52 protein-coding genes and 2 tRNA genes (1 of these 54 cut by a window edge) are annotated in these 53,481 nt (G+C 67.6%); 40 read left to right on the top strand and 14 right to left on the bottom strand.

Annotated elements, in window-relative coordinates:
- The 3 genes in view from FHP25_RS04095 to FHP25_RS04105 are tightly spaced (at most 50 nt apart) and all read left to right on the top strand, a layout consistent with a single transcriptional unit that may run on beyond the window.
- On the top strand, positions 1–377 hold the 3' portion of the coding sequence (locus tag FHP25_RS04095) for an NAD(P)-binding domain-containing protein (RefSeq protein WP_147845623.1). 400 nt of this gene lie to the left of the window's left edge; only the last 377 of its 777 coding nucleotides appear in the window; the start codon falls outside the window, past its left edge; the stop codon is at positions 375–377.
- Positions 378–427: 50 nt separating this feature from the next.
- Positions 428–1,369, top strand: coding sequence for a dihydrodipicolinate synthase family protein (locus tag FHP25_RS04100; RefSeq protein ID WP_147845624.1), 942 nt, complete (start codon positions 428–430; stop codon positions 1,367–1,369).
- Between the two features lie 2 nt (positions 1,370–1,371).
- The gene (locus FHP25_RS04105) at positions 1,372–2,307 is read left to right on the top strand and encodes a 4-hydroxyproline epimerase (RefSeq protein ID WP_147845625.1); all 936 of its coding nucleotides are present in this window, start codon (positions 1,372–1,374) and stop codon (positions 2,305–2,307) included.
- Between the two features lie 210 nt (positions 2,308–2,517).
- Here the strand turns inward: FHP25_RS04105 and FHP25_RS04110 are convergent, their stop codons facing one another.
- The gene (locus FHP25_RS04110) at positions 2,518–3,327 is read right to left on the bottom strand and encodes an IclR family transcriptional regulator (RefSeq protein WP_147845626.1); all 810 of its coding nucleotides are present in this window, start codon (positions 3,325–3,327) and stop codon (positions 2,518–2,520) included.
- A 138-nt stretch (positions 3,328–3,465) separates the two neighbouring features.
- On the opposite strand from FHP25_RS04110, the gene FHP25_RS04115 reads away from it, so the two are divergent.
- From FHP25_RS04115 to FHP25_RS04125, 3 genes are all read left to right on the top strand, one after another.
- Positions 3,466–4,719, top strand: a complete 1,254-nt coding sequence (locus tag FHP25_RS04115; protein ID WP_147845627.1) for an NAD(P)/FAD-dependent oxidoreductase — start codon at positions 3,466–3,468, stop codon at positions 4,717–4,719.
- A 349-nt stretch (positions 4,720–5,068) separates the two neighbouring features.
- On the top strand, positions 5,069–5,395 hold the full coding sequence (locus FHP25_RS04120; protein WP_147845628.1) for a CU044_2847 family protein: 327 nt from the start codon (positions 5,069–5,071) through the stop codon (positions 5,393–5,395).
- A 139-nt stretch (positions 5,396–5,534) separates the two neighbouring features.
- Positions 5,535–8,267 carry a S1 family peptidase gene (locus FHP25_RS04125; RefSeq protein ID WP_147845629.1) on the top strand — a complete coding sequence of 911 codons (2,733 nt, stop codon included), beginning with the start codon at positions 5,535–5,537 and terminating at the stop codon, positions 8,265–8,267.
- A 2-nt stretch (positions 8,268–8,269) separates the two neighbouring features.
- Here FHP25_RS04125 and plsY read toward each other — a convergent pair whose 3' ends face one another.
- Positions 8,270–8,938, bottom strand: coding sequence for a glycerol-3-phosphate 1-O-acyltransferase PlsY (gene plsY, locus FHP25_RS04130; RefSeq protein ID WP_147845630.1), 669 nt, complete (start codon positions 8,936–8,938; stop codon positions 8,270–8,272).
- Positions 8,939–9,133: 195 nt separating this feature from the next.
- Positions 9,134–10,933 (bottom strand): flavin-containing monooxygenase, encoded by a 1,800-nt coding sequence (locus FHP25_RS04135; RefSeq protein ID WP_147845631.1) that lies wholly within the window; start codon positions 10,931–10,933, stop codon positions 9,134–9,136.
- Between the two features lie 377 nt (positions 10,934–11,310).
- Between FHP25_RS04135 and FHP25_RS04140 the strand changes: the two genes are divergently transcribed.
- Positions 11,311–12,834, top strand: coding sequence for a winged helix-turn-helix domain-containing tetratricopeptide repeat protein (locus tag FHP25_RS04140; RefSeq protein WP_147845632.1), 1,524 nt, complete (start codon positions 11,311–11,313; stop codon positions 12,832–12,834).
- Between the two features lie 47 nt (positions 12,835–12,881).
- Here FHP25_RS04140 and FHP25_RS04145 read toward each other — a convergent pair whose 3' ends face one another.
- Both FHP25_RS04145 and FHP25_RS40645 read right to left on the bottom strand, forming a co-directional pair.
- A complete protein-coding gene (locus FHP25_RS04145; RefSeq protein WP_147845633.1) occupies positions 12,882–13,247 on the bottom strand; it encodes a group I truncated hemoglobin in 366 nt (121 codons plus the stop codon).
- Between the two features lie 131 nt (positions 13,248–13,378).
- Entirely contained in the window at positions 13,379–13,546 is a 168-nt protein-coding gene (locus FHP25_RS40645; RefSeq protein ID WP_178133279.1) for a hypothetical protein, read from the bottom strand.
- A 433-nt stretch (positions 13,547–13,979) separates the two neighbouring features.
- Here FHP25_RS40645 and FHP25_RS04150 point away from each other — a divergent pair, with 433 nt between their 5' ends.
- The 4 genes from FHP25_RS04150 to FHP25_RS04165 all read left to right on the top strand — a co-directional run bounded on the left by FHP25_RS04150 (position 13,980) and on the right by FHP25_RS04165 (position 17,247).
- Positions 13,980–14,669 carry a glutathione S-transferase family protein gene (locus FHP25_RS04150; RefSeq protein WP_178133280.1) on the top strand — a complete coding sequence of 230 codons (690 nt, stop codon included), beginning with the start codon at positions 13,980–13,982 and terminating at the stop codon, positions 14,667–14,669.
- Between the two features lie 314 nt (positions 14,670–14,983).
- Positions 14,984–15,808 (top strand): CmcJ/NvfI family oxidoreductase, encoded by an 825-nt coding sequence (locus FHP25_RS04155; RefSeq protein WP_147845635.1) that lies wholly within the window; start codon positions 14,984–14,986, stop codon positions 15,806–15,808.
- A gap of 10 nt (positions 15,809–15,818) precedes the next feature.
- Entirely contained in the window at positions 15,819–16,595 is a 777-nt protein-coding gene (locus FHP25_RS04160; RefSeq protein WP_147845636.1) for an SDR family NAD(P)-dependent oxidoreductase, read from the top strand.
- Between the two features lie 223 nt (positions 16,596–16,818).
- A complete protein-coding gene (locus FHP25_RS04165) occupies positions 16,819–17,247 on the top strand; it encodes a GFA family protein (RefSeq protein WP_218578161.1) in 429 nt (142 codons plus the stop codon).
- Positions 17,248–17,343: 96 nt separating this feature from the next.
- Here FHP25_RS04165 and FHP25_RS04170 read toward each other — a convergent pair whose 3' ends face one another.
- Positions 17,344–17,658, bottom strand: a complete 315-nt coding sequence (locus FHP25_RS04170; RefSeq protein WP_147845638.1) for an EthD family reductase — start codon at positions 17,656–17,658, stop codon at positions 17,344–17,346.
- A 201-nt stretch (positions 17,659–17,859) separates the two neighbouring features.
- On the opposite strand from FHP25_RS04170, the gene FHP25_RS04175 reads away from it, so the two are divergent.
- The 3 genes from FHP25_RS04175 to FHP25_RS04185 all read left to right on the top strand — a co-directional run bounded on the left by FHP25_RS04175 (position 17,860) and on the right by FHP25_RS04185 (position 21,276).
- On the top strand, positions 17,860–19,047 hold the full coding sequence (locus tag FHP25_RS04175; protein WP_147845639.1) for an ABC transporter substrate-binding protein: 1,188 nt from the start codon (positions 17,860–17,862) through the stop codon (positions 19,045–19,047).
- Positions 19,048–19,252: 205 nt separating this feature from the next.
- Complete coding sequence (locus FHP25_RS04180; RefSeq protein WP_147845640.1) at positions 19,253–20,443, top strand: ABC transporter substrate-binding protein; 1,191 nt, start codon at positions 19,253–19,255, stop codon at positions 20,441–20,443.
- A gap of 35 nt (positions 20,444–20,478) precedes the next feature.
- The gene (locus FHP25_RS04185) at positions 20,479–21,276 is read left to right on the top strand and encodes an IclR family transcriptional regulator (RefSeq protein ID WP_147845641.1); all 798 of its coding nucleotides are present in this window, start codon (positions 20,479–20,481) and stop codon (positions 21,274–21,276) included.
- Positions 21,277–21,554: 278 nt separating this feature from the next.
- On the opposite strand, the gene FHP25_RS04190 is transcribed toward FHP25_RS04185, so the two are convergent.
- Together FHP25_RS04190 and FHP25_RS04195 are read right to left on the bottom strand one after the other, a co-directional pair.
- Positions 21,555–23,123: a long-chain-fatty-acid--CoA ligase gene (locus FHP25_RS04190; protein ID WP_147845642.1), complete on the bottom strand. Its 1,569-nt coding sequence runs from the start codon at positions 23,121–23,123 to the stop codon at positions 21,555–21,557.
- A gap of 298 nt (positions 23,124–23,421) precedes the next feature.
- Positions 23,422–24,021 (bottom strand): TetR/AcrR family transcriptional regulator, encoded by a 600-nt coding sequence (locus FHP25_RS04195; protein WP_178133281.1) that lies wholly within the window; start codon positions 24,019–24,021, stop codon positions 23,422–23,424.
- A 256-nt stretch (positions 24,022–24,277) separates the two neighbouring features.
- Here FHP25_RS04195 and FHP25_RS04200 point away from each other — a divergent pair, with 256 nt between their 5' ends.
- From FHP25_RS04200 to FHP25_RS04235, 8 genes are all read left to right on the top strand, one after another.
- Positions 24,278–24,931: a TetR/AcrR family transcriptional regulator gene (locus FHP25_RS04200; protein WP_178133282.1), complete on the top strand. Its 654-nt coding sequence runs from the start codon at positions 24,278–24,280 to the stop codon at positions 24,929–24,931.
- Positions 24,932–25,147: 216 nt separating this feature from the next.
- On the top strand, positions 25,148–26,674 hold the full coding sequence (locus FHP25_RS04205) for an AMP-binding protein (RefSeq protein ID WP_218578162.1): 1,527 nt from the start codon (positions 25,148–25,150) through the stop codon (positions 26,672–26,674).
- 187 nt (positions 26,675–26,861) lie between these two features.
- On the top strand, positions 26,862–27,902 hold the full coding sequence (dctP, locus tag FHP25_RS04210) for a TRAP transporter substrate-binding protein DctP (RefSeq protein WP_147845645.1): 1,041 nt from the start codon (positions 26,862–26,864) through the stop codon (positions 27,900–27,902).
- Positions 27,903–28,021: 119 nt separating this feature from the next.
- Positions 28,022–28,564, top strand: coding sequence for a TRAP transporter small permease subunit (locus tag FHP25_RS04215; protein ID WP_147845686.1), 543 nt, complete (start codon positions 28,022–28,024; stop codon positions 28,562–28,564).
- A 15-nt stretch (positions 28,565–28,579) separates the two neighbouring features.
- Positions 28,580–29,902: a TRAP transporter large permease gene (locus FHP25_RS04220; protein WP_147845646.1), complete on the top strand. Its 1,323-nt coding sequence runs from the start codon at positions 28,580–28,582 to the stop codon at positions 29,900–29,902.
- 99 nt (positions 29,903–30,001) lie between these two features.
- Positions 30,002–30,781, top strand: coding sequence for an SDR family NAD(P)-dependent oxidoreductase (locus tag FHP25_RS04225; protein ID WP_147845647.1), 780 nt, complete (start codon positions 30,002–30,004; stop codon positions 30,779–30,781).
- Positions 30,782–30,897: 116 nt separating this feature from the next.
- Positions 30,898–31,224 carry a YdhR family protein gene (locus tag FHP25_RS04230; RefSeq protein ID WP_147845648.1) on the top strand — a complete coding sequence of 109 codons (327 nt, stop codon included), beginning with the start codon at positions 30,898–30,900 and terminating at the stop codon, positions 31,222–31,224.
- Positions 31,221–31,700, top strand: coding sequence for an SRPBCC domain-containing protein (locus tag FHP25_RS04235; protein ID WP_147845649.1), 480 nt, complete (start codon positions 31,221–31,223; stop codon positions 31,698–31,700). Before FHP25_RS04230 ends, FHP25_RS04235 begins: the two co-directional genes overlap by 4 nt.
- Positions 31,701–31,813: 113 nt before the next feature.
- Here the strand turns inward: FHP25_RS04235 and FHP25_RS04240 are convergent, their stop codons facing one another.
- The gene (locus FHP25_RS04240; RefSeq protein WP_147845650.1) at positions 31,814–32,707 is read right to left on the bottom strand and encodes a fructose bisphosphate aldolase; all 894 of its coding nucleotides are present in this window, start codon (positions 32,705–32,707) and stop codon (positions 31,814–31,816) included.
- Between the two features lie 190 nt (positions 32,708–32,897).
- On the opposite strand from FHP25_RS04240, the gene FHP25_RS04245 reads away from it, so the two are divergent.
- The 3 genes from FHP25_RS04245 to FHP25_RS42555 all read left to right on the top strand — a co-directional run bounded on the left by FHP25_RS04245 (position 32,898) and on the right by FHP25_RS42555 (position 35,040).
- Entirely contained in the window at positions 32,898–33,680 is a 783-nt protein-coding gene (locus tag FHP25_RS04245) for a type 1 glutamine amidotransferase (RefSeq protein ID WP_178133283.1), read from the top strand.
- Positions 33,677–34,378 (top strand): ribonuclease activity regulator RraA, encoded by a 702-nt coding sequence (locus tag FHP25_RS04250; protein WP_147845652.1) that lies wholly within the window; start codon positions 33,677–33,679, stop codon positions 34,376–34,378. Before FHP25_RS04245 ends, FHP25_RS04250 begins: the two co-directional genes overlap by 4 nt.
- 272 nt (positions 34,379–34,650) lie before the next feature.
- Complete coding sequence (locus tag FHP25_RS42555; protein ID WP_408068516.1) at positions 34,651–35,040, top strand: AbiU2 domain-containing protein; 390 nt, start codon at positions 34,651–34,653, stop codon at positions 35,038–35,040.
- Positions 35,041–35,132: 92 nt separating this feature from the next.
- Here the strand turns inward: FHP25_RS42555 and FHP25_RS04255 are convergent.
- Positions 35,133–35,207: transfer RNA gene (locus tag FHP25_RS04255), tRNA-Asn, on the bottom strand.
- Between the two features lie 108 nt (positions 35,208–35,315).
- Positions 35,316–35,389, bottom strand: a tRNA-Cys gene (locus tag FHP25_RS04260).
- 114 nt (positions 35,390–35,503) lie between these two features.
- Between FHP25_RS04260 and FHP25_RS04265 the strand changes: the two genes are divergently transcribed.
- From FHP25_RS04265 to FHP25_RS04275, 3 genes are all read left to right on the top strand, one after another.
- Positions 35,504–36,169, top strand: a complete 666-nt coding sequence (locus FHP25_RS04265) for a protein-L-isoaspartate O-methyltransferase family protein (protein WP_147845653.1) — start codon at positions 35,504–35,506, stop codon at positions 36,167–36,169.
- 183 nt (positions 36,170–36,352) lie between these two features.
- Complete coding sequence (locus tag FHP25_RS04270) at positions 36,353–37,732, top strand: TolC family outer membrane protein (RefSeq protein WP_147845654.1); 1,380 nt, start codon at positions 36,353–36,355, stop codon at positions 37,730–37,732.
- Positions 37,733–37,761: 29 nt separating this feature from the next.
- Entirely contained in the window at positions 37,762–38,274 is a 513-nt protein-coding gene (locus FHP25_RS04275) for a DUF2497 domain-containing protein (protein WP_147845655.1), read from the top strand.
- 125 nt (positions 38,275–38,399) lie between these two features.
- Here the strand turns inward: FHP25_RS04275 and FHP25_RS04280 are convergent, their stop codons facing one another.
- Together FHP25_RS04280 and FHP25_RS04285 are read right to left on the bottom strand one after the other, a co-directional pair.
- Positions 38,400–38,879, bottom strand: coding sequence for a CoA-binding protein (locus FHP25_RS04280; RefSeq protein ID WP_231712199.1), 480 nt, complete (start codon positions 38,877–38,879; stop codon positions 38,400–38,402).
- A gap of 68 nt (positions 38,880–38,947) precedes the next feature.
- Positions 38,948–39,775, bottom strand: coding sequence for an enoyl-CoA hydratase (locus tag FHP25_RS04285; RefSeq protein ID WP_147845657.1), 828 nt, complete (start codon positions 39,773–39,775; stop codon positions 38,948–38,950).
- A 507-nt stretch (positions 39,776–40,282) separates the two neighbouring features.
- Here FHP25_RS04285 and FHP25_RS04290 point away from each other — a divergent pair.
- The 3 genes from FHP25_RS04290 to rpsI all read left to right on the top strand — a co-directional run bounded on the left by FHP25_RS04290 (position 40,283) and on the right by rpsI (position 41,813).
- Positions 40,283–40,702 (top strand): PaaI family thioesterase, encoded by a 420-nt coding sequence (locus FHP25_RS04290; RefSeq protein WP_218578163.1) that lies wholly within the window; start codon positions 40,283–40,285, stop codon positions 40,700–40,702.
- Between the two features lie 149 nt (positions 40,703–40,851).
- Positions 40,852–41,316, top strand: a complete 465-nt coding sequence (gene rplM / locus FHP25_RS04295) for a 50S ribosomal protein L13 (protein WP_147845659.1) — start codon at positions 40,852–40,854, stop codon at positions 41,314–41,316.
- A 2-nt stretch (positions 41,317–41,318) separates the two neighbouring features.
- Positions 41,319–41,813: a 30S ribosomal protein S9 gene (rpsI, locus tag FHP25_RS04300; RefSeq protein WP_147845660.1), complete on the top strand. Its 495-nt coding sequence runs from the start codon at positions 41,319–41,321 to the stop codon at positions 41,811–41,813.
- An 84-nt stretch (positions 41,814–41,897) separates the two neighbouring features.
- Here rpsI and argC read toward each other — a convergent pair whose 3' ends face one another.
- Entirely contained in the window at positions 41,898–42,845 is a 948-nt protein-coding gene (argC, locus tag FHP25_RS04305) for an N-acetyl-gamma-glutamyl-phosphate reductase (RefSeq protein ID WP_147845661.1), read from the bottom strand.
- Between the two features lie 152 nt (positions 42,846–42,997).
- On the opposite strand from argC, the gene FHP25_RS04310 reads away from it, so the two are divergent.
- From FHP25_RS04310 to FHP25_RS04350, 9 genes are all read left to right on the top strand, one after another.
- Positions 42,998–43,588, top strand: a complete 591-nt coding sequence (locus tag FHP25_RS04310; protein WP_147845662.1) for an NAD(P)H-dependent oxidoreductase — start codon at positions 42,998–43,000, stop codon at positions 43,586–43,588.
- Between the two features lie 68 nt (positions 43,589–43,656).
- Positions 43,657–44,871: an acyl-CoA dehydrogenase family protein gene (locus FHP25_RS04315; RefSeq protein ID WP_147845663.1), complete on the top strand. Its 1,215-nt coding sequence runs from the start codon at positions 43,657–43,659 to the stop codon at positions 44,869–44,871.
- A 255-nt stretch (positions 44,872–45,126) separates the two neighbouring features.
- Entirely contained in the window at positions 45,127–46,119 is a 993-nt protein-coding gene (locus FHP25_RS04320; RefSeq protein WP_147845664.1) for an ABC transporter substrate-binding protein, read from the top strand.
- Between the two features lie 21 nt (positions 46,120–46,140).
- Positions 46,141–46,887, top strand: coding sequence for an ABC transporter permease (locus tag FHP25_RS04325; RefSeq protein WP_147845665.1), 747 nt, complete (start codon positions 46,141–46,143; stop codon positions 46,885–46,887).
- Complete coding sequence (locus FHP25_RS04330) at positions 46,884–47,630, top strand: ABC transporter ATP-binding protein (RefSeq protein ID WP_147845666.1); 747 nt, start codon at positions 46,884–46,886, stop codon at positions 47,628–47,630. The genes FHP25_RS04325 and FHP25_RS04330 overlap by 4 nt, the downstream gene beginning before the upstream one ends.
- Positions 47,631–48,040: 410 nt before the next feature.
- Complete coding sequence (locus tag FHP25_RS04335) at positions 48,041–48,508, top strand: Rieske (2Fe-2S) protein (RefSeq protein ID WP_218578164.1); 468 nt, start codon at positions 48,041–48,043, stop codon at positions 48,506–48,508.
- A 52-nt stretch (positions 48,509–48,560) separates the two neighbouring features.
- A complete protein-coding gene (locus FHP25_RS04340) occupies positions 48,561–50,291 on the top strand; it encodes a methanol/ethanol family PQQ-dependent dehydrogenase (RefSeq protein WP_147845668.1) in 1,731 nt (576 codons plus the stop codon).
- 130 nt (positions 50,292–50,421) lie between these two features.
- Positions 50,422–50,874, top strand: a complete 453-nt coding sequence (locus tag FHP25_RS04345; protein ID WP_147845669.1) for a (2Fe-2S)-binding protein — start codon at positions 50,422–50,424, stop codon at positions 50,872–50,874.
- A 1-nt stretch (position 50,875) separates the two neighbouring features.
- Positions 50,876–53,149, top strand: a complete 2,274-nt coding sequence (locus tag FHP25_RS04350; RefSeq protein WP_147845670.1) for a xanthine dehydrogenase family protein molybdopterin-binding subunit — start codon at positions 50,876–50,878, stop codon at positions 53,147–53,149.
- The last annotated feature ends 332 nt before the right edge of the window (positions 53,150–53,481 follow it).

Genomic DNA, 53,481 nt, shown 5'->3' on the forward strand with positions numbered 1-53,481 from the left:
CGGCGTTGACCGGGCTGCTGTCGGGCATGGGGGACATCCTCGTGCCGGAGGACGAGACGCAGCTGCGGGCGATGGGCGGCGTCAGCGGGTTCATGTCGAGCTTCTTCGAGCTGCAGCAATCCCTGGCAGACTGGCTGGTGGCACAGGGGCTGAGCGGGCGCAACGCGAACCTGTACGTTCGCTCGATGATGGCCGGGCTGGCCGAGACCGGACGCGGCACGGCCTTCGAGGACCTCGCGGGCCTGCCGGCCGAGCACGAGACGAAGGGCGGACTCAACGAGCGGGTCCGGCATCATCTCAGGGAACAGGGCTGGTTCGGGCAGCCCGGTCTTGCCTTCGCCGGCGTGCAGGGCCTCGACCGCAGGAAACTGAAGTAAGGTTCGGTCCGGCGATCGCCGCGGCCGCTTGCAACACCAGGGACTTCCAGATGACCTCCAACATCTTCACCGGCACGATTCCCGCTCTCATGACTCCCTGCAGGGCGGATCGTTCACCGGATTTCAAGGCCCTCGTCGCCAAGGGCCGTGAGCTGATCCAGGCAGGCATGTCGGCGGTCGTCTACTGCGGGTCGATGGGCGATTGGCCGCTGCTGACCGACGAGCAGCGGATGGAAGGCGTCGAGCGGCTGGTCGAGGCGGGCATCCCCGTCATCGCCGGAACCGGCGCGCAGAATTCGCAGCGTGCCGCGGCGCTGGCCGGCCATGCCAAGAGGGTCGGCGCCAAGGGCCTCATGATCATTCCGCGCGTGCTGTCGCGCGGCTCGTCCATCGCCGCCCAGCAGGCGCATTTCTCGGCCATCCTCGACGCCGCGGTCGATCTGCCGTCCGTGATCTACAACAGCCCGCACTATGGCTTCGAGACCCGGGCGGACCTCTTCTTCCAGCTGCGCGCCCGGTACCGCCACCTGATCGGGTTCAAGGAATTCGGCGGCGCGAAATCGCTCAGCTATGCCGCCGAGCACATCACCGGCCAATCGCCCGACATCACGCTCATGGTCGGCGTCGACACGCAGGTCTTCCACGGCTTCGTCAACTGCGGGGCCCGCGGTGCGATCACCGGCATCGGCAACGTGCTGCCGAAAGAAGTCCTGCACCTTGTCGCCCTTTGTGAAAGCGCTGCGAAGGGCGACGCCGAGGCGCGGCGGCGGGCGCTCGCGCTCGATGGCGCGCTCGCGATCCTGTCGGGCTTCGATGAAGGCGTCGATCTCGTACTCTACTACAAGCACCTCATGACGCTCGAGGGCAACCCCGAATACGCCCTGCATTTCAATGCGTCCGATGCCCTGAGCGCCAGCCAGAAGCACTATGCCGAGACCCAGCTGAGCATCTTCAAGGCATGGTACGCCGGGTGGCGCCAGGCGGAGCAGTGAGCATGCGCGTCATCGATTCCCATACCGAAGGCGAGCCGACACGGATCATCGTCGATGGTGGCCCGGACCTGGGCTCGGGACCGCTGGACCAGCGGCGACAGCGCTTTGCCGAGGCATTCGACCATATCCGCTCCTTCACCGTCAACGAGCCACGCGGCTATGACGCGCTGGTCGGCGCGCTGCTGTGCGAGCCATGCGATCCGAGCTGCGCCGCGGGCCTGATCTTCTTCAACAACGTCGGCTTTCTCGGCATGTGCGGCCATGCCACGATCGGCGCTGCCGTGACGCTGGCGCATCTCGGCCGCATCGCGCCCGGCACGCATCGGTTCGAGACGCCGGTCGGAGCCGTGTCGGTCGACCTCATCGACAAGAACTACGTGTCGATCGAGAACGTCAGAAGCTATCGGCACCTGAAGGATGTCCCGGTCGACGTCGAGGGCCTCGGCGTCGTCACCGGCGACGTCGGTTGGGGCGGGAACTGGTTCTTCCTGACCGATGCCGCGCCATGTCCGCTTGTCAGCGGCAACATTCCTGAGCTGACCCGGGCGGCCCAATCCATCCAAACAGCATTGCGGACATCCGGCGTCACGGGCGCCGGCGGCGCCGACATCGACCATATCGAGATATTCGGGCCGCCCCAGGGGCCTGAAGCGAACAGCCGCAGTTTCGTGCTCTGTCCCGGCGGCGCCTACGACCGATCGCCGTGCGGGACCGGCACCAGCGCGAAGCTCGCCTGCATGGCGGCCGACGGCACGCTGCGTGCGGGCGACCGCTGGGTGCAGGAGAGCATCATCGGCAGCCGCTTCGACGCCAGCTACCGGCTGGATCGCGAAGGACACATCATTCCCCGCATCGGCGGACGGGCGTTCATATGCGGCGAGGCCACGCTGCACGAGGACCCAGCCGATCCGTTCCGGCACGGGATTGCCACGGCATAGGCGCACCGGCGGGGCATTCGCGTATGGCTTCCTGTCATCCTGAGCGCAGCGAAGGATCTATTGAGCCGCCGACACGCACGGACCAAGGAAATGGCGCAGGTGCGCCACCGGATGGTCCGTGCCAGACGACGGTTCAATAGATCCTTCGCTGCGCTCAGGACGACAGGGAGCGTGCCATGATGTCTTTTGCTATCGGCTTGACAGCGGGCGTTACAGCCGCTGCGACAGCGACGAGGCTGCCGCCATCACAAGGGGGGCATATGCGTTCTCGGCTGCCTGGAGCGACATCGTGAGCGTCGAGGTCGAGATGCCGAGCCCGGCCACCGGGGCGCCGTCCGCACCCAGGATCGCCGATGCGACCGAGATGTCGCCGACCGACGTTTCCTGGTACGCCACGGCATATCCCTTCTTGCGGATGTCGGCGAGGCGCTTGCGGATAACCTCGAGGCGGGTCTCCGTGAAATTGGTCAGCCTGGTGAAATTGGAGCTCGCCAGGATCTGCTCGGCATCCTCCGGCGGCATCCTGGCGAGGATGGCCATGCCGGAGGCCGTCGCGAACATCGGCAGGCGCGCGCCGATCATGATCTCGGCGTTGACCAGGTTGCGGCTATGAAATCGGCTGATATAGACGATGTCCACGCCATCCGGGACCATCAGGTTGATGGTCGCCTCGGTGGTCTTGCTGAGATGCAGCATCGTCGGCGTGGCGCGCTCGATGAGCTCGTTGCCGACCAGGTAGCGGTGCCCGAGGTTGAGCAGCTGCGGCGCGACTTCGTAGAGGCGGGTTCCAGCCGCTTTTCTCAGCAGGCCGAGCTTCTCGAGCGTATAGACGAAGCGCTGGGCCGTGCTCATGTCCGTCCCGACTCTTTCCGCCAGCTGCGAGAGCGACAGGTGGCGGTGGCCGGCGTCGAATGCCGCGATGAATGTCATCGCCTTCTCCACGGACCGTACGAAAAGCGGCGAGTCTCGCCCTTCGTCCCGAGATCCGCGCTTGGGCCGCCGGGCCGTGGGCTTCGTCATCTATTCCGTCCTCGTCCTGTGCACGCCACGCGGGGCGTCCGCTGACGGCGCACAATAACTAATATGATATAGAAATAGTAGAGCCGCAGGCATGTCGCTCGCGCGCCAGCAGCATGCCCGGCTTCCGAGGTCAGCAGCATGCGAACAGTGATCATAGGGGCCGGCATCGTCGGCGTCAGCACGGCCCATGCCCTCCTCGACGAGGGCCATGACGTGAGCCTCGTCGATAGCGCGCGGCGCGCGGGACGGGCGAGCCTGGCCAACGCAGGCTGGATTGCCGATGCCGACATCATGCCGCTGGCCTCGCCGAAGGTCTGGCGCCATGTGCCGCGCTGGCTGCTCGATCCGCTTGGCCCTCTTGCCGTTCGTCCGGGCTACCTGCCCAGGATCGCCCCATGGCTGGTGCGGTTCATCCTCGCGTCCTTTCCTTCCCGGATCGAGGCGAGCATCGAGGGGATCCGCGCGCTCAACGCGCGGGCGCTGCCCGCCTGGCGGCGGCGTCTGGGCAAGCTCGATCTGCACAGCCAGCTGGTCGAGAAGGGCGCCCTTTCCGTGTGGCGCCGGCGCGGCGCGTTCGAGCAGGCCAGGCGGATCATCGCGCGCCAGCAGGGCTACGGCATCGCGGCGCAGGAGATTGCGGCTGGCGACCTTGCCGGCCTCGAGCCGGCGCTGCGCAATGTCCAGGCGGCCGTGGTCTATCCTGACCTGTGCCATGTCAGCGACCCGGCCGGCCTGTGCGAGGCGCTGCTGCATCGTGCGTTGGCGCGCGGCGCGCGGCATGTCCAACATGATGCGACCGCAATAGAGCGCGAGGCGAACCGGCTGCGGCTGCGCCTGGGCGATGGCGCTGACGCCATCGACGCCGACCGCATCGTCGTCGCTGCCGGCGCCTGGTCAGGCGCGCTCACGTCGCAGATGGGCGATCGCATACCGCTCGACACCGAGCGCGGCTACAATGCCACGTTCGCGCCGGGGACCCTCGGGCTGGCGCGGCCCGTCATGTTCGAGGGCGAGGGCTTCGTCACCACGCCGCTCGGCATCGGCGATCGGGTCGGCGGCATGGTGGAGTTCGCGGGCCTTCGCCAGGCGCCAGATCATCGGCGCACCGATGCCATCGTGCAGCGGCTCAGGGAATTCCTGCCGCATCTCGACCCCCGGACGCCGGGGCGGCGCTGGATGGGATTCCGGCCATCCATGCCCGATTCGCTGCCGGTGATCGGGCGGGCGGCACGGGACGGGCGCGTGCTCTACAATTTCGGCCATGGGCATCATGGCCTGACCCAGGCTGCCGCCAGCGCGGAGATCGTCGCGGACTTGATCGCTGGCCGCGCGCCGTCCATCGAGGTACGCCCGTTTGCGCCTGGACGGTTCCGCGCCGGCTTCTCGCGATGAGGGTGGGGGCGGCCGGGCGTTGCCGTGGTCGGCTCACGGCAAATTGTGCCGCCATCACCCGATCGGGTGACGCCCGGATCCGTCCCGTGTGAGACCATGTTGCCGGGTCAAAGGCAGGGCATTCGCATATGGGTTTTTGACTACCTTCCCCCGCTTGCGGGGGAAGGTGCCCGAAAGGCGGATGGGGGGTGGTGCAACAGCGCGGATGCTCGATGGGATGCGCCATTTTCGTTGAAGCGCCCCCCATCCGGCGCTTCGCGCCACCTTCCCCCGCAAGCGGGGGAAGGTAGTCGAAACCGACACCTCAGCTCATATGCGAATGCCCTGGGGTCAAAGGGGAGGTCCGGTCATGAGCGAGGACAATGTTCGCATCGTGCCTGTGCAAGTGGGCGGCGCGACACTGAGGGTGGAAGCACGCGATCTCGGCGGGCCGGAGAAGGTCGGCATCCTGGATTCCCTGGCGTTCACCGAGGTGACGGCGGCGCTCGAAGCGGTCGGGGCGGCGCTGGCACGCAGCATCGCGACGATCCGGCCGCAGCGCGCGACCGTGGAGCTGGGCGTGGAGGTCGGCCTCGAGGCCGGCCAACTGGTCGCGCTGCTGACCAAGGCCTCGGGCAAGGGCAACCTCAAGGTCACCCTGGAATGGAAAGCCGACACACCCGCGCGTCCGGCGTGAGGGCAGGGCGGTCGCGCATGGACGCACCAGGGCAGTCTCCTCTCTCCGCGAGCGGCAGCGCGATCGCATATGACAGAACGGGCCATATGCGATCGCACTGTCGCAAGCGGGGCAAGGGGGGTGAACGGCAGGATATGTGATGGACAATCCGCTGATCGACCTGCTGCGGCGCTGCACCGTGCAGCTTCCCGGGCGTGGCACCGGCTTCTTCGTGGCGCCCCATCTGATCCTGACATGCGCGCATGTCCTGAAAGGGCTCAAGGTCAAGGAGACGATCAAGGTCAACCGCAAGTCGACGTCCATATCAGCGACCATCGAGGCGTTGACCTCGGACGATTGGCCGGACCTCGGCCTCCTGCGCGTCGACGGCGCTCCGGGCGAGGCCTGGGTCCTGCTTGACGCGGACCTGGCGCAGCACGATCCCGTCCATGCCTTCGGCTTCCCCAAGCATGGCGGCCGGGAGCAGCGGACCGACGGCATCGCCGGGCGGTTCGAGGATTTCACATGGCAGCGTCTGGCGGCCGAGGCGCCCGCCGAGCGATGGCCGGACCGGCCGCTGATCAAGTTCAAGGACGCGCTGGTCGTCGGCGGCTACAGCGGCTCGGCGCTGCTGAACCTGCGATCGGGCCGCGCGGTCGGCGTGGTCAGCGAGACCATCAACGGCGCGGCCGCCGTCGGGGGCTGGGCCGTGCCCGCGGCGATCGTGCTGGAATGCCTCGAGGATGTCGCGGACGCCCAGCGCGGCCATCGTGATGCTGCGCTCGCGCAGTGGGACAAGGCGCTGCAGGACGCCGACGCCGGGACCGCGCAGCAGTCGGCGCGGCTCAGAGGCCTGGCGCTGCAGCCGCCGCTCGATTCGCCGCGCCGCAGGAGCCAAGCCCAGGAGCCGCTTCCGGCCGCGCTGCGGTTCCTGTACGAGTCGCAGCTCAGCTCCTTCCATGGCCGCACGGCCGAAATCGCGGCCCTGCGCAACGTGCTGACCGCGCCGGCACGTTTTGCGTGGCAGTCCATCGCAGGACCGAACGGATCGGGCAAGAGCCGGCTGGTCCAGGAGGTGCTGCTGCAAGCTGCGCCGGCATGGACCGGCGGCTTCCTGCCATTGGCGGCCAAGCCATGGGAGCACTGGGAGGCGTGGCAGCCCCTTCGACCGACGGTGATCGTCATCGATGACGCGGCGGCAAGGGCCGTGGAGGCCCGCGACATCGTCGAGACGCTGGCACGCCGTGCCAGGAGCAATGGCCTGGGCTGGCCGGTAAGGCTGGTCCTGGTCGATCGCCAGACGGATTTCATGGAGGCCGGGGTCGGCGACCTTCAGAAATCTCGGCTCGCGGAGTCGCGCCATGGCGAGAAGCTGGATCTTCGGCCGCTGGACGATCAGGCCCTGGCCGAGACGATGCGCGACCTCGGCCCCGTCGACGACGAGCGGATGGCAGGGCTTCTGAAGGCGTTGAAGCGCGTCGATGATCAGCGCCGCCCGCTGTTTGCTCTTCTGCTGGCGGATGCGGCGGCCAGTGGGCTTGATCCGTCGGGCACGAGCCGGATCGACCTGCTGCGCGAGCACGTCCTGCAGCGCGAGTGGACGACGCGTTGGGATCCGATCGGCGTCGACGATGACGACACGGCTGTCCTTGCATTTGCGACCGTCTGTCCGCCGCTATACCTGAAGGACGTGGCCAAGGCGGCCGAGGCGGGCGCGCCGCTTCCCCGCAAGCTCGATGCACCGCGCCGGGCGCGTGTTGCCGCGATGCTGGGAAGCGGGGCACTGTCGCAATGGGTGCCGTCGCTGCGGCCCGATCTTCTGGGCACGCTGTTCGTGCTCGATACGCAGCAACGCATGGCTAATGTGAGCGAGGCAGACGCAAGCGGGTTCGTGTCGGCGGCCTGGAAGACGAAGCCGTTCGCCACGCGACAGCTGGTGCTGCGTGCGCTTGAGGAGATGCCGTCGCATCCGGCCATCGAGCGGTTCCTGCTTCCGCCTCCCGACAACACCGAAGCGGTCAACGACTGGGCGGATGCCGCATCGACCGCGTGCACAGTCCTGCAGACATTGTTTGTCGAGCTGATGGGCGCGATGTCCGATGTCTATTGCCGCACGCAGCGAGGGCGGGTCCTATGCGCGATCCTGGATGTTGTCGGTTTCAACACCCACGGCCTCCTGGCGGAGGACGACAGGCCACTGGCGGACAGCTTGTTCCACAGCGTGCTCGCACTGCCGCTTCCCCATGAAATCGTCCGCGACGTTTCCGACTTCAAGAGCGCTGACTTCTCTGCTTGGGACGTTCGCCTCTCGGAGATCGCGGACGGCCTCTACGCGGCACATATGCGAGCCGAGGATGAAGCGGCGGCTGAGCGCCTGGTCGAGGCTCTGACAGAGAAGGCGGCTCTGCTGCCCGACGACGCGATGAGCAAGCGCGTGCTGATGGCCGTACCCGACACGCATAGCCGCGAGAAGATCGCGCGGGCGTCGATGAAGGCGATACAGGACGCGGCGCGGTCGGCGGCAAAACTGGCTGTGGCGTTGCTTGCGGTGTCATTGACACGAGCCGCCAAGTCGCTCCTGGATGACACCGAGACCCTTTCGCAAGAGGAAAGGCAGGCAGGCCTGACGCTCGGCAGCCAGGTGCTGCAGTGCATCCAGAAAATAGACCCAGGCGGCGATACCGAGGCCACCACGCTCTTCGCCAACGCCTGTGTCTGGGTCGCCATCGCGCTCACCCAAATCGGGGAGAGCACCAAGGCACGGGAGATCGCAGCGGCGCTGCTCGGCACCGGTGGAGACGGCGCCTCGCAGGCGGACCGGCGCAGCTTCAAGGATCTGCTTTCGCCGGAAGACTGCGAGGGGCTTGCTGTGCTTGCCGAAATCGAACCCTGAATTTACGAGCTTGCTTTCGGCTCCGGGCTGCCTTGCCCCAGACGCGGCTCTGTCCCAGTCAGCAGCCGGTGAATGTTGGCGCGATGGCGCACGATCACGTAGAGGCCGCCGGCAATCACCAGCAGCCGATACGGCAACGGTTGCTGCAGGCCGAAGACGAGGGCGATCGCGGTCAGCGCCGCCAGCATCGAGCCAAGGGAAACAATCCGGAAGACAGCCAGCACGACGCCAAAGACCGCCGCCGCCCCCAAGCCGACCGGCCAGGACATCGCCAGCAGCACGCCGAGCCCCGTCGCGGCGGATTTGCCGCCCGTGAAATTCAGCCAGACCGAGCAGCTATGCCCCAGCAATGCGGCCAGTCCTGCCAGGCAAGCAGCCCAGTCCACCCAGGCTTGCAGGTCAATCGCTGCCGGCGGCGTGACGGACGGCAATGCATAGAGCCAGCGGGCAAGGACGATGGCCGCCACGCCTTTCAGCACGTCCACCAGAAGCACCATCAGCGCCGGCCATTTGCCCAGGGTTCGCAGCACGTTCGTTGCCCCGGTGGATCTGGAGCCATGCTCCCGGATATCGATGCCCCTGAACAGGCTGCCCGCCAGATAGCCCGTGGGCGTGGCGCCCAGGAGATAGGCGATCGCCAATCCAGCCGCGCTCACGATCCAGAAGACCATGGGGTTCACCTTGGCGCCCTAATACCGGCTATCGGTAGAAGGTGGGTCGTGATTGTCATCCCGAGCGCAGCGAGGGATCTCCCGCGAATGGCGCTCTGTGCGCCTTGCCGCAGGAGATCCCTCGCTGCGCTCGGGATGACAGGAGGGCCATATACGATCGCCCTGCAGCAAATTGGCCAAAGCCCGGCGCGTCGTTCAGGGAGACAGCGCCGGCGCCATCTCGCGCGCCGTGCCGTGGGCTTGCGGCAGCAGGCCGAGCTCGCAGGCCTTGATCTGCAGCGCCAGGTATTTCGAGTAGATCCGGCATTGCGCCAGGCTGCCGGCGATGAACCACAGGCCCGGCTGCGGCGTGCGGGCGAACATGTTGCGCAGCTCCTGTCCGGCGCCGAAGCCCCAGATGGGGCCGACGCGCGCCGCGACGTCGGCGCCGAACAGCTGGCGCACGAGGTGTTCCTGACTCTTGTAGCCGGTGGCCAGCACGATCAGGTCGGCGGGCAGCGTCTCGCCCGAGCGCAGCACGGCGCCCGACGCGGCGAAGCGGTCGATATCGGCGTATTGCACCAGCCGGATCCGGCCCTCGACCAGCAGATCGGAGCAGCCGACGTTGAAATAGTAGCCGCCGCCGCGCGTCAGATACTTGAACTGCCAGCCGGTGCCGTCCTCGCCGAAATCGAGGCGAAAGCCGATGCGCTCCAGGCCGTCGAGCAGCGCCTTGTCCATCTGCCGGGCGCGCTCGGTGAAGGCGACATGGCTCTTGCGGCTCAGCGCCAGCGGCGTAGCGACCGTGATCAGGTCGCAGTCCTCCAGGGAGGGGCCCTCGTCATAGAGGGCGTAGGGAAGCTGCGCGCTGGGCTCGACGTTGACGATCATGGTCGGGCTGCGCTGCACCAGCGTCACCGCCGCGCCGCTGGCGTGAAGGTCCTGCGCGATGTCATGGCCGCTGTTGCCCGTGCCGATGACGATGGCGCGCCTGCCTTTCCAGGCCTCGCCGTCGTCGTAGCGGCTGGAATGCAGGACCGTGCCGGCGAAGTCGGGCAGGGTGGGCAGGTCGGGGATGTTGGGAATGCCGCTCACGCCCGTGGCCATCACGACATGGCGCGGATGCATCTGCCGGCGCGTGCCGTCGGCACACCGCAGCGACACGGTCCAGCGCTGCCGGCTGTCGTCGTACCGGCCGCCCTCGAACGTGGTTGCCGTCCAGTAGTTCAGCTCCAGGCTCTCGACATAGGCCTCGAACCAGCCAGCAAGCTTGTCCTTGGGAATGTAGGTGGGCCAGCTGGGCGGGAACGGCATGTAGGGCAGGTGGTTGACCTGCACCTGGTTGTGCAGCGTCAGCGCGTGATAGCGCTGGCGCCAGTTGTCGCCGACACGCGGCAGGCGGTCGACGATCAGCGTGTCGATCCCGAGCGGCGCGAGGCGGGCGGCGATCGACAGGCCGGCCTGCCCGCCGCCGACAACGAGCACGTCAGGATCGCGATCGGCATACGTGGCCGCAGCAAGGCGCTGATCCAGCCAGTTGGGGCCGCGGAAGTCGCGGGCCTGGGCGGCGCCGCGCGGCCGTGCCTTGCCCAGGCGCGGCTCGTGCCCCTTGAGCGCCTCCAGCGCGGTGAGCAGCGTCCAGGCCTTCAGGCGGCCACCATCGGCCGCATCGGGCGTGAGCCGCACGATGCCTTCGGCGTGGCCCGTGGCCGTCTCGAACGTGAAGATCGCCTCGATCGCCTCGGTGCCGGCGCGCATGGCAAGGCGCGGCGGGGTGCGCCCCGGCGCGATCCCGAAGCCGCACGGCCGTGCCCGCCGGGACCACGCCGCCAGTCCTGCCAGGACGGCGTCGCGGCCGCTTGCCGTGTCGATCGTCCAGCTCAGGGCCAGCACGTCGCGCCAATGGCTGTCGGCGTGGAACAGGGGCTGCAGCGCCCTGCTGCCGTCCGCCGCCAGCGCGGCCTCGAACGCCGCCAGCCAGCGCGCCACGGCCATCGCAAGGTCTTCGGTTGCCATCGTCTCCTCTCGCGTTGCGGTTCCCTTCTCCCCGCGCAGGCGGGGAGAAGGTGCCCGATAACGACATTTCGACGCGAAGCGTCGAAATGTCAGAGGCGGATGAGGGGCTTCGCAACCTTCGTGAAGCATTCGGCTTCACCAGTAAGACCGCGCCTCTCCCATACACCGCGAAGCCCCTCATCCGGCGCTTCGCGCCACCTTCTCCCCGCCTGCGCGGGGAGAAGGAAGACTGTAGCCGCTCGCCGCCGGCCGCGCCTACGGTGATGATGCCAGGCTGACCGGCCGCGCGCCTTCAGGCCGGCTTCATTTATCGTCCAGGGGGCGTTGATTTGGTGGCGGATCGGCTATGCTGGCGGTCTCGACCAGGGTTTGGCAGCGTGCTGTTTTCGTTCGAAGATTTCGTGCTGGACACGGCGCGGCGCGAGCTGCGCGGCAAGGCCGGCGTGATCGCCGTCGAGCCGCAGGTGTTCGACCTGCTGGCCTACCTGATCGCGCATCGCGACCGCGTCGTGAGCCGGGATGACATCCTGGCGGCGGTATGGAACGGGCGGCTGGTGTCGGAATCGACCCTGACCACCCGCATCAACGCCGCGCGCAGCGCCCTCGGCGACAGCGGCGCGGCGCAGCGCCTGATCAAGACCCTGCCGCGCCGCGGCCTGCGGTTCGTGGGCGCCGTGCGCGAGCAGCTTCCGGCGCCGGCGCCGGAGCGTCCGGCCATCGCCGTGCTGCCCTTCGCCAACATGAGCGGCGATCCCGAGCAGGACTATTTCGCCGACGGGATGGTGGAGGAGATCACCACGGCGCTGTCGCGCTGGCGCTGGCTGTCGGTGATCGCCCGCAACTCGAGCTTCGCGTACAAGGGCCGCGCCGTCGACACGCGGCAGGTGGGGCGCGAGCTGGGCGCGCGCTACGTGCTGGAAGGCAGCGTGCGCAAGGCGGCCGACCGCATCCGCATCAGCGGCCGGCTCGTGGATGCGGCCACCGGCACGCATCTGTGGGCCGATCGCTTCGAAGGCGTGCCGCAGAACATCTTCGACCTCCAGGACCACGTGACGGCCAGCGTCATCGGCGCGATCGCGCCGCGCATGGGCGAGGCGGAGATCGAGCGCGCCCGGCGCAAGCCGACGCAGAGCCTCGATGCCTACGACTACTTCCTGCGCGGCATGGCGCACCTGCATCGCTGGACCCGGACCGACAGCGAAGCGGCGCTGGCCAACCTGCGCCGCGCCATCGCGCTCGACCCGGGCTTCGCGCCGGCCTATGGCCTGGCCGGCCGCGGCTATTCGCAGCGCAAGGCGTGCGGCTGGGTGGGCGACCGGCGGCAGGAGGCCGCCGAGGCGGAACGGCTGGCGCGGCTGGCCGCCGACCTGGGGCGCGACGATGCGGTCGCGCTCTGCACCGCGGGCATCGTGCTGGCCTATGTCACGGGGCATCTCGGCGACGGCGACGTGCTGGTCGACCGCGCGCTGGCGCTGGATCCCTATCTTGCCTGGGCCTGGGTGTTCGGGAGCTGGGTGCGGATCTGGCAGGGCGTGCCCGAAGCGGCGATGGCGCGCGCCGGCCGGGCGCGGCAGCTCAGCCCCAGCGATCCGGAGGTGCTGTTCTTCATCGACACCGCCACGGCATACGGGCACTTCCTCGCCGGCCGCTACGATGACGCCGTCGCCAGCGCGCAGGCGGCGATGCGGCAGCGGCCGGACATCGCCATAACACTGGGCGTCGCCGCCGCCAGCGCGGCGTTGGGCGGCCGGTCCGGCGAAGCGCAGCAAGCCCTGGCGCGGTTGCGCCATGTCGACCCCGCCTTGCGCCTGGGCGACCTGGCAGACCAGTTTCCGTTCGGCCGCCAGGATGATCTGGCGCGCTGGGTCGAAGGGCTGAAAAGGGCAGGGCTGCCGGCGTAGGGCAGGGCGCGTCGAGCGGTCGCCAGTATTGTCCGACGACGCCCGACCTATTCGACGATATCGCGCCTGGTGCCTTCGATGAATCCCAGCACTTCGGCCCGCTCCGGTGTCGGAACACTGAATTTGTCCAGCGTTGCCTGCAGATGGCCGATGAACGTCTGCCAGTCGCTCGCGTCGATCCCCATGCCGCGGTGGGATGTCTTCATGTCTCGTCCCACGTAGTAGAGCGGCCCGCCTGCCGAGGCGCACAGGAAATCGACAAGCAACTGCTTCTCGCGGCGGATACCGTCCTCGCCGCGATGCTTCCAGAACCGGCCGAGCTGCGGGTCCGAGGAAAGACGCATCACCAGATCGTCGGTGACAGCAGCAATCGCGTCATAGCCACCCAGCCGTGCGTAGAGAGAATCGCCCATGTCATCCCTCCATGTCCTGTCGGGGGTGCCGATCTCCCCTGGCGCAAGTCTACGGCCGCCATCGGGACACGCAAGGGCGTCCGATGCCCCGTGCACGCACCGCCGGCAGGACATGCCTCGGGTCCAGCTCGTCACTGACACGGCGTGGACTGGTTGAGCGTCCCGCACGCAGTGTACTTGACGAGGGCTTCATGCAGGCGCTGCCGTTGCAGCGCGGGCAGGGTGGCATGGATGTTGTTGACTTCGTCGGGATCGACGTTCAGGTCGTAGTACGCCCGCTCGGAACGAGTCGTAGCCATCTGCGAGACATCATGATGACTCTCCCCAAGGACGCGCATTCGGCTCCCCTGGCAAGGCCGGGGCGTCGTCTTTGGACGCAAATAGGCGCTCGTAGCGCGACACCAGCCTGACGGCGAGCCGCTTTGCCGCGCGCGCAGCGGCGCACGATGACCTTGGCGCGCCGCTCGATCAGGGACGCTCGCGAAGCGGGTAGCTCGCGACGCCTCCCTCGGTTCTCACGAGATGCGCCGCGCATTGACCCTCCGGCGGCGCGGCGATAGGGTCGTTCCCGGCGAGAGAGGGCGTTCCGTCCCCGGTTGGGCCGGTGCAGGTCCGGCTCTTGCGTCCAGCGTCGTTCTTGCGAGTCGATTCACGCCAAGTCGCGCCCGCGGCGACCTGGATGGCAGCGTATCGGGGCGCTGGCTTCGCATCCCCGGCGTCCGTCTCCCGTTCATGCCGCCGCCGGCGCCATCCAAATCAAACAGGGAGGCAGCCATGCTCAAAGTCTATCTCGACCCCTGCACGGTGAACTGCCGCAAGGTGCTGGCGGGGCTCGACCTGATGGGAGCACCGTTCGAACGTGTGCACGTCGACTATTTTACGGAAGGTCACAAGAAGCCGGAGTTCCTCGCGATCAATCCGAACGGCGCGCTGCCGGCCGCGACCGATGGAGACCTGGCATTGCCGGAATCGAACGCCATCCTGCAGTATGCAGCCGATCTGAATGGTGCCAGCCAGCACTACCCGAAGGACCTCAAGCGCCGCGCCGATGTCAATCGATGGATGCTGTGGGAAGCGGCGACCTGGTTCCCGAGCTGCTACGTCTATCTGGTCGAGTACGTCGTCAAGCCGCTGCTTGCCGCGCAGCCCGACGAGTCGATCATCGAGAAGGAGGCGCCGAACTGGCACCGGCTGGCCGGCATCCTCGACGCACGGCTCGCAACGTCAGCATGGCTCTCGGGCGACGGTGTGACGATCGCCGACATCGCCGTCGCGGCGCCCATGCACCTGCACGCCCTGCAGCGCCTGCCGCTTGGCGAGCACCCGAACCTGAAGCGCTGGATGACCGAAGGCATCGAGCAACTGCCCAGCTGGCAACGCACGCAGGACGCGGTCATGAACGCGCTGGGGCCGAAGCAGTAGGAGGGACGGCGCACGCACGCGGCCGGACGGCAGGCCCGACGTGCATGGCCACACATAGCCTCATCCCGAGGAGCCGGCGCAGCCGGCGTCTCGAGGGATGGGCTGCAGCCTCGTTCGATCGTTCCAGCGGTAGTCGACCACGCGTGCGGTTGCGCACCCTTCGAGACGGCCCCCTTCGACAAGCTCAGGAGCGCGGCCCCCTCAGGGTGAGGTTTGTGCGCAACGCCTCACCGCAGCAGCCATATGCGATCGGCTTTGGATGACGGAGGGTGATAACCTTGGCCCGGAGGGATCGCATCGAGGTGGGTGGAGCCATGGCACGCGAGAACATCGTCCGGTCGACATTCAACTACACGCGCGACGACGGCATCGCGCCGGAGATCTATTTCTACGAACCGCCACCCGGCACGCAGGCGCGACTGCCGGGTGACGATCCGCGTGAAATGCCGGTCCATGATGCCTGGCCGCGGGCGGAGTCGTTCTCGCTCGACGTCGAGGGCTTCGCGTTGCGCTCGTTCCGCTCGCCGTTCGACCGCTGGGACGACGACGATGCGATCCGCGCCGACTTCTACGGCGAGGTCAGCGCATTCGTCCGCACCCAGGTCGGCGCCAGGCGGGTGATCATCTTCGACCACACGATCCGTACCAAGGCCAATACGCAGCAGCAGACCGCCGAGCACACCACGACCCAGCGCGCACCGGTGATGCTGGTGCATTGCGACTACACGCCGCGCTCGGGGCCGCTGCGCGTGCGTCAACTCCTGCCCGACGAGGCGGATGCATTGCTCGCGCGCCGCGTCGCGTTCTACAATTTCTGGACGCCGCTGCGGCGCCGCGTCGAGGAGAAGCCGCTGGCGATGTGCGACGCCACGCAGTCGACCGACGATGACTTCATCACCATGGCCCTGCGCTATCGCGACCGGACGGGCGAAATATTCGTGCTGCGCCATGCACCGCAGCACCGCTGGTGGTACTTCCCGCACATGACGCCGGAGCACGTCCTGCTGCTCAAGACCTACGACTCCGAGACCGACGGCCGCACCCGGTTCCTCGGGCACAGCGCCTTCGACGACCCGGACACGCCATCGGGCGCGCCGACGCGCGAAAGCATCGAGATCCGCACGATCGCGTTCTTCTGACGGGCGAGAGATGGCCGGCGACCCTTTCTCACTCGATGGCAAGGTCGCGCTGATCACCGGCGCCAACAGCGGCATCGGGCTGGCGCTGGCGCTGGCGCTGCGCGACGGCGGCGCCCGCGTGGCGATCGGCGGCCGGCGCGCCGATCGCAATGCCGACGCGCTGGCGCAGCTCGGTCCGCCCGCGGCGGCGTTCGCGCTCGACGTCTGTGACGAAGGCTCGGTCGAGCGCGCGATCGCCGGCGCGATCGAGCGATTTGGCCGCCTCGACGTCCTGGTCAACAACGCCGGTGTCAGCCAGCGCGGCTCGGTCATGGAGCTCGACCGCGCGACCTGGCAGCAGGTGATCGACACCAACCTGACCGGCGCGTTTCTCTGCACCAAGCACGCGGCGCGGTGCATGAAAGCGCAGGGCGCGGGGAAGATCATCAACGTATCCTCGGTGTACGGCCTGGTGGCGCCGAGCAAGGGCCTGCAGGTGGCGTACACGGTGGCCAAGCATGCGCTGATCGCGCTGACCCGGGTCAATGCGGTCGAGCTGGCGCCGCTGGGCATCCAGGTGAACGCGGTGGCCCCCGGATGGTACTTCACCGAGATGACCGATGAGCTTCGCGGCACGGCGTTCGAGACGGCGGTCAGGCGCCGTGTCCCGGCCGGCCGCTGGGGCGAGACGCATGACCTCGTCGGCGCATGCCGGTTCCTGGCGTCGGCGGCGTCGGACTACGTCAGCGGTGTCGTGATCCCTGTCGACGGTGGCTACGTCGCGAGCGACGGGCTCGAGCGCACCTGATTCCGGCCGGGTGCGTCGGGGAGGTCCCACGTACCTTGCTCTCGCACCATCACCCGCCGGCCGCAGCCTTATTCCATGCCGAATCACAAGACGCTCATGCGGCGCGCCGCATGCCGATCGGTCTTGCGTCGCGCTCCAAGGAGCCCCATGCTTCGGGCGCGTGATCCCCCCTTGGTTCATCGCAAGGACTTCAGGAAACACGTGGCTCGCTGGGAGGTTGGACATGGCTGATACCTACAAGGGCGCCTGCTTCTGCGGTGCGGTGGAATTCGAGGTGACGGGCGCGCCGGCGGTGGCGGGCTACTGCCATTGCGCGGACTGCCGCGTGTGGGCGGCAGCCCCGATCAACGCCTTCAGCCTGTGGGCGCCGGACTCCGTCAAGATCACCAAGGGCGCCGACAACATCGCGACCTACAACAAGACCGAGAACTCCTACCGCAAGTTCTGCAAGACCTGCGGCGGCCACCTGATGACCGACCATCCCGGCATGAAGCTCGTGGATGTCTATGCCGCCGTGCTGCCGGATTTCCCGCACAAGCCGACGCTGCATGTGTTCTACGCCAGCAAGATGGTCTCGGTGAAGGACGGGCTGCCGAAGTTCAAGGATCTGCCGGGCGACTTCGGCGGCTCGAACGAGATGCTGCCGGACTGAGCGCGGCGCGCGAACGCAGCTCGCCCGGGCCGAGCATCCCCCAAGCCCGCCAGGTCGATCCTGGCGGGCTTTTTCGTGGGCGCGCCGCGCGGCGGGCTACGACATCTTCACGTCGCTGATCTGGATGATGGGCTGGATCGTGGTGTAGTTCGGGATGTCGGCCATGATCTCCGCGGCATGCGGGGCGAACGCGGCCTGGAACGCCTCGACCGAGTCGAACATCAGGTGGCCGATGGCGGCATAGAGCGGGGGGCTGCCCGGGTCGCCGCCGGCAAGCCCCTGCTCGGCCGCGACCCCCTTGCAGGCGGCGCCGAGCTTCTGCCGCACCATCGGCATGTGGCTGCTGACGTAGTAGCCCATGTCGAAGCCGGCCCCGTCCTTGCGCGGGTAGAACACGCTGACCTTGATCATGTCGCCCTCCCATAGGTATCGGCTGGATTGAGGCACGCGCCGGCGCCAGGTTCAAGGTGCGGAAAACGAGCGCCGTGCGGCGCGCTTGACAAGATTCGCCGGACTCTCAACGCTACCGTCTGGTCGATAGTATTCAGGCGGCACGCTGCCGTCGCGGACACATCTCGACCAGCTCTGCACAATTACACCGGGTAGGGAATCATGAAGGTCTGGCTGCCGGCATTGTCCGGCCTGATCGTCGGCGCGGTGCTGTCCACCGCTTCCGCACAGGACAAGAAATATGGGCCGGGTGTCTCCGACACCGAGATCAAGATCGGCCACACGGCGCCATACAGCGGTCCGGTGTCGGCCTATGGCGCGGTGGGCCGGGCCATGGCAGGCGTCTTCAAGAAGGTGAACAGCGAGGGCGGGATCAACGGGCGCAAGGTCAGCTTCCTCACGCTCGACGACGCCTACAGCCCGCCCAAGACAGTGGAGCAGACGCGCAAGCTGGTCGAGCAGGACCAGGTGCTGCTGATCTTCGGCGCGACCGGCACGCCGAGCAACACCGCCGTCCACAAATACCTCAACAGCAAGAAGGTGCCGCAGCTCTTCGTCCAGAGCGGGGCATCGAAGTTCAACGACACGGCCAGCTATCCGTGGACGACGCCGCTCTATCCCTCCTATCACCTGGAGCAGAAGATCTATGCCGACTTCATCCTGAAGCAGCGTCCCGACGCCAGGATCGCGGCCATCTATCCCAATGACGATTTCGGCAAGGATAATCTGGCCGGCCTGAAGCAGGCGCTGGCCGCCAGGGGCAAGTCGCTGGTGATGGAGCAGAGCTACGAGACGACGGATGCGACCATCGATTCGCAGATCATCACGCTCAAGGGCTCGGGGGCCGACGTCTTCGTCAATCTCTCCACGCCCAAGTTCGCCGCCCAGGCGATCCGCAAGGCCGCCGATATCGGCTGGGCGCCGCTGCACATCCTGACCAACGTCTCGAGCTCGATCAGCACCGTGCTGGCGCCAGCGGGCCTGAACAACGCCACCGGCATCATCACCGCGGCCTTCATCAAGGAGCCGGGCGACCCGATCTGGGCCGATGACGCGGACGTGAAGGCCTATGTCGCGTTCCTGAAGGCCTGGGATCCGCAGGATTCGCCGGACGACGTGTTTGGCGTCATCGGCTACGTCGCGGCCAACACGCTGCGCCATGTGCTGGACCGTGCCGGCAGCAACCTCACGCGCGAGAACGTGATGGCGCAGGCCAAGAGCCTCGATGCCTTCCGTCCACCGATGCTGCTGCCGGGCATCACGCTCTCGACCACGCCGCAGGATGTCGCCGCCTACCGCCAGCTGCGCCTGCAGCGCTTCAACGGCCAGAAGTGGGTGCTGCTGGATTGAGGGGCTCCTGAGCCTTTGGTCGGGCCGCGCCGCTCCAGCGGCGCTCTTTCAACAACGGGCAGACGAAGAGGCGCCGCTGGAGCGGCGCGGCCCGACCCATGAGCCATCCGGCAGCGCCGGGCTTGACAAGCTCCGATCGGCTTCATAATCCTACCGTCTGGTAGATAATATTTGCGATGCGATACCAGGACGGGGCAGGGAACAGATGAAGACGTGGTTGCCGGCGCTGGCCGGCGTGGTGCTCGGGGCGATGCTGTCCACGGCTGCGGCCCAGGAGAAGAAATACAGCCCGGGTGCGTCCGACACCGAGATCAAGATCGGGCACACCATCCCCTACAGCGGCCCGGTGTCGGCCTACGGCTCGGCCGGCCGCGCGCTGGCGGGCTACTTCAAGATGCTGAACGGCCAGGGCGGCATCAACGGGCGGCAGATCAACTTCATCAGCCTGGACGACGCCTACAGCCCGCCCAAGACGGTGGAGCAGACGCGCAAGATGGTCGAGCAGGACCAGGTGCTGCTGATCTTCGGCAATGTCGGCACGCCCACCAACACGGCCATCCACAAGTACCTCAACAGCAAGAAGGTGCCGCAGCTGATGATCTCGACGGGCGCGTCGAAGTTCAACGACACGGCCAACTTCCCGTGGACGACGCCGCTCTATCCTTCCTATCACCTCGAGCAGAAGATCTACGCCCAGTACATCCTGAAGCACCGGCCCGACGCCAAGATCGGGGTGATCTATCCCAACGACGATTTCGGCAAGGACCACCTGGCGGGCCTCAAGGAGGCGCTGGGCGCCAAGGCCAAGGCGATGCTGGTGGCCGAGCAGAGCTACGAGACCACCGACCCGACCATCGATTCGCAGATCATCGCGCTCAAGGCGTCGGGCGCCACGGTGTTCGTCAACATCAGCACGCCCAAGTTCGCGGCCCAGGCCATCCGCAAGGCCAAGGACATCGGCTGGGCGCCGCTGCATCTGGTGGTCAATGCGTCGAGCTCGATCAGCTCGGTGCTGGTGCCGGCCGGCCTCGAGAACTCGGTCGGGCTGATCACGGCCGCCTTCATCAAGACGACCAGCGATCCGGCCTGGGCCGAGGACGCCGACGTGCAGGACTACGTCGCGTTCATGAAGAAGTGGGTGCCGCAGGACAACCCCGACGATGCCTTCTGCGCCATGGGCTTCCTGGCGGCATCGGTGCTGCGCGACGTGCTGACGCGCGCCGGCAATGACCTCACCCGCGAGAACGTGATGAAGATGGCCAAGAGCATCGACGGGCTGCGGCCGCCGCTGATCCTGCCCGGCCTCGCGCTGAAGACGACGCCACAGGATGTCGCCGCCTACCACGATCTGCGCCTGCAGCGCTTCGACGGCAAACGCTGGGTGCTGATGGATTAGACGTCCGGACGGGACCGTGCACGGGAGGGTGATCGATGGGTCAGTCGCTATGGCCGGTGGAGGAGAGCCGCTCGTTCGTCACCTCGCTGGCCCGCGGGCTGGCGATCCTCGAAGCCTTCCGTGAGGGCGAGGGCAAGTTCGGCAACCAGGCGATCGCGCGGCGCACCGGGCTGCCCAAGCCCACGGTGTCGCGGCTGACGCATACGCTGGTCGAGCTGGGCTATCTCGCCTATTGCCGGCGCGAACGGAAATACGCGCTCTCGTCCTCGACCTTGGCGCTGGGCTTCGCGGTCCAGCCCTGCAACCGCATCCGACATCGCCTGCGCCCGCACCTGGAAGGGCTGGTCCAGCGCTTCGGCGGCGTGGCGGTGCTGGCCGAGTCCTCGCGGCAGTCGATGATCTGCGTCGATGCCTGCACCGACATGCCGGCGCCGGCCGTATGGATGGAGCCGGGCTCGCGCCTGGCGCTGTTCGACCAGCCGCTTGGCCGGCTGTTCGCGGCAGCGCTGCCGTCGCGACGGCGGCAGGCCGTGCTGTCGCAGATCCAGCGCGATGAGCCGCAGGTCGCGGACGCGGTCGAGCGCCTGCGGCTGGCGAGCGCCCGGCAGGGGTTCCACGCCGCGCGCGAGGGCATGCCGGAAGGCTGGACCGCGGTCATGGCGGCGGTGGCCGGCGCCGACGAGTCGGCATCCGGCGTGCTGGCCTGCTTCATGCCATCGGCCGCGGTGGCGCAGGAGCGGGCCCTGCTGGCGGTGGGCTTCGCCTGCGCGCGCACGGCGCAGGAGATCGCAACCGAGATGGTGAAGGCGACGGTCGGCCGCGTGTCGGGCTGAGCGTCGTTCGACGAGAAGATCAACCACAGAGGCGCAGAGACACAGAGGCGGCACAGAGGGAAAAAGGGTTGCGCGCCTTCGGCACGCCGAGGGACTCCCTGAAGCCGAAGCTGTCATCCCGAGCGCAGCGAGGATCTCCTGCGAATAGCGCACCGTGCGCCATTCTCAGGAGATCTTCGCTGTGCTCGGAGCTTGTGATCTTATCCTTCCCCCGGAGGGGGAAGATTAAAATCACAAACTCTCGGGATGACGGTGCGTCCGCGGTCAGCGGTTCGTGGTCAGTTCACGCGCCTTGTGTAGCCTTCCCAGAAGGGGGCGCGCAGGACGTTCTTCTGGATCTTGCCGGCGGCCGTGAGCGGCAGCGGCTCGGTGCGGATGTCGATGGAGCGGGGACATTTGTAGCCGGCGATCTGCTCGCGGCAATGGGCGATGATCGCCTCGGCCGTGGCGCTGGCGCCCGGCTTGAGCTGGACGATGGCGTGGACCGCCTCGCCCCATTTCGGGTGCGGAATGCCGACCACGGCGCACAGCGCCACCGCGGGGAAGCGGCTGATCGCCGCTTCGACCTCGACCGAGTACACGTTCTCGCCGCCCGACACGATCATGTCCTTGATGCGGTCGACGACGTAGATGTAGCCGTCCTCGTCCATGTAGCCGCCGTCGCCGGTGTGCATCCAGCCGTCGCGCAGGGCCCTGGCGGTCTCCTCCGGCTTGTTGAGGTAGCCCAGCATGACGTTGGGGCCGCGGGCGGCGATCTCGCCGGCCTGGCCGCGCGGCAGGTCCTCGCCGTCCGGACCCACGATCCGGATCTCGGACACCGGCACCACGCGCCCGGCCGAGCGCAGCCGGTGCGACGTCGGCGCGTCGGGGTCATGGTCCTCGCGTCCCAGCAGGGTGACCGCGGCCGATGTCTCGGTCATGCCGTAGGCCTGCACGAAGCCGCAGGTCCCGGGCAGCACGGCGATGGCGCGCCGCAGCAGCGTCTCGGGCATCGGCGAGGCGCCGTAGGTCACCGTCTCGACGCTGCTCATGTCGGTCTGCGCGAAGGCCGGATGGTCCAGCAGCATCTGCAGCATGGTGGGCGCCAGCACCAGCGAGGCGGGGCGGTGCTGCCCGATCAGCCGCAGCGTCTCGCCGGGCTCGAAGCGCGGCGGCAAGAGGTTGCAGTTGCCGCGCCCGGTCGCCGACAGGAGGGTGACGATGCCGGACAGATGGAACAGCGGCATGGTGTGGAGCAGGGACGAGCCTTCCGCCACCATGCGCGTGCCGTAGCCCACGATCACGGCCGTCAGGAGGTTGGTGTGGCTCAGCATCACGCCCTTGGCCTGGCCGGTCGTGCCGCCGGTGTAGAAGATGCCGGCGAGGTCGTCGTTGCGGCGCCTTGCGTCCTGGGCCGGCGCGGCCTGCGCGACCAGCGCCTCGTAGTCGAGCATGCCGTCGGGCGCCGGGCCGTCGCCGATCCAGATCAGGCTCGCCAGGCTCGGCGCGTCGGCGCGCAGCGCCGGCGCCATGGTCGCGAACGCATCGTCGATCAGCAGGATCCGCGCCCGCGAATCGTTGAGGCAGTACGCGATCTCGGGGCGGGCATGGCGGGTGTTCATGGGGTCGAGCACGCCGCCGCCCCACAGCACGCCCCAGAGATATTCGAGATAGCGGTCGGAGGCATGGGCCAGGATCGCGACTGGCGCGCCGGGCTCCATCCCCAGGGCCTGCAGGGCGCCGGCCAGCCGCGCCGAGCGGTCAGCGGTCTCCGCCCAGGTCCGCTGCCGCGTGCCGTGGATGGCGGCGCGGTCCGGCCCGTGCAGCTGCACGGCACGCTTCAGCAGGCTGGTGAGCTCGAACGTCATGGTATCCTCCGCCGCCGCCATGTTGCTTTGTGGGCGCAGCTTGCGGCGGCTAAATTATATCTACCGGTCGGTAAGTCAACTATCACCTCGCCCCGCGAAAGCGGGGAGAGGGAGGGGCCCATCGTGCGCAGCACGATGGAAGGGTGAGGGGTAGGAATGTTCAAAGCATGCGCATGGGATAGACTTGATTGTCTCGCCCCGACATATCCGAGTTCGAACGTTCGTACCCCTCACCCTCCCGCGCTGCGCGCGGGCCCCTCCCTCTCCCCGCTCTCGCGGGGAGAGGTGTGAGAGCGGATCAGGCGCGGCGGCGTCCGGCGGCGGGCTTGGCCGCAGGGGGCTTCGCCGCCACGGGCTTGGCGGCGGTGATGCCCGACAGCAGGATGTCGACATGCATCGGGATCAGCTTCTCCGGCCGCAGACGGCCGTCCGGCTTGGCCCATTTCGACATCCAGTTCAGCGAGCCGAACAGGGCATGGCAGGCCACGACGCGGTCGGGCACGACCATGCTGCCTTCGCGCCTGCCCTGGTCGAGCAGCCCGTAGAGCAGCCGGTTGGCCTCGTCGATGCGCGCCTCGACCTCGACGCGGTCGTCGGCGTTGATCTCGCGGTTGGCGATCAGCGACAGGCAGGTGCCGTAGTCGGAGATCATGAGCTCGGCGTAGCGGATCATGATCGCGCGCAGCTTGTCGAGCGCGCTGCCGGTGCCGGCCACCGTGGCCTTCATGAAGGCCAGGATCTCCTCCTGCACCCGCACCTTGATGTCGAGCAGCAGCTTGTCCTTGCTTTCGACGTAGTAATAGATGGTGGGCTTGGTGATGTTCAGGATGTCGGCGAGCTCGTTGAGGGAGGCGCCCTCGTAGCCGCGCTGGCGGAACAGCGCTGCGGCCGCTTCCATCACGGCGTCGCGCTTGAGCTGGAACTTCGACTGGTGCTTGCGGGGCTTTTCACCCCACGGCGAGGCCGGTTCGGAAATGCGCGCCTCCTTGCGAATCGCGTTTGGCGATGGTCATGATCTGCCCTTACAGCGAAGCGTCGAATCCTTCAATGTGCGCAGGGCGGAATTGGACCGTCCGGTCGTTAGAATCCAGCCTCCTTTTCGGCACGCGATCCTATATAGTCCGGGCGGGGGGCTTGCGAGCGCACGAGGACAGATGGAATCGGAAGAATCGAGGGGACAGTCGGCAACGCCCCTGTGGCGGCCCGGCCGGCGCCGCCGCGCGCCGGCCTACGACATCAAGCGCGAGGCGGTGATCGCCACCGCCGCGCGGCTGTTCCAGGAGAAGGGATATCGCAACACGACGCTGAACGATATCGCCGCCGCGCTGAATGTCACCAAGCCCACCATCTACTATTACGTGCAGAACAAGGACGAGATCCTGGCCGAGTGCCGCGCCCGGGTCTGGGGCGGCATCACCAAGGTGATCCAGGCGGCATCCGACAGCCGCAAGAACGGGCGCGAGAAGGTCGAGCTGTTCGTCAGGAGCTACGCCGAGGCGATCTCCACGGACTACGGCAAGTGCCTGGTGATGACCGTCCGCGACGTCGGCGGCGCCGAGGCCGAGCTGCGCAAGTACCGCCAGGGCCTGCGCGAAGCCACGCATGTGCTGCGGGATATCGTGGCCGAGGGCATCCGTGACGGCTCGATCGCGCCCTGCGATCCCAGGATGGCGGCGTTCGCCATGTACGGCGCCCTGAACTGGATCACCTACTGGTACGATCCGGACGGGCCCAGCAACCCGAGCGAGATCGGCGAGGAATTCGTGCGGCTGTTCCGCACCGGGCTGAAGCCGCGGTTGGAACGGTAGACATTCTTGTTTCCTCCCCACGCGATATGGACCTCCTGTCATCCCGAGCGCAGCGAGGGATCTCCCGCGCATGGCACGGTGCGCCTTTGCCGCAGGAGATCCCTCGCTGCGCTCGGGATGACAGGAGGGGCGGGAGGGCCGAACAAAATCCATTGATTTTATCGACCAGACGGTAGAATTTAGCGGCAAGCACGGAAACGCACCCGGGAGAGCACGATGTCCGAAACAGGCACCGGCGTCGACCTGTCCGCCCTGCAGCAGGCGGTCGGCAACGTGATCCCCATGGGCAGCCTGCCGGCGCATCATGCGGCGCATGACCCCGAGCGCGCGGCGGTGACCCAGGACGAGGTGAGCGTGAGCTGGCGCGAGCTGGAGGCGCGGGCCAACCGGCGGGCGCGGCTGTTCGCGGCAAGCGGCGTGAGCGAGGGCGACTTCGTCACCATCGCGCTGCCCAACGGCGTCGAGTTCTACGAGACATCGTTTGCGATCTGGAAGCTGGGCGCGACGCCCAACGTCGTGTCCTCGCGCCTGCCGGACGCCGAGCTGCGCGCCATCGTCGAGCTGGTGCAGCCGCGCCTGGTGGTCGGCCCCGACCCGGGACGCCTGCCGGGATGGCAGGTGCTGCCGGCGGGACACACGCCCGATCCAAGCCTGTCGGATGCGGCGCTGCCGCCCAAGGTGGCGCCCTACTGGAAGGCGATGAGCAGCGGCGGCTCGACCGGACGGCCCAAGATCATCGTCGACCACAATCCCGGCGTCTGGGATCCGGCGGTCGGCCTGCTGGGACAGCAGCCCGGCGACGTTCTGCTCAACCCCGGGCCGCTCTACCACAACGCGCCCTTCAGCCTGATGCATGCCGGGCTGTTCGGCGGCGGCCATGTGGTGAACATGGACCGCTTCGATCCGCTGCGGGCGCTGGAGCTGATCGCGCGGCATCGCGTGCAGTGGGTCAACTTCGTGCCCACGATGATGCACCGCATCTGGCGGCTGCCGCAGGAGCAGCGCACGGCGCCCGACCTCGGCAGCCTGCGGGTGGTGTTCCACATGGCCTCGGCATGCCCAATGTGGCTGAAGGAGCAGTGGATCGGCTGGCTGGGGGCCGAGCGCATCTTCGAACTCTATGGCGGTACCGAGCGCCAGGGCGCGACGGTGATCAGCGGCACGGAATGGCTGGCGCACAAGGGCTCGGTGGGCCGCATCCAGCCCGGCTCGCGGCTGCGCGTGGTGGGCGAGAACGGCAAGGACTGCGCGCCGGGCGAGGTCGGCGAGATCTTCTTCCTGCCCGACGGCGGGCGCGGCTCGACCTACCACTACATCGGCGCCGACGCCAAGTCGCTGGACGACTGGGAGTCGATCGGCGACATGGGCTATGTCGACGCCGACGACTATCTGTACATCGTCGATAGGCGCACCGACCTGATCGTGTCGGGCGGCGCCAACGTCTACCCGGCCGAGGTCGAGGCGGCGCTCGACGCGCATCCCGACGTCAGCTCCAGCGTGGTGATAGGGTTGCCCGACGAGGATCTCGGGCACCGCGTGCATGCGCTGGTGCAGCTCACGCCCGAGGCGCGCGAGCGCGTCAGCGCCGACGACCTGCGCGCCTGGCTCGAGACGCGGCTGGTCCGCTACAAGGTGCCGCGCTCCTTCGAGCTCGTGGACGACTTCCTGCGCGACGAGGCCGGCAAGGTGCGCCGCAGCGCCCTGCGCGAAGCGCGCATGGCGCGGCCGCCTGCTGCGGCGTGACGAAGAGCGATTCACCACGGCGCTGCAGAGGAAGCACAGAGAATGATTTTCGCGCTCTCTCCAGGATCTCTACGACGCGGCGACCTCTACGACGCGCCAAGATGACGCGCCTCGGCGATGGTTGCGTCACCATGCCGAATGTTCCATGGTCGGTCGCATGATGAAACAAAGATGAGGGGTGGACCGGATGTCTGTGACAACGAAGGCCGCGGTGCGGCGCAACCTTCTCAAGGCTTCAGTTGCGCTTGCGGTGGCGCCGGCCGTCATCGGCAGCGCGCGGGCGGAAGCGAAGGTGACCTGGAAGGTGCAGTCGCACTGGCCCAAGGCATCCGGCTCGTTCAACGACAGCCTGGGCGCTCTGGCGAAGCAGCTGGAAGAACGCACCGCAGGCCGCTTCAAGCTCGAAATGTACGGTGCCGGCGAGATCGCCAAGGATCGTGAGATCTACAACGTCGTGCGTCGCGGCGTCGTGCCGATGGGGACGATCTCCCCGGGCTATATTCTCGGCGAAGCGCAGGCGATGGGGCTGTTCTACGGCGTTCCGGGAACGTTGCGCGAGTCCTGGGAGATGATGCATCTCACCAAGAATCTCGGCATCGAGAAGATGGTGAATGACGAGCTGAAGCCCAAGGGCGTCGTCGTCATGGGCGACAAAGCCTATCCGACCGAGCTCGTGCTGAAGAAGAAAGTCACGTCGCTGGCGGATTTCAGCGCGCTCAAGGTTCGTTCCGCCGGCACCATGCTGGAATATCTCGCCGCGGCCGGCGCATCGCCGCAGCAGGTCGCGGGACCCGAGATCTACCAGGCTATCTCCACCGGCGTGGTCGATGGCGCGCATTGGGGTGCCGCGATCGGCGCGTTGTCGATGAAGTTCTGGGAAGTCGCAAAGTATCACATGAAGCCAGCGCTCGGCTTCGCCAACGACACCTACATCGTGAACGTCGCGGCGCTCGACAAGCTTCCTGCGGATCTGAGGCTGCAATTCGTGTCTCTGGTCGAGGAGCGCTACTTCCTCCGTTCGGTCGAGTACCTGCACCAGGAGGCGCTCGCCTTGACCACCGGCAAGGCGAAGATGGGTGTCGAGGTGGTTCAGTTCCCGGATGAGGTGCTCAAGAAGTTTGCCGATGCCTCCCAGGCGATCCTGAAGAAGGAAGGAGCGAAGGGAGACATCGCAGCCAAGGGTACCAAGGCCCTGACCGGGTTGATGTCGGATCTCGGCTACGTCTAGTGGCCTCGGCCCCGGCCGAATGCGCTGGCCGGGGCCATCGACTTCAACCGCTGTTCCGCGGGTGGATGCGAGGACGTTCGCGCCCGGCGGATGATCGGTCAAGCAGGGACGAGGGCCGGATGCTGAAGCTTGCCAGGACGATCACCTCCATCAACAAATGGTGCGCCCGGATTGCCGCATGGCTGATCATGCCGATGTTCGCCCTGCTGATGGCCGATGTCATCATGCGCTACGTGGTCGGCAGCGCGGCGATCTGGACTGCCGAGCTGGCTCAGCTGATCTTCGGAGTCTATGCGGTCATCGCCGGCGGCTATCTGCTGGTCGAGCGGGCGCATGTCAACGTCGATATCATCTACGGCCGATATAGCGCCGTGCGGAAAGCGAAGATCGATCTGGCCACGTCGTTCCTGCTCTTTCTGTTCCTTGCGGTGCTGATCTGGCAGGGCACCGACATGGCCTGGGAGTCTGCCGCCAAGCTCGAGACATCCTCCAGCATCTGGGATCCGCAGATCTGGCCGGTCAAGGTCGCGATCCCGGTCGCCGGCGTCCTGCTGCTGCTCCAGGCCTTCGTGCGCATCGCCTCGGATATCCGCACGGTGATGGGCATCGAGAATGATCCGGATGTGTTCGGCAAGCAAGCCAACGACGAGCCCTCTCATTGAACGGGAAGATTGATCGTGCCTGTCGAACTCATCACGCTTCTCTTCTTCGGCTCACTCGTCCTCTTCCTGTTCATCGGCACCCCCCTGGTTTTCACCCTTGGGGGCATTTCCGTCATCTTCCTGTTCTTCACGATGGGGCCTGTCGGGTTCTACATCGTCGCGTCCAAGTTCTGGGACTCGATGATGAGCTTCACCCTCATCGCCATTCCCATGTATGTCTACATGGCGATGCTGCTCGAGAAATCCGGCGTGGCGCAGGATCTCTACCGGATGATGCATGTCTGGTTCGGCTCGATCCGGGGCGGGTTGGCGATCGGCACCGTCGCGATCTGTGCGATCTTCGCGGCCATGAGCGGCATCAGCGGCGCCGCGGTCGTGACGATGGGGACCATCGCGCTGCCGCGCATGCTCGAGCGCGGCTATGACAAGCAGCTTGCGGTGGGCGCGATCAATTGCGGCGGCGGCTGGGGCATCCTGATCCCGCCCTCGATCCTGATGGTCCTGTATGCCTTGCTGACCGAGGTCTCGGTGGGGCGGCTGTTCGCATCGGGCATCGGCCCGGGCATCCTGCTGTTCGTGCTGGTGTCGATCTATATCGGCGTGCGCGCCTGGCTGCAGCCCTCGCTCGCGCCCGCCCTGCCGGTCGAGGAGCGCGGCGACTGGAGCCTGAAGATCAAGTCGCTCAAGGCGGTGTTCCTGCCGCTCTTCATCGTCATGCTCGTGCTGGGCGCGATCTTCGGCGGCTTCGCGACGCCGACCGAGGCGGCCGCGCTCGGCGTGTTCGGCGCGCTGGTGTCGTCGGCCGTCCATCGCAAGCTCTCGTTCGCAGTCCTCAACGATGCCGCGATGCAGACCCTGCGGCTGACTGCGCTCATCATGTGGATCCTGTTCGCGGCGCACGCCTTCTCGACCGCTTATACGACGCTGGGCGCCAACGATCTGATGAACCATCTGATGACGCTGATCCCCGGCGGTCAGTGGGGCGCGCTCGCGTTCATGCTTCTCGTGCTGCTGCTGCTCGGCATGGTGCTCGATCCGGTAGGAATCATGCTGATCACGCTGCCGGTATTCCTGCCGGTGGTGAAGGCCTATGGCTGGGATCCGATCTGGTTCGGCGTGATTTTCATCATCATGATGGAGATCGGCTACATGACGCCGCCGTTCGGCTTCAACCTGTTTTACCTCAAGGCCGTGGCGCCTCCCGAAGTGACGATGCACGACATCTACCTGTCGGTCATTCCCTACGTGCTGGTGACCCTCGTTGGCGTGCTGATCCTGATCATGCTCCCCGAGATCGCCCTCTACTTCCCGAACCTGTTCTTCGGCGAGGCGAGGTAGCGGTGATATCCGGCGGCGTTTTCACGCGCCGCCGCCGATCCCGCCGGACGTCCTTGGCGGTGAAGTCTTCTCACAAGAATCCGATACCGGGAGATCAGCATGAAACGGGTCGAGGGGAAGGTCGCGATCGTGACCGGCGGGGCAAGCGGCATCGGGGCTGCGACCTGCCGGGTGCTCGCGCTGGAGGGCGCACAGGTCGTGGTCGCCGACATCAGCGAGCGGCGCGGGCCGTCGGTGGCCGAATCGATCAGGGCCGATGGCGGCGCTGCGCATTTCATGCGGCTGGATGCCGGTGATGCCGCGAGCTGGCGGGCGGTGGTGGATGCCACGGTCGAGCGCTTCGGCGGGCTCGATATCCTGGTCAATTGCGCCTACTCGGGCAAGGCGGGCGCGGTCGACACCATGCCCGACGAGACCTGGGGCCAGGCCTTCCGCGTCACCACCGACGGCGTGTTCTACGGCATGAAGACGGCCGGCGCGCAGATGCGCGCCGGCGGCGCCATCGTGAACATCGCCAGCGTCGCGGCCTATCGCGGCTCGACCCACAACGTCGCCTACGCCGCCGCCAAGTCGGCGGTGATCTCGGCCACGCGCTCGGCGGCGATGCGGTTTGCCGAGATGCCGCACAAGATCCGCGTCAACGCCGTGGCGCCGGGCATGATCCAGACGCCGGCGCTGGAGAAGACCTTCGAGGCGCTGGCGCGCCAGGGCCGCTCGGTCGACTCGACCAAGGCGGCGATGGTGCGGCAGATCCCGCTGGGCCATGTCGGGGCGCCCGAGGACATCGCCCGCGCCGTGCTGTTCCTGGCCAGCGACGAGGCGCGCTACATCACCGGCACCGAGCTGGTGGTCGACGGCGGCTTCCTGGCGCGGTGGTAGGGGCGGTCCTGCCCCACGGCAGGCAGGCCGCAGGCTGACAAGGCGTCAACAAAACTTGTTTGCCAGCGGCACGCCAGCGGCGCTATCGCTGATGCGAGCCGGAGCAGGAGGACACCATGCCCGTGATTCTTCAGGTCAACTACACGCCCAGCGACAAGCAGAGCCGCCAGGCGCCGCAGGACAGGATCGAGTCGGCGAAGGCGATCGCCAAGCTGCCGGGGCTGCTGTGGAAGGTGTGGATCGAGGACAGCGCCAGCAACACGCGCGGCGGCATCTACCTGTTCGAGAACCTGGACAGCGCCAAGGCCTGGGGCGACGGCGTGCTGGCGACGCGCCTGGCCGAGGGCGGCGGCAGCGACGTCTCGATCCGCTACTTCGACGTCAACGAGGAGCCCAGCGTCATCACGCGGGCGCCGCTGGCGCAGCTGCTGCAAGCCGCGTGACACCGGCGGCCCGGACCGGGGCGTCGACACGCACGTCGCAGGTCATCAAGGCGCGGCCTGAGGCGGTGTATGCCGCGTTCATGGATGCGGCCGCGCTCATGGCCTGGCTGCCGCCGGCGCAGATGACGGCCAGGATGCACGCGTTCGACGCGCGGGTCGGCGGCGGCTACCGGATGTCGCTGTTCTATCCGCCCGACGAGCAGGCCTTCCACGGCAAGACCGCGGACAAGGAGGACATGGTCGACGTGCGGTTCATGGCGCTGGCGCCGCCGCATCGGATCGTGCAGGCCGTGCGCTTCGTCACCGCCGATCCCGCCTTCGCCGGCGGGATGACGATGACCGTGACCCTGGACCCGGTGCCGGACGGCACGGCAGTCACCTTGTCGTTCGAGAACCTGCCGCCGGGCCTGCGTCCCGAGGACAACGACGCCGGCGCGCGGCTGTCGCTGGCGCAACTGGCGCGCTTCGTGGAATGACGCAGTGGAATGACGCAGTGGAATGACGCAAGCGCAAGCGCGCGCCGCGGCCGCCAGTCCTCGTCCGGCGTCACGTGCTCGCTGCCGCCTCGATGCGCTGGCAACCCGGGAGGTCAGCCTTTCACGGTCGATGCCCGGTAGATCTCGTCGATGGACCTTGCCAGCGTCGCGTCAAACACCATGTCGCTCATCGCGTGCCTGAGGTCCTCGACCAGCGCCCGCGAGAAGCTCGCGATCACGCCGTGGTGGACGGCAAGGCGTTTGCAGGCCTCGGCCCGCGTGTAACCGCCGGACAGCGCGACGACCCTGGCCACGCGCGGGTGCCTCACCAGCGGTGAATAGAAATCCGGAACGTCCGGGATCGTCAGCTTGAGCATCACCCGGCGGCCCTCCGGCAGGGCATCGAGCTTCCTGGTCAATTCCGAACGGAGGATGGCTTCCGCCGCAGCCTTGTCCGGGCTCGTGATCGAGACTTCCGGCTCGATGATGGGCATCAGCCCATGGGCGGCGATCCGGTCGGCCACGTCGAACTGCTGCGCCACCACCGCGGCGATGCCTTCGGTTGCGGGCAGGTTGATCACCGAGCGCATCTTGGTGCCGAAGATGCCGAGCGTCACCGCCCGGGCGAGCAGGGCGTCGAGCGCCGGCATCGGCTTCATCAGGCTGACGCCATCGGCCTCAGGCTCGAGGCCCTTGTCGACCTTGAGGAAGGGGACGATGCCGCGCGCCTCCCGGAGGAAGGCCGGCACGGATCTTCCCTGCGCCTGGCCGTCCATCGTGCCCTCGAACAGGATGGCGGCGATGACCTTCGCGCCGCTGAAGGCCGGCGCGGTCATGATGCGCACGCGCATCTCGTGCATGAGCCTGAACATCTCGGTGTCGCCCTTGTAAGCGCTGTCCGCGATGCCGTAGAGGCGCAGGGCGCCGGGGGTCGATCCGCCACTCTGGTCGAGCGCAGCGATGAAGCCATCCTTGCCCGCGATCTGCGCCATCACCGTGTTGGCCATGATCGTCATCCTCGCCTGAGGCCAGTCCTGTCGCGCAAGGATGACACCACCGGAGTCGGCCACAAGAGGGAATGCGGGTGCCGCCGGCGGCCTATGGCCGCGTCTCGACCCAGCCGCGCAGGTGCCGGGCGGTCAGGGCGTGGCGCCTGCGAGACCTGCGTGCCAGGATGTGCCCCGCGGAGGTGACGGCGTGAAACAGGCTCTCGTGCTGCAGCACATGGTCGGCGACCACCCGGGACGGTTTCTCGATTTCTTCGCCGAGGACGGCATTCTTCCGCATGTCGTGCGGCTGTGGGACGGCGAGGCGATCCCGAGCCTGGCGCCTTACGACCTGATGTTCGTCCTGGGCGGCACGCAGGATGCCTGGCAGGAGGCCGACCACCCCTGGCTGGTGGCCGAAAAGCAGGCGATCCGGGAATGGGTGCAGGACCGCGCCAGGCCCTATATCGGCGTCTGCCTCGGCCACCAGCTGCTGTGCGATGCGCTGGGCGGCGAGGTGGCGCCTTCCGGCACTCCCGAGGTCGGGGTTTTCGACATCGCGCTCACCGACACGGGCCGGCATCACCCGCTGCTGGCCGGCCTGGCGCCGAGGCAGCCGGTCATGCAGTTCCACCTGGCCGAGGTGAAGCGCGCGCCGCCGGGGGCGGCCGTGCTGGCCGCGTCCGAGCGGGCAGCGGTGCAGAGCGTCGCCATCGGCGCGCATGCCATCGGCACGCAGTTCCACTGCGAGTGCTCGCCGCAGACGCTGGCGGGTTGGGCGTCGGCGCCGGCCCCGATCGCCTTTCTCGAGCGCCATCTCGGCCCGGATGCCTATCGCCGGCTGCTGGCCACCTCCTATCCGCTGATGCCGCAGATGCACGCCATGGCGCGGCGCATCTACGACAACCTCGTCGTGGCCTGCGGCCTGCGCGCGACCGCAGCCTGGTCGCGAGCATCCGGCTTCCCATCCCAGACAGAGGCGTGCGCCACATGACCGATGACGCCAAGATCGTCGCGACGCTCTCCAAGATCACGACGGCCACCATCACCACGATCCTGCTCAAGAAGGGGTTGCGCAACGTCTGGATCAGGGGCACGCGGCCGATCCGCGCGGGTCAGCCGCGCCTCGTCGGCCGTGCCTTCACCCTGCGCTTCGTGCCAGCGCGCGAGGACCTGGCGACGCCGGAATCCTGGTCCTCGCCGAAGTCGACGCGCGCCGCCATCGAGGCGATGCCCGCGGGCTGCATCGCGGTGGTCGACGCGATGGGCGTCACCGACGCCGGCATCTTCGGCGACATCCTGTGCGCGCGCATGGCCCAGAAGGGCGTCGCGGCGCTGATCACCGACGGCGTCGTGCGCGACATGGCGGGCGTGCTGGCCACGGGCCTGCCGGTGTGGTGCCAGGGCGCGGCCGCGCCGCCCTCGGTCGCGGGCCTGACCTTCGTGAACTGGCAGGAGCCGATCGCCTGCGGCGGCGTGGCGGTGTATCCCAACGACGTCATCGTCGTGGATGACGACGGCGCGGTGCTGATCCCGGCCGCGCTGGTCGACGAGGTGGTCGCGCTCGGCCCCGAGCAGGAGCAGCTCGAGGCCTGGATCATGCAGGAGGTCGAAGCCGGCGCATCGCTGCCCGGGCTCTATCCGCCCAACGCCGAGAACAAGGCACGCTACGAGGCGTCGAAAGGGCGGTGAGGATGCGGATAACAGCGACGTTGTTGACTCGCTTTTGATCTGCGCTGTCCGCGCTGCGTATGAAGGTTTGATCAAACAGCTAGAGTACAGCTTCGAAGTCGAAGTGCTCGATGCTTTCGATTTTGTCACGCGAGAAGAGGTTATTGGAAGGGGTGACTTATCTCGCGAGTTTCCGATTGATCGTGTTGTCAGCTGGAGCCTCACCGATCATCTACGAGAACATCCAGATCGTGCGCCGGCAGCGCAACGCTGAGGCTGGCCTGATGGCTAGCATGTGGGTGCTGGAGAAAGGGCGATGTCAGGAAGGGACTTCACAGCCGAGGAAGCGAGGGAGGAACGTGTCCGTCGCATGGGGAGCCATTGGGTGTGCTGTTCGACGCTCTTTGGCAGGAGGTCTTTGGCTACATGTGAAGTGGGAGGAATATGTCGAACTATACGGGAAGCGGCAGAGTCGCGTTGATCTCCTCAATGAAGCCGCACCGCTCTTTTTCAGGATTGTCCAAGATGCGTTGTGGGCCGACACGCTGCTTCACATAGCCCGACTGACCGACGAACCGAACTCATACGACAAGCCTAGTATGGAGGCGATGACCTGCTGTTCTCGCCAGTTGGCCCCGCCACCGGCGGAGAACACTTACTCTATCTCGTTGATGCCGGTCTGAAGGCGGAGGCTCAGCGGTCCTTGAGACTACAGACGGCGCAACGAGAAGACTGGGAACGTCCTAAGTGTTTGATTTTGTTGATTTCATGGAAATGGCTCCGGAGGAGGGATTCGAACCCCCGACCCGGCGGTTAACAGCCGCCTGCTCTACCACTGAGCTACTCCGGATCACCGATCCCGACCGGTGTGGCGCCGATCGCGAGGGCGGCTTTTTGCAGACGCCGCCGGACGTTGCAAGGGGTTTTTCCGTTGCCGTCCACCCACTGCCGCAAGCGCTGGAGGCCCGAGCCGGAATCGAACCGACATAAAAGGATTTGCAGTCCTCTGCATAGCCATTCTGCCATCGGGCCGGCGCTTTGGCCTGCGGGGTATAAGGGGTTGCCGCGGGCAGGGTCAAGCCGTTGCCCGCTGTCCCGCCCGCGTTTATAACCGCCGCGTCTTTTTTCGCTGCCGCTCGAGTCCCCATGACCATCGATTTCGCCCTTGCCCGCCGCAACATGGTGGAAGGCCAGCTACGGCCCAACCAGATCGTGCACCCGGGCCTGCTGGAGGCTCTGGCCGAGCTGCCGCGCGAGCGCTTCCTGCCCGACGCGCGCGCCACCATCGCCTATGTCGACGAGGCCGTGCCGCTGGGCGGCGACCGCTACCTGATGGAACCGATGGTGCTGGCGCGCCTGATCCAGATCATGCAGCCCTCGGCCGAGGACCGGGCGCTGGTCGTGGGCGCCGGGCCGGGCTACGGCGCCGCCGTCCTGGCGCGCATCGTGAAGTCCGTGGTGGCCCTGGAATCCGACCCCGGACTGGCCAAGCGGGCCCGCTCCCTGCTGTCGAGCCTGGGCGCCGGCAACGTCACCGTCGTCGAAGGGCCACTGGCCGGCGGCCACGCCGCCGGCGGGCCGTACGACGTGATCCTGGTCGAAGGCGCGGTGCCGGCGCTGCCCGACAGCCTGGCGCAGCTCGTGGCGGAAGAGGGCCGCCTGGCGGCCATCGTCGGCTCGGGCCGGCCCGGCTATCCCGGGCAGGCGCATCTGGGCCGCAAGGTCGGCGGCACCTTCTCGTCACGGCCGATCTTCGACGCCGGCACGCCGGCCCTGCCGGGCTTCGAGGCGCCACCCCGGTTCGTGTTCTAGCCCGAGCCGGCCGCGGCGTGGCGCCGGCACAGGACGGCCCCGGCGGGCATTCGGCGCTACCGCGCGGCCGGACCTCGATGCTAGGATGGGTGTGCCGGCGCGTCCGATCACGGGCGGCGCGCGGCTCGCCGCTCGGCGCCTGATCGAGCGGGAGTTGGGGGCCGTCGGCAAGGGGAGCCTTCGATGCGTTCGCGTACTGGCGTTTCTCGGGTCGTTCGCAGCCTGGCGCCTTGGCTGCTGACCGCGGCCGCCGCGCTGCCGGCGGGCGGCGCCTGGGGACAGTCTCTGACCGAGACGTTCGTATCGACCTACAATTCCAACCCCGAGCTGCTGGGACAGCGCGCGCGGCTGCGGCAGGTCGACGAGACCGTGAACCAGGCGCTGGCCGGCTGGCGGCCGGTGATCCGCGGCCAGGGCGATTACGGCGTCAACAAGCAGAACAGCTCGCTGCGCTCGCCGCGCGAGCAGGATCTGCGGCCGCGGGCCTATGCGCTGACCGTGACCCAGCCGCTGTTCCGCGGCGGCAAGACGGTGGCGGCCACGCGCGGCGCCGAGGCCGACGTGCAGGCCGAGCGCGCCGATCTGGTGAACCGCGAGCAGAACGTGCTGCTGGGCGCCGTCACGTCCTACAGCGACGTGGTGCGCGACGATGCGACGGTGCTGCTGCGGCGCAACAACGTGCGGGTGCTGCAGGAGCAGCTGGCCGCGACCAACGCCCGCTTCCGCGTCGGCGAGCTGACGCGCACCGACGTGGCCCAGGCCGAATCGCGGCTGGCGCGCTCGCAGTCCGACCTGATCGCGGCCGACGCCCAGGCGGCGAACTCGCGCGCCACCTACCAGCGGGTGGTGGGGATGCGGCCGGGGGCGCAGCTGCAGGAAGCATCGCTGGTGAACACGGTGCCCGGCACCGAGGACCAGGCGGTGGCGCTGGGGCTGGAGTACGCTCCGCGCGTGGTGGCGGCCAAGTACCGGGTGACGAGCGCCAACTACGCCATCGACAGCGCCATCGGCGACCTGCTGCCGACGCTGCAGGTGGTGGGCTCGGTGTCGCGCTCCTTCGACCAGCAAATCCGCAACGACCACCTGTTTTCCTACGCCATCCGCGGCCAGCTGTCGGTGCCGCTGTACCAGAGCGGTGCCGAATACAGCCGGGTGCGCGCCGCCAAGCAGTTCCACGGCCAGCGCCAGAACGAGCTCGACAGCGCCCGGCGGCTGTCGGCCGAGTTCGTGATCCGCGCCTTCCGCCAGCTCGAGGCGGCGCGGGCACGGGTGCAGTCGATCGGCGCTCAGGTGCGCGCCTCGCAGGTGGCGCTCGACGGCGTGCGGCAGGAAGCGCAGGTCGGCTCGCGCACGACGCTGGACGTCCTGAACGCCGAGCAGGAGCTGCTCGACGCCCAGGTGACGCTGGTCTCGGCGCGCCGCGACCTCGTGGTCAGCCACTATGCGCTGCTGGCCGAGATCGGCCAGCTCACCGCCCGCCAGCTGCGCCTGCCGGTCGAGTACTACGACGAAGAGAGATATTACAAGAACGTGCGCGATTCCTGGATCGGCCTGGGGAATTGACCGTCGGAACCGCGGCGAGGGTGTAGTGGATGAACGATAGCAAGGCGCATCGGGACCCGTCGATGGATGATATCCTGTCATCCATCCGCCGCATCATCCATGAGGATGCAGGGCGCGCGGCCGCGGCCGCCAAGGCGCAGTCGGCGACGCCATCGCCCGGCGCGCCGGGGCCGGCCGCTTCGTCCGCTGCCGCCACCGCGGGTGCCATGCGGCCCAACGGCAAGCCCGGCCGTCACGACGACGTGCTGCTGCTGACCGACCTGATCGAGGCGCCCGATCCCGGCAGCGCGCCGGCGCCTGCCGCCGGGGCGGGGCCCATGGCAAGCAACCCGATCTCCTCGGCCATGGATCGCCTGGCCCGCGCCGTGGAGGAGGCGAGGCCGCCGGTCGCGCCGGCGGCGGCGTCCGCTGGCGGCCGCTCGATGGAGGACGTGGTGCAGGAGATGCTGCGCCCGCTGCTGCGCGAGTGGCTGGAGAAGAACCTGCCGCCGATGGTCGAGCGCATCGTCGAACGCGAGGTCCAGCGCCTCACCCAGCGCTGAGGCTCATGAGGCCGGGCCGCGGCGCTCCAGCGCCGCATCCGGCGCGCAGCGCCGGACACATGAGCGGCGCTGGAGCGCCGCGGCCCGACCCAAAGACATGAGGCGGCCGCATTCGGCCCGGGATCCTACAGCCGCCGCTTCTTGCTGGAGATCACGCCGCTGGCGATGCCGTGCCACTCCAGGGTGCCGATCAGGCGGCTGTGCTCGATCTTGGGACAACGGTTCATCACCACCCGCAGGCCGGCCGCCTCGGCGCGCCGCGCCGCCGCGTCGTTGCGCACGGCGATCTGCATCCACACCACCTTGGCGCCATGCGCGATCGCGGCGTCGGTGATCGGGCCGGCGGCCTCGGTGTTGCGGAAGATGTCGACCATGTCGACGGTCTCGGGCAGGTCCTCGAGGCTGGCGTGGACGGTCTGGCCCAGGATCTTCTGGCCGACGGCGCCGGGATTGACCGGATAGATCTTGAAGCCCTTGTCCAGCAGGTACTTCATGGCGAAGTAGCTGGGGCGGTTCCAGTTGGTCGACGCGCCGACCATGGCGATCGTCTTCACGTCGCGCAGGATGCGGCGCAGATAGGCATCGTCATAGCGGTCGTGGTCGATCGCCGGTGCGGCGGCCGTGGCGGTGGGGGCAGGGGAACCATCCATGATGCGGCTCTGTGTGCGATGTCTCAGCGGCCCGTCCAGTCGGGCTGCGGCTTCTTGTTGACGAAGGCATCGATGCCGATCCTGGCATCCTGTCGCATCATGCCGCCGGCCATGAACGTGCTGGCGTAGGCATAAGCCTGCTCCAGGTCCATCTCCATGTGCTTGTGGAACAGCTCCTTGCCCTGCGCCAGCACCAGCGGCGACTTGGTGGCGATGTGCTGCGCCAGCGCCATGGTGGCGGCATCGAGCTCGGCGGCCGGCACCACCCGGCTCACCAGGCCGTCGCGCAGGGCTGTCTCGGCGCTCACCGGCTCGCCGGTGAACAGCATGTCGAGCGCCCGCTTGGAGCCGATGTTGCGGCCCAGCGGCACCGAAGGCGTGCCGCAGAACAGGCCGATATGCACGCCCGGGGTCGCGAACTTGGCCTCGCCGGAGGCCACGGCCAGGTCGCAGGCCGCCACCAGCTGGCAGCCGGCGGCCGTGGCCACGGCATGAACCTTGGCGATCACCGGCTGCGGCAGCCTGCGGATCTTCATCATCATGGCGCTGCACTTCGTGACCAGGTCGAAGTGGAACGCGTATTCGGTGCTGGAGCGGATCTCGCGCAGGTCGTGCCCGGCGGAGAAGGCGCGCCCATTGGCCTGGATCACCACGACACGCACGGTCTTGTCGCTCATCAGCCGGTCGAACTCGGCGTCCAGCGCCGCGATCAGCTCGCTGGAGAGCGCGTTCATGGCCTGCGGCCGGTTGAGCGTGAGCACGGCGACGCGGCCATGGTTCTCGCGCAGCAGCACCGGCTCGTTGGCCTGGGGTGCCTGGGTGGTCACGGTCGCTGTAGGGGCGGCGGTCATAGGCGGAACTCCGACGATAGCGCCGCACTATAGGCCGGCTCGCAGCCGCGCTGCCAGCGTGCGGTCGCGACAAAATCGACAGAGTGAGATTCTGACAGTTAATTAAGCATATTCAATAAGATAAACGATTTTAACAATCTAAAAATTGAGAGGAATGATTGGTCGTCGAAAGGAATCGAGGCATCGGTCCGGCGCCAGCCGTCGCGACCGCAACCGGACCTGGTCTGGCATTGTTATATAAAGGAATTAAACTGATAAATTAGATTATGAAAGTTAAATAACTTCATGAAATACAATGATTTTATGCGGTTAATTTTTATTGACTCCCACATTAAATGATGGGATAAGGATGTCCTCTGGACGAGGGATCGGCAGGGGGAGGGACTGGACGCCATCGCGCTTGAGGGGGCTTGCGCGCGATGGCGTCCAGAGGCCCGTTGTTGCAGCAGCTTTCGCCGGGTAGGGTCGCGCCCCCTTGCAAGCGCGAACGAGGCGATGATGCCGCTGATGAGCGGGCCGCAACTGCTGCAGTTTCTCGACACGTCCTTTCCCCAAGCCAGGCACCTGGGCCTGCAGATCGAGCATGTCGATGCGACGTCGATCCGGCTGCGCATGCCAATCGGCGATCAGCAACTGCGCCCCGGCGGCATCGTCTCGGGCCCGACCCTGATGTGGATGGCCGATTGCGGCGCCTACCTGCTGATCCTGGCCCAGATCGGGCCGGTGGCGATGGCCGTCACCAGCAGCCTCAACATGAACTTCCTGCGCGCCGGCGATGGCAGGCGCGACCTGATCGGCGAGGGGCGCCTGCTGAAGCTGGGGCGCCGGCTGGCGGTGACCGAGTTCGCGCTGCTGTCCGACGGTTCGCCCGAGCCGGTGGCGCAGGCGACCGTGACCTATGCCATTTCGTCTGCAAAAATGGGGTAAAATAACACCCCACCCATAATCCCTTGATTCTGTGGGCCTGTCTTGCCGTGATCGGGACGGAGTCGCTTGACAGGCCGGGCGCCGGGCCGTAATGAGCGCGCCGGTCGGGCGGCCTGCGGGGCGCCCGCATGTTTTTTCGGATCGGATCCATGAAAACCTTCAACCTCAAGCCTGCCGACGTGCAGAAGAAGTGGGTGTTGATCGATGCCGACGGGCTGGTGCTCGGACGGCTGGCCACGATCATCGCCACCCGCCTGCGCGGCAAGCACCTGCCGACCTACACGCCGCACGTCGATTGCGGCGAGAACATCATCGTGATCAACGCCGAGAAGGTGCGCGTCACCGGCAACAAGCTGCGTGACAAGGTCTTCTACTGGCACACCGGCTACCCCGGCGGCATCAAGGAAGCCACCATGGGGCAGCGGCTGGGCGGCAAGTATCCCGAGCGCGTCATCGAGAAGGCGGTCGAGCGCATGATCACGCGCGGGCCGCTGCAGCGCCAGCAGATGAAGAACCTGCGCGTCTTCAAGGGGGCGGCGCACCCGCACGAGGCGCAGCAGCCGACCAAGCTCGATATCGCGGCGATGAACCGCAAGAACGTGAGGGCCGCGTAACCATGGCAACCGAACCCACGCCCGCGGCCGGCCTGCGCAAGGCCGCGACCAACCTCGCCGCGCTGAACGCGACGCAGGAGCCGGTGCAGCGCACCAAGGAAGTCGACGCCCAGGGCCGCGCCTACGCCACCGGCCGCCGCAAGAACGCGGTGGCCCGCGTCTGGGTGAAGCCGGGCACCGGCAAGGTCACCGTCAACGGCAAGGAGCAGGTGATCTATTTCGCGCGTCCGACGCAGCGCATGATCATCCAGCAGCCGTTCCAGGTCGCCGGCCGCGTCGACCAGTACGACGTCGTCGCCACCGTCACCGGCGGCGGCCTGTCGGGCCAGGCCGGCGCGGTGCGCCACGGCATCTCGCAGGCGCTCACCAAGTACGAGCCGGAGCTGCGCCCGCCGCTGAAGCATGGCGGCTTCCTCACCCGCGACCCGCGCGTGGTCGAGCGCAAGAAGTACGGCAAGGCCGGCGCCCGCCGCAGCTTCCAGTTCTCGAAGCGCTGATCGGATGCGATCAGACCAGGCCAAACGAAAGGGCGCCCCGCGGGGCGCCCTTTTTGTTTCTTTGGGAGCGCCGACTTCCAGAAATCACGCCGCCAGGTCGAGCATGACCTCGAGGTTCTGCACGGCGGCGCCCGAGGCACCCTTGCCGAGATTGTCCAGGCGCGCCGAGAGGATCACCTGGCCGTATTTCTCGTTGCTGTGGACGCGCAGCTCCATGCGGTCGGTCTCGTTGAGCGCCTCGGGCTCGAGCCGGTCGCTGGCCTTGTCGGCGCTGTTCACCGCCACGACGCTGATGCGCGCGCTGCCGCGGTAGTGCGCGGCCAGCACGGCCTCGATATCGCGTGCCGTGGGCTTGCCGGTCAGCGTGTCGAGATGCAGCGGCACGTCGACGATCATGCCCTGGCGGTAGTTGCCCACCGACGGCACGAAGATCGGCCGGCGCGTGAGCCCGCTGTAGAGCTGCAGCTCGGGCACGTGCTTGTGCTCAAGGCGCAGGCCATAGACCTCGAACGACGGCGCCGTGCCGGCCTCGAAGGCCTCGATCATGCTCTTGCCGCCGCCGCTGTAGCCGCTGACGGCCTGCACGATCAACGGGTAGTCCTTGGGCATGAGGCCTGAATCGACCAGCGGCCGCACCAGCGCGATGCCGCCGGACGGGTAGCAGCCGGGGTTGGCGACCTTGCGGGCGGCGCGGATCGCGGCCGGCTGCGCGCGGGTCAGCTCGGGAAATCCGAACACCCAGCCCGGCGCGACGCGGTGCGCGGTGCTGGCGTCGAGCACGCGCGGCGCCCTCTCGCCCAGGGAGTCGGCGATGGCGACGGCCTCGCGCGCGGCGTCGTCGGGCAGGCACAGCACCACGACGTCGACCTCGGCCATCACGGCACGGCGCGCCTCAGGGTCCTTTCGTCGCTCGGCGGGGACGCTCCTGACCTCGATGCCGGGCACCGCGCGCAGGCGCTCGCGGATGCCGAGCCCGGTCGTGCCGGCCTCGCCGTCGATGAAGACACTGGGCTTGTTCGCCATGCTCGCCATTCGGTGACTCCTGAACCTCCATCTGCGCCACGGTGGCGCGGGGCATACATACGCCGGCTGGACGCGACGTCAAGCGGCGCTGCCGGCAGTGTGCGAAATTCGTGTGACGCGGTAATGAAGCAACCAGCCCGTCACCAGCCGGCGTTCCCGCGATGCGCATCCAGGTCGTCCACTGCCATCCCCTGACAGACAGCTACAACCACGCGCTCTTCCAGGCCATCGTGACGGCGCTGGAGCAGGGCGGCCACGAGGTCATCGCCACCGACCTCTACCGCGAGGAGTTCGCCCCGGCGATGAGTCCGCGGGAGCGCCGCAGCTACCATTCGGGCGCCTATGACGATGCCGCGGTGTCGGCCTACGCCGAGACGCTGCGCCGGATCGACGGCATCATCTTCTGCTTCCCGCACTGGTGGTTCTCGATGCCGGCCGTGCTCAAGGGCTATGTCGACCGGGTATGGGGGCCGGGCATCGCCTTCGAGCACGACCCGGCCGGTGGCCGCATCGTGCCCAGCCTTACTCATGTCAGGCTGTTTGGCGTGGTGACCAGCTACGGTTCGCCGTGGTGGGTCACCCGCCTGCTGGCCGGGGATCCGGGCCGCAAGGTCATGATGCGAGCCCTGAAGCCGATGTGCGGCAAGCGGGCGCGCTCGTTCTACCTCGCGCACTACGATATGGACCGCTCGACCGCGGCGTCGCGGCAGGCCTTCGTCGAACGGGTCCGCGCCGTCGTGTCCAGGATTTGACGCCGGCCTTGCCGGTGCGGCACAAGTGCTGAAATATCCCAAGACCTGACGGAAAGGACGAGAAGCAGATGGACCTGCGGTTCACGCCGGAGGAGCTGGCGTTCCAGCGCGAGGTGCGCGAGTGGATCGCGGCCAACATGCCCAAGGAAGTGGCCGAGGAATCGCGTCGCAGCCGCAGCTCGCACGTCTCGCGCGAGCGGCTGGTGCAGTGGCAGCGCATCCTGGCCTCGCGCGGCTGGCTGTGCCCGAGCTGGCCCAAGGAGCATGGCGGACCGGGGTGGAACGCGACCCAGAAGTTCATCTTCGAGATGGAGATGGCGCGCGCCGATTCGCCCTACCTGTCGTCGTTCAGCATCAAGATGGTGGCGCCGGTGCTGATGAAGTACGGCAGCGAGGCGCAGAAGCAGCGGTTCCTGCCCAGGATCGCGGCCGCCGAGGAGCTGTGGTGCCAGGGCTACTCCGAGCCCGGCTCGGGCTCCGACCTGGCGTCGCTGCGCACCCGCGCCGTGCGCGACGGCGAGCACTACGTGGTCAACGGCCAGAAGATCTGGACCACCAACGCCCACTGGGCCGACTGGATGTTCTGCCTGGTGCGCACCTCGAGCGAGGGCAAGCCGCAGGAAGGCATCTCCTTCCTGCTGATCGACATGAGGACACCGGGCATCAAGGTCGAGCCGATCCACATGGGTGACGGCACACGGGCGCCGGGCCGCCACGAGGTCAACCAGGTGTTCTTCACCGACGTGCGCGTGCCGGTCGAGAACCGCGTCGGCGAAGAGAACAAGGGCTGGACCTACGCCAAGTACCTGCTGGAGTTCGAGCGCGGCGGGCAGGCCTATGGCCCGCGCCTGCGCAAGGCGTTCCACCACCTGGAGGAGCTGGCGCGCACGCAGACCAAGGACGGCAAGGCGCTGCCCGAGGATGCGGCGTGGCGCGAGAAGATGGCGGCGCTGCAGATCGAGATCGACGCCGTGGAGATGAACGAACTCAGCTTCTACGCCTCGCTCAAGACCGGCGAGGCGCCGGGCCTGATGGCCTCGGTGGTGAAGATGCGCGGCACCGAGGTCGGCCAGAAGGTGACGGAGCTCGCGGTCGAGGCGGTGGCCAACTATGCCCAGCCCTTCACCGAGCTGCGCAACTACGATTCCAACATCGTGCCGGTCGGCGGCGAGTACGTCGACGACGTCGCGCCGCGCTACGTCAACCAGCGCAAGAGCACGATCTACGGCGGCTCCTCGGAAGTGCAGCGCAACATCATGGCCAAGGCGCTGCTGGGCCTGTGAGGAGCGGCGCAGAGAAGGGCGGCGCACAGGGACCGCACCGTCATCCCGAGCGCCCTCACCGTCATCCCGAGCGCAGCGAGGGATCTCCCGCGGCAAAGGCGCACGGTGCGCCATTCACGGGAGATCCCTCGCTGCGCTCGGGATGACAGCTGGCGCCCGGGATGACAGCGACGCCAACGACGCTATAGGGTGTGCGGCGAAAAACGGTCCCGGCGCAATCGCGCCGTTCAATGGACCGGCTGCGGGGAGACGCGCATGTCCTTGTGGTGGCGGGCCCGGTTGCTCTCGATCGCCGTGCTGATGGCCATGGCGGCGCTGCCGCTGTCGCCGGCGGCGGCGCGCGAGGCGGTGCGCATCGGCGTGCTGAAGTTCGGCACCGTGAACTGGGAGCTCGACGTCATCAAGACGCACGCGCTGGACAAGAAGGAAGGCATCGACGTGCAGATCGTCGAGTTCGCGGGCCGCGATGCCACCTCCGTGGCGCTGCTGGCCGGCAAGGTCGACGTCATCGTCATCGATTGGATCTGGGTATCGCGCCAGCGCGCCGAGGGCAGCAAGCTCACCTTCGTGCCTTTCTCCAGCGCCGTGGGGGCGCTGATGGTGCCGGCCGATTCACCGGTGCGCACGCTGGCCGACCTCAAGGGCAAGCGGCTGGGCATATCAGGCGGCCCGATCGACAAGAGCTGGCTGCTGATCCGCGCGATGGGCCTGTCGCAGGCCGGCATCGATCTCGACGATGCCGTCGACAAGGTGTTCGGCGCGCCGCCGCTGCTGAACGCGCAGGCGCTCGCCGGCCGGCTCGACGGCATCATCACCTCATGGAACTTCCTTGCCGAGCTCGAGGCACGGCGGTTCCGCACCCTGGTCAGCGTCGAGGACGCGGCGCGCGCCATCGGCATCTCCGGCACGCTGCCGCTGCTGGGCTATGTCTTCGACGAGGGCTGGGGCAGGGATCGTCGCGACGCCGTCGCCGCCCTGGTGCGCGCCAGCCGCAGCGCCAAGCAGATCCTGGCCGAGTCGGATGCCGAATGGGATCGCCTGCGGCCGCTGGTCAAGCCGGCCGATGACGCCACCTTCGCGGCGCTGAAGGCCGGCTTCCGGCGCGGCGTGCCGACAAGCTGGGGGCAGGCCGAGCGCGACGACGCGGCGCGTGCCTATGCCGTCATGGCCAAGCTGGGCGGCGCCGAGCTGGTCGGCCGCAGCCCGACGCTGCAGCCGGGCGTCTTCTGGCCGGACGTCACCTACTGACGCGGGCCGATGTGTTTTCCGATGCTGCACCGTAGCGTCTGGCCGTACATCGCCTCGATCGCGGCGCTGCTGCTGCTGTGGCAGCTGGCGGCCGGATGGGTCGACAGCCGCGCGCTGCCGACGCCGATGGCGGTCCTGGCTGTGCTGGAGCGCGAGGTCACGAGCGGGGCGCTGCCCTACCATCTCGCCGTGACCCTGGCGCGTGTCGCCGCCAGCTTCTTCCTGGCGCTGCTGATCGGCAGCGCCATCGGCATCGTCATGGGCCGCTCGGTCCTGATCGACCGGCTGGGCGACAGCTGGCTGATCGTCTTCCTCAACCTGCCGGCGCTGGTCACCATCGTGCTGTGCTATGTCTGGTTCGGCCTCACCGAGGCGGCTGCGATCCTGGCGGTGACCATCAACAAGATCCCCAACGTCGTGGTCACGGTGCGCGAGGGCGCGCGCGCCATCAGCCGCGACCTCCTGGAGATGGCGCAGGTGTTCCAGCTCGGCCGCGTCAGGACGCTGCGCCACGTCGTGCTGCCGTCGCTGGGGCCTTTCATCATCGCCGCGGCGCGCTCGGGGCTGGCCATCGTGTGGAAGATCGTGCTGGTGGTCGAGCTGCTGGGCCGCAGCAGCGGCGTCGGCTTCCAGATCAACCTGTTCTTCCAGCTGTTCGACGTCGCCGGCATCCTTGCCTACACGATCGCCTTCGTGGCGGTGATCCAGCTGCTGGAGCTGGGCGTGCTGCAGCCGCTCGAGCGGCGCGCCAACCGGTGGCGGCGATGACGGCGCTCGTAGTCGACATCCGCGAGAAGCGCTACCCGGCGGTCGGCCGCGCCGATGCCGCGGTGGCGCTGCGGGATCTGCGCTTCGAGGCCGCTTCCGGTGAGCTGCTCTGCGTGGTGGGGCCGTCGGGCTGCGGCAAGACCACGCTGCTCAACATCATCGCCGGGCTGGACCGCGATTTCAGCGGCCGCATGACGCTGCCGCCGATGGCCAAGGGCCGGCCGGCGATCGGCTACGTCTTCCAGAATGCGCGGCTGCTGCCTTGGCGCACGGTGCTGGAGAACATCGAGCTGGTGATGCCGCCGAGCGAGGGGCGCCGCCGGCGCGCGCTCGACCTGCTGGCGGCGACCGGGCTGGGCGACGTGGCCCAGGTCTATCCCGAGCGCCTGTCGGTGGGCATGGGACGGCGCGTGGCGCTGGCACGCGCCTTTGCGATCGATCCGCAGCTGCTGCTGCTGGACGAGCCGTTCGTGTCGCTGGACGAGCCCACGGCGCAGCGCCTGCGCCTGCTGCTGCTGGAGATCTGGGGCCGGCAGCCGACCACGGTCCTGTTCGTGACCCACGACCTGCGCGAGGCGATCCTGCTGGCGGACCGCATTATCGTGCTGTCGCCGCCGCCGGCGCGCGTCGTGGCCAGCATCCCGATCGCGCTGCCGCGCGATGCGCAGCGGGACGCCGCTGCGATCGAGGCGGTCCGCCGGCAGCTGCTGGACGAGCTCGGCGATTCCTTCGGCACGCTCTGACCCCAATTCAGCCGGCGCTTTCCGTCCGCGGCTGGTTCCCGCCAAGCGTGCGAGCGGTCAGTCAGCACAGATGGCGCCAAGTAACATTTAGCCCTCGTGTGTAAGCTGTTCTTGTTGACGGCCTAATGCGCTGAGTGATTACGTGTAGGAAAGCGCTTTCATATGAATGATCTGCTGACAGTGACGATCGCTTACAACGTAGCAGCGGACTGAGAAGCAACGAGTAGAGGGCGCGTATGGGAGGACGGAAAACCGAGATCGCCGGAAACGGCGAGGGGCGCGGGTCGTGCGGGTGCGCTTCACACAACGATGATCTGGAGTCGCCCGATCGCCGGGCTTTGTTGACGGCAACCCTGGCAGGCGGGGTGGCGCTGGCGTTTCCGGCTGCGGGCAACGCCGCGGATCCGCGGATGTCCCGGCCGCAGGCCGGCGATGTCTTCGTCTTCGCGATCGGCGACAAGGCCAAGTCGGTCATCACGGACGCGGACCTGACAGTGGGTGGCGCACCGGTGCTGGCGTGGCCGATGGACCCGCAGACCAAGACGATCCGTGACGGATCGCGCCTCAACCAGCTGCTGATCGTGCGGCTGGACGCGTCGAGCCTCGACGAGACGACGCGCGGCCGCGCGACGGATAGCGGGATCGTGGCGTACTCGGCGTCATGCACCCATGCGCTGTGCCCGGTCACCGGATGGCGTCCCGAGAAGCACATCGTCCACTGCCCGTGCCACAACTCGGAGTACGACATCAGCAACGGCGCCAAGGTCGTGTTCGGCCCGGCGCCGCGGCCGCTGCCGGCGCTGCCGCTCAAGGCGGTCGATGGTGCCCCGGTAGCAGCCGGCGCCTTCACCGGGAAGGTGGGTGCCGGCACCACGTGAGTTGTTATGGCCTTGCAAGCTTGTCTCGATGCCATTGCGGAGGGAGGAAGCGATGAGAGCAGGACAACACGCTTGGTTCGGGCTGGCCTTGACCAGCCTCATGGTGCCGATGATGGCATCGGCCCAGGGGATAAAATCCTACGCCCCGGTCACCCAGGAGCGGCTCAACAACCCGGAGCCCGCCAACTGGCTGCAATACCGGCGGACCTATGACGGGATGAACTACAGCCCGCTCGACAAGATCAACACCACCAACGTCAAGAACATGGTTCCGGTCTGGACCTTCTCGACCGGCGTCAACGAAGGTCACCAGGCGCCGCCCATGGTGAACAACGGGGTCATGTTCATCACCACGCCGCAGGCGCAGGTGATCGCGCTCGACGCCAAGACCGGCGACCTGCTGTGGCGCTACAAGCGCCAGCTGCCGGAAGACCTGTTCCAGCTGCATCCGACCAACCGCGGGGTGGGGATGTGGCAGGACATGCTGTTCCTGGCGACCGTCGACGATTTCCTGGTGGCGCTCGATGCCAAGACCGGCAAGGAGCTGTGGGCCAAGCCGGTCGGCGACTACAAGAAGGGCCATTACCTGACCCTGGCGCCGCAGGTCATCAACGGCAAGATCATCGTCGGCACCTCGGGCGGCGAGTTCGGCGTGCGCGGCTACATCGTCGGCTATGACGCCAAGACCGGCAACCAGCTGTGGCGGACCTACACCGTGCCGGCGCCCGGCGAGCCGGGCAGCGAGACCTGGAAGGGCGACGACTGGAAGACCGGCGGCGGCTCGGCCTGGATGACGGGCAACTACGACCCTGCCACCAACACCGCCTACTGGGGCATCGGCAACGCCGCGCCGTGGCCAGGCGATGCCCACCCGGGCGACAACCTGTACACGGCATCGGTCATCGCGCTCGATCCGGACACCGGCAAGATCAAGCATCATCACCAGTACCATCCCAATGATTCATGGGACTGGGACGAGGTCGATCCGCCGATCCTGATGGACGTGACGAAGGACGGGAAGACGATCAAGGCGCTCGTCCACCCGGGCCGCAACGGCTATCTGTGGACGCTGGAGCGCACGCCCGAGGGCATCAGCTTCGTGTCAGGGATTCCCTACGTCCACCAGGACGTGTTCGCCAGCATCGACCCGAAGACCGGCCGGCCGACCTACAACGAGAAGACGACGCCGAAGGTGGGCAAGGACGTCACCTTCTGTCCGTCGCTGTGGGGCGGCAAGGACTGGCTGTCGGCGACCTACAGCCCAAAGACCAAGCTGCTCTACATCCCGGCCAACGACAATATCTGCGGCCGGGTGGTCGGCGAGAAGAAGCCGCACATCGAAGGGCAGCTGTGGCTGGGGGCCGAGCTCGAGAAGCTCGACCTCAGCATGAAGGACAAGAAGGTGCCGGCCTACATGGGCGAGCTGCAGGCATGGGACGTCTCCGGCGGCAAGAAGGTCTGGTCGTACAAGTTCCCGACCCAGCTCTTCGCCTCGGCGATGGCGACGGCCGGTGACCTGGTGTTCGTCGGCGGCACGAGCGACCGCTACTTCCGCGCCTTCAACGCCACGAACGGCGAGCTGCTGTGGCAGCACCGGACCAACTCCGGCATCAGCGGCGGACCGACGGCCTTCGAGGTCGACGGCACGCAGTATATCGCCGTACAGTCCGGCTGGGGCGTCGATGCCCAGCGCATCCAGGACTCGCTGGCCAAGCTGGGCATCCCCGGCGTCAGCCCCGACGTGCCGCAGGGCGGCGTCGTCTGGGTGTTCGCGGTGAAGTGAGGAGCAAGCGGACGGGGCGCGGGCTAGCGTAGGGCCTGCCACAGGGCGACAGAAGCCATCGTCGGCCCGCGTCGTATCCATCGAGCCGGGGGCGGACCCCGGCTCACCCGAGCCACAGGGAGGAAGCGCCATGGTCAAGCTGCGCGTTAACGGACAGGAGCGGTCCTTCGATGGCGACCCATCGATGCCGTTGCTGTGGTACCTGCGCGACGAACTGGGCCTGACCGGCACCAAGTTCGGTTGCGGCGAAGCGTTGTGCGGCGCCTGCACGGTGCATGTCGACGGCCAGGCGGTGCGGTCCTGCATCACCGCCATGGGCGACACCGACGGGCGGGTGGTCACCACCATCGAGGGTCTGGACCCCAACGGCAACCATCCCATGCAACGCGCCTGGCGGGCCGCCAACGTGCCGCAATGCGGCTACTGCCAGAGCGGACAGATCATGCAGGCCGCGGCGCTGCTGGCGGAGAAGTCCAATCCCTCCGACGAGGACATCGACTCCGCGATGGCAGGCAACATCTGTCGCTGCGGTACATATCAACGCATCCGTAACGCCATCAAGGCGGCAGCCAAGGGAGCGTGACATGACCGCGATCATCGAGAATGTCAGCCGCCGCAAGCTGCTGCTGGGCGTCGTCGCCACGGGCGGCCTGATCGTCGCGACGCGGCTGCTGCCGATCCGCGACGCCTTTGCGCAGCAGAAATACGGCGCCGACGGCATGCCGCACGGCACCGTGAACGATCCGAAGGTCTTCGTGGCGATCGACAAGGACGGCACCGTCAGCATCGTCTGCCACCGCTCCGAGATGGGGCAGGGCGTGCGCACCGGCGTGCCGCTGATCCTGGCCGACGAGATGGAGGCCGACTGGTCGCGCGTGCGCATCGTGCAGGCGCAAGGCGACGAGGTGAGGTACGGCAACCAGGACACCGACGGCTCGCGCAGCACGCGGCACTATCTGAAGCCGATGCGTGAATGCGGCGCCGCCATGCGCATGATGCTCGAAGCGGCTGCCGCCAAGCGGCTGAACGTGCCGGTCGGCGAGGTCGAGGCCCGCAACCACGAGGTCGTGCACAAGGCCTCCGGCCGCAAGCTGGGCTACGGCGATCTGGCGGCCGATGCCGCGGCGCTGCCGGTGCCCAAGGAGCTCAAGCTGAAGGACCCGGCCGCGTTCCGCTATATCGGCAAGGATACGCCGATCATCGACCTGGTCGACATGACCACGGGCCGCGCCAAGTATGGCCAGGACACGATGCTGCCCGGCCTGAAGTTCGCCGTCATCGCGCGGCCGCCCGTCTATGGCGGCAAGGTGGCGTCGGTCGACTCGAGCGAGGCCATGAAGGTGCCGGGCGTCGAGAAGATCGTGCAGATCGAAGGCACGCCGATACCGTCGACGTTCCAGCCGCTGGGCGGCGTGGCCGTGATCGCCCGCAACACCTATGCCGCGATGAAGGGTCGCGAGGCGCTCAAGATCACCTGGGACGACGGGCCCAACAAGGTCTACGAGTCCAAGGACTATCGCGGCAAGCTCGAGGCCTCGGCGCGCAAGGACGGCAAGGTGGTGCGCAACGAAGGCGACGCCGACGGCGCGCTGGCCAAGGCGGCCAAGAAGGTCGAGGCCGAGTACTACCTGCCGCACTTCGCTCACGCCACGATGGAGCCGCCGGCGGCGACCGCGCGTATCCAGGACGGCAAGTGCGAGGTCTGGGCCTGCGTGCAGAGCCCGCAGGGCACGCGCGACACCGTGGCCAAGCGGCTGGGCATGTCGGCCGACAACGTGACCGTCAACGTCACGCTGCTGGGCGGCGGCTTCGGGCGCAAGTCCAAGCCCGACTTCGCGGTCGAGGCGGCGCTGCTGTCGCGCGAGATGGGCGGCGCGCCGGTCAAGGTGGTGTGGACGCGCACCGATGACCTGCACCACGGCTACTACCACACGGTCTCGGTCGAGCGCCTCGAGGCCGGGCTGGACGCCGCCGGCAAGCCGGTGGCCTGGAAGCACCGCACCGTGGCGCCCAGCATCGCCTCGATCTTCGCGCCCAACGTGAAGAACGAGGCGGCCTTCGAGCTCAGCATGGGCGCCGTCGACATGCCGTTCGCGATCCCCAACATCCGGGTCGAGAACGGCGAGGCGGAGGCGCATACCCGGATCGGCTGGTTCCGCTCCGTGTCCAACATCCCGCATGCGTTCGCGGTGCAATCCTTCGCGGCCGAGATGGCCCATGCCGCCGGCAAGGACCCCAAGGACTATCTGCTGGAGCTGATCGGTCCGCCGCGCCTGGTCGATCAGGCCAAGGCCGGCGTCGGCTGGAACTACGGCGAGGATCCCAGCATCTACCCGATCGACACGGCTCGCCTGCGGCGCGTGGTCGAGCTGGTGGCGGAGAAGGGCGAATGGGGCCGCAAGCTGCCGCCACGGCATGGCCTGGGCATCGCCGTGCACCGCAGCTTCGTGAGCTACGTCGCGACCGTGGTCGAGGCCGCGGTCGACGAGAAGGGCAACCTGACGGTGCCGCGCGTCGACATCGCCATCGACTGTGGCTTCTTCGTCAATCCGGAGCGTGTACGGGCCCAGCTCGAGGGTGCCTGCGTCATGGGCATGAGCCTGGCGCTCAAGAGCGAGATCACGTTCAAGGACGGGCGGGTGGTCCAGAACAACTTCGACACGTTCGAGGTGGCCCGCATCAACGAGTCGCCGCGCGACACGCGCGTGCACATCGTGCCGGCCAACATCGCCGTGCCGCCGGGCGGCGTCGGCGAGCCGGGCGTGCCGCCGTTCGCGCCGGCGCTGTGCAATGCGATCTTTGCCGCCACCGGCAAGCGCATCCGCCAGCTGCCGATCCGCGACCAGCTCTCGACGTAAGGCCAGGGCGCGCGGGCCTGCGGCCCGCTCATGATATGAACCGAGGCGCCGGCGTCATGCCGGCGCCTTTCTTTCTGTCGCTGACACACCTGTCATCCCGAGCGCAGCGAGGGATCTCCTGCAAGGGACGCACGGTGCGCCATTCGCGGGAGATCCCTCGCTGCGCTCGGGATGACAGGCGTATTGGCGACCAGTGTTCCGGCGCTAGCCCAACTTTCCCAACTGGAGGGCTGAAACGGCAATTTTGAGGTTGGAAAGTGTGAAAACGCGAATCATTTCAAGGGGTGTCGGTCGGCGAGCGGCTGTAGTGAAGACCAAGTGCCTTTTATGCT

It is taken from the genome of Vineibacter terrae (assembly GCF_008039615.1).
Classification (GTDB): Bacteria; Pseudomonadota; Alphaproteobacteria; order Reyranellales; family Reyranellaceae; genus Vineibacter; species Vineibacter terrae.

Excerpts from the sequence above, each read along its gene's own strand:
- FHP25_RS04275 (WP_147845655.1), top strand. The coding sequence starts at position 37,762 with ATGAACGATAGCAAGGCGCATCGGGACCCGTCGATGGATGATATCCTG.
- FHP25_RS04150 (WP_178133280.1), top strand. The coding sequence starts at position 13,980 with ATGCCGCCGCCGGCGCCATCCAAATCAAACAGGGAGGCAGCCATGCTC.
- FHP25_RS04350 (WP_147845670.1), top strand. The coding sequence starts at position 50,876 with ATGACCGCGATCATCGAGAATGTCAGCCGCCGCAAGCTGCTGCTGGGC.
- rplM (WP_147845659.1), top strand. The coding sequence starts at position 40,852 with ATGAAAACCTTCAACCTCAAGCCTGCCGACGTGCAGAAGAAGTGGGTG.
- FHP25_RS04165 (WP_218578161.1), top strand. The coding sequence starts at position 16,819 with ATGGCTGATACCTACAAGGGCGCCTGCTTCTGCGGTGCGGTGGAATTC.
- FHP25_RS04335 (WP_218578164.1), top strand. The coding sequence starts at position 48,041 with ATGTCCCGGCCGCAGGCCGGCGATGTCTTCGTCTTCGCGATCGGCGAC.
- plsY (WP_147845630.1), bottom strand. The coding sequence starts at position 8,938 with ATGGTCTTCTGGATCGTGAGCGCGGCTGGATTGGCGATCGCCTATCTC.
- dctP (WP_147845645.1), top strand. The coding sequence starts at position 26,862 with ATGTCTGTGACAACGAAGGCCGCGGTGCGGCGCAACCTTCTCAAGGCT.
- FHP25_RS04180 (WP_147845640.1), top strand. The coding sequence starts at position 19,253 with ATGAAGACGTGGTTGCCGGCGCTGGCCGGCGTGGTGCTCGGGGCGATG.
- FHP25_RS04325 (WP_147845665.1), top strand. The coding sequence starts at position 46,141 with ATGCTGCACCGTAGCGTCTGGCCGTACATCGCCTCGATCGCGGCGCTG.
- FHP25_RS04155 (WP_147845635.1), top strand. The coding sequence starts at position 14,984 with ATGGCACGCGAGAACATCGTCCGGTCGACATTCAACTACACGCGCGAC.
- FHP25_RS04105 (WP_147845625.1), top strand. The coding sequence starts at position 1,372 with ATGCGCGTCATCGATTCCCATACCGAAGGCGAGCCGACACGGATCATC.
- FHP25_RS04270 (WP_147845654.1), top strand. The coding sequence starts at position 36,353 with ATGCGTTCGCGTACTGGCGTTTCTCGGGTCGTTCGCAGCCTGGCGCCT.
- FHP25_RS04145 (WP_147845633.1), bottom strand. The coding sequence starts at position 13,247 with ATGGGCGATTCTCTCTACGCACGGCTGGGTGGCTATGACGCGATTGCT.
- FHP25_RS04330 (WP_147845666.1), top strand. The coding sequence starts at position 46,884 with ATGACGGCGCTCGTAGTCGACATCCGCGAGAAGCGCTACCCGGCGGTC.
- FHP25_RS04115 (WP_147845627.1), top strand. The coding sequence starts at position 3,466 with ATGCGAACAGTGATCATAGGGGCCGGCATCGTCGGCGTCAGCACGGCC.
- FHP25_RS04345 (WP_147845669.1), top strand. The coding sequence starts at position 50,422 with ATGGTCAAGCTGCGCGTTAACGGACAGGAGCGGTCCTTCGATGGCGAC.
- FHP25_RS04160 (WP_147845636.1), top strand. The coding sequence starts at position 15,819 with ATGGCCGGCGACCCTTTCTCACTCGATGGCAAGGTCGCGCTGATCACC.
- FHP25_RS04225 (WP_147845647.1), top strand. The coding sequence starts at position 30,002 with ATGAAACGGGTCGAGGGGAAGGTCGCGATCGTGACCGGCGGGGCAAGC.
- FHP25_RS04205 (WP_218578162.1), top strand. The coding sequence starts at position 25,148 with ATGTCCGAAACAGGCACCGGCGTCGACCTGTCCGCCCTGCAGCAGGCG.
- FHP25_RS04320 (WP_147845664.1), top strand. The coding sequence starts at position 45,127 with ATGTCCTTGTGGTGGCGGGCCCGGTTGCTCTCGATCGCCGTGCTGATG.
- FHP25_RS04175 (WP_147845639.1), top strand. The coding sequence starts at position 17,860 with ATGAAGGTCTGGCTGCCGGCATTGTCCGGCCTGATCGTCGGCGCGGTG.
- FHP25_RS04310 (WP_147845662.1), top strand. The coding sequence starts at position 42,998 with ATGCGCATCCAGGTCGTCCACTGCCATCCCCTGACAGACAGCTACAAC.
- FHP25_RS04100 (WP_147845624.1), top strand. The coding sequence starts at position 428 with ATGACCTCCAACATCTTCACCGGCACGATTCCCGCTCTCATGACTCCC.
- FHP25_RS04190 (WP_147845642.1), bottom strand. The coding sequence starts at position 23,123 with ATGACGTTCGAGCTCACCAGCCTGCTGAAGCGTGCCGTGCAGCTGCAC.
- FHP25_RS04215 (WP_147845686.1), top strand. The coding sequence starts at position 28,022 with ATGCTGAAGCTTGCCAGGACGATCACCTCCATCAACAAATGGTGCGCC.
- FHP25_RS04125 (WP_147845629.1), top strand. The coding sequence starts at position 5,535 with ATGGACAATCCGCTGATCGACCTGCTGCGGCGCTGCACCGTGCAGCTT.
- FHP25_RS04135 (WP_147845631.1), bottom strand. The coding sequence starts at position 10,933 with ATGGCAACCGAAGACCTTGCGATGGCCGTGGCGCGCTGGCTGGCGGCG.
- FHP25_RS04285 (WP_147845657.1), bottom strand. The coding sequence starts at position 39,775 with ATGACCGCCGCCCCTACAGCGACCGTGACCACCCAGGCACCCCAGGCC.
- FHP25_RS04340 (WP_147845668.1), top strand. The coding sequence starts at position 48,561 with ATGAGAGCAGGACAACACGCTTGGTTCGGGCTGGCCTTGACCAGCCTC.
- FHP25_RS04120 (WP_147845628.1), top strand. The coding sequence starts at position 5,069 with ATGAGCGAGGACAATGTTCGCATCGTGCCTGTGCAAGTGGGCGGCGCG.
- FHP25_RS04250 (WP_147845652.1), top strand. The coding sequence starts at position 33,677 with ATGACCGATGACGCCAAGATCGTCGCGACGCTCTCCAAGATCACGACG.
- FHP25_RS42555 (WP_408068516.1), top strand. The coding sequence starts at position 34,651 with ATGTGGGTGCTGGAGAAAGGGCGATGTCAGGAAGGGACTTCACAGCCG.
- FHP25_RS40645 (WP_178133279.1), bottom strand. The coding sequence starts at position 13,546 with ATGGCTACGACTCGTTCCGAGCGGGCGTACTACGACCTGAACGTCGAT.
- FHP25_RS04195 (WP_178133281.1), bottom strand. The coding sequence starts at position 24,021 with ATGGAAGCGGCCGCAGCGCTGTTCCGCCAGCGCGGCTACGAGGGCGCC.
- FHP25_RS04200 (WP_178133282.1), top strand. The coding sequence starts at position 24,278 with ATGGAATCGGAAGAATCGAGGGGACAGTCGGCAACGCCCCTGTGGCGG.
- FHP25_RS04240 (WP_147845650.1), bottom strand. The coding sequence starts at position 32,707 with ATGGCCAACACGGTGATGGCGCAGATCGCGGGCAAGGATGGCTTCATC.
- rpsI (WP_147845660.1), top strand. The coding sequence starts at position 41,319 with ATGGCAACCGAACCCACGCCCGCGGCCGGCCTGCGCAAGGCCGCGACC.
- FHP25_RS04290 (WP_218578163.1), top strand. The coding sequence starts at position 40,283 with ATGAGCGGGCCGCAACTGCTGCAGTTTCTCGACACGTCCTTTCCCCAA.
- FHP25_RS04315 (WP_147845663.1), top strand. The coding sequence starts at position 43,657 with ATGGACCTGCGGTTCACGCCGGAGGAGCTGGCGTTCCAGCGCGAGGTG.
- argC (WP_147845661.1), bottom strand. The coding sequence starts at position 42,845 with ATGGCGAGCATGGCGAACAAGCCCAGTGTCTTCATCGACGGCGAGGCC.
- FHP25_RS04170 (WP_147845638.1), bottom strand. The coding sequence starts at position 17,658 with ATGATCAAGGTCAGCGTGTTCTACCCGCGCAAGGACGGGGCCGGCTTC.
- FHP25_RS04110 (WP_147845626.1), bottom strand. The coding sequence starts at position 3,327 with ATGACGAAGCCCACGGCCCGGCGGCCCAAGCGCGGATCTCGGGACGAA.
- FHP25_RS04230 (WP_147845648.1), top strand. The coding sequence starts at position 30,898 with ATGCCCGTGATTCTTCAGGTCAACTACACGCCCAGCGACAAGCAGAGC.
- FHP25_RS04265 (WP_147845653.1), top strand. The coding sequence starts at position 35,504 with ATGACCATCGATTTCGCCCTTGCCCGCCGCAACATGGTGGAAGGCCAG.
- FHP25_RS04185 (WP_147845641.1), top strand. The coding sequence starts at position 20,479 with ATGGGTCAGTCGCTATGGCCGGTGGAGGAGAGCCGCTCGTTCGTCACC.